Below are 57671 nucleotides of genomic sequence, written 5' to 3' on the forward strand. Positions count from 1 at the left end.
TTTCTTGTAAAATTTCAACCACTTTACTAATAGCTGTTTTTGTTTTTGAGCCGACAATGGAACCGGCTAGTGCAACGATTTTCATACTGAGCACCCCTTATTTCGCTGTATATTTTCTGATTGCAGGTAGAATATCTTTCCCTATAATTTCAATATTTTTCATTAATTTTTCAAATGGCACACCGCCAAAATCAATTTGTGCCATAAATCGTTGCATGCCATATAGCTCGTATTGATATAGTAATTTTTCAATAATCTGTTCCTTACTTCCGACCATTAAGGCGTCACGTGTATCGGGCGCTTGCGCAAATTGTTGCTTTGGATAACCTGCGCCACGAATTGCTTGGAATCCACCATTTAAATGTGGATACATTCCTTGGAGCGCCTCTTTCGTCGTATCAGCTACATAGAATAAACTTGTCGTAGCAATCGGTAACTCTTTCGGGTCAAAGCCACTTCGCTCCGCTGCTTCTCTATAAGCATCTACTGATGGCTTGAAGTTAACAGCTGGCCCACCTAATGTCGTTAGCATCATTGGAATACCCATATAACCTGCTTTAATGGCACTAGCAGGGGGTCCGCCGACAGCTCGCCAAATTGGTAACGAGCCATTTTTCGGTTGCGGCAAAATTTGCGCATTGTGAAGCGGTGCACGGAATTGCCCTTCCCAAGTGACAAGCTCCTCTTCATTAATTTTTTTCAGGAGCTCTAATTTTTCCTCAAAAATCTCTTCATAATCCTGTAAATCAACGCCTAGTAATTGATATGCACCTACTCGTGAGCCACGCCCCGCAACTATTTCTGCACGCCCATCTGAAATTAAATCAATCGTTGCAAAATCTTCATATACACGTACCGGATCAGAGACACTTAGTACCGTCGCGGAGCTTGTTAGTTTAATTTTTGATGTAGCTTGTGCAATTGCTCCTAAAACAACTGTGTGTGCCTGTGTTGTAAAGTACGATTGATGACTTTCGCCTACACCAAATACATCGATACCTGCTTGTTCTGCTAGCTTACTTGCTTCTATTAGCTCCTGAATGCGTTGCTGAGCTGTGATACGTTCACCTGTTAACGGATTTGGGATATGATCACCTAATGAATAAAGCCCAAATTCAATACCCTTTGATTGATCAATACGATATTTTTCCATGTAGTAGTTCACTCCTTAATCTAGTGGCTCTAAAATAGCCTCAATTTCAGCACGTTTTTCTTCTAAAAATGGTGGAAGATCGAGCTCTTTACCAAGATCCTCTATTGCCGCATCAACTGTAAACCCGGGACCATCTGTTGCCATTTCAAATAAAATTCCATTGCGATCTCTAAAATAAAGACTTTGGAAGTAATAGCGATCCACTATTCCTGTACTATCTAAGCCTCGCTCCTTAATTTTGGCATCCCATTCCTGTAATTCCTCAACGTTTGCAACACGGAGCGCAAGATGATGAATGCTACCACGACCGGGCTTCTCACTAGGACCTTCTAATTCTTTAACGACAATCTCTCCTAGCACTTCACCTTCGATAGATTGAAGAACTGCTTCTTTGTCACTTTCTGCTACAGTTGTATAATGAAAAAGCCCTTTTAATAAATTCACTGTGCGATGCAAATAACGAACTGTAATTTCAACTGTCCCCATCCCTAAAATGCGATGTTCTGTAGGGATTTCGGAGCCGTCCCATGGTTGCCAATCGGCTGGCGTTTCTTGACCATGATGATTTAAAAGTACCATTCGTAACCCTTCATGATCCTCAAAAAACAAGGCATCTTTACCTGCATATGTGGTAATTTCACTATGTTGAACATCTAACTGTTGAAAACGATTTTTCCAATATTGAAGACTGTCATAGTTTGACACTAGTAACCCAATACGTGTAATGGCATTTGTGCCTCGAACTGTACGTCCTGCTACGGGCATTTCAAAAAATGTTAATTCCGTACCTGCCGCACCTGTTAAATCTCCATAAAATAAATGATACATAGATGGCGAATCTTGATTGACAGTTTTTTTCACACGACGTAATCCAAGAATTTTTGTATAAAAATCATTATTACGTTTACCATTTTTCGTTAGCATTGATATATGATGATGACCACTTAATTTGTTCATGAATGTTTCCTCCTTATTATCACTTGACTAAGCAAGTGAAAGTGTAAAAAAAATCACGCTGGTGGTAATTTTTTTTCACGACTATGCTTCTCTAGTTTTGACATAAGTGTATATAAAGATTTCATTTCTTCTTCTGTTAATACTTCTTCAAAAAATGAGGATTGAAAGTGTAGCTGACTTGGTGTCGCCGCATCTATCATCTGCTCGCCTTTAGCTGTAAGCGAGATTGTTTTCGTCTTCCAATTTTGTTTACGCTCAATTAGTCCCTCTTTTTCAAGACGAGCAAGCATCCGAGACATACCACCTTGCGTGATTATCACTTTCTCTGCTAGCTGTGATTGCGTTAACGGCGCATATGTCTTTATTTGAATAAGGACATCAAATTGTGCAGTCGTTAAGTCAAAGTTTTTTAAAAATTCATTGGATAGCTGGTTACTTTGATTTGTAAAGCGCATCATCCGAATCCATGTCAGTGATCCAAGCGTGTGTTTTCTCATCACTTCATCCTCCTTTCAATTATCACTTTACTACGCAAATGATAAACAAGCAAGAAAAATATCTTGAATTCGAGATATTTTTCAGTGTGAAGATTACACTATATAATGCCATGCGTAGTAATTGGATAAAGTTTCCTTGTAAGGCAAAAGAAATTCTCCCTGTTTCTTCAGACACCACTATGACGAGTGCATCACTTAATTCACTTAGTCCTAATGCTGCTCGAGACTGATTGTTGTGGTCTTGCTAGTGCTGACTCAAGTAATCCATGATCTTTAACACCAATTTGTTCATCCGCTGACAGCCATTTGAAAATTAATATAATGAGTCATCGATTGACTAATCCCTTCAAAGCCTTCTTATGAGCTTCCATTTCGTCGTTCAATATGTCAAAAAGTCAACATGAATACCCATAGCTCTATTGTAAGTTTTAGAGACTTAAAATCAGGCGTGTTGATTAGGAAAAAATAGGTTTATTATTGATCGATGAAAGGGTTTTTCTTGTTGCTATTTAGTGTCGAGCCCCAAAACAGAATCGCTAAAGCTACTTTCGTTCGTTTTATAGGAATACTTTGAAGATTTATCGAAACAAAATCGCCCTTTATCGAAACTTTTTGGGCTTTTATCGAAAAACAAGCTCTTTCTATCAAAGAAATCAACCACATGTTATGATGAAGAGCTTGTAGCTACGGGCTACTCGACGCTCGCTCGTAGGAAGCCTTGCTCTGTGCGAAAGCGAAGCGTCAGCGACAAAGCGAGGAGCCCGTAGCAATCAACAGACCTGACTTAAAATATAAATATTTGACCATTTCGCTTACATTCCAGCTTCGAAGAGAGGAAATTTACAACAGAACAAAACCATTAATTTTTCACACTTTAAAAAAACACGTATACCCATTAGAAATCTAACGAATACACGTGTTGTAATTTAGCTTACATATGTCCAGCACGAATTTTCTTCACAATGCTGAATGTTGTGTAGGCAGCAGCTGGTGCAAGCACTGCGATAAAAATAAGCCAAACCGTTAAGTTGTCCGTTGCTTTTAATGTGGCATAATTAGTTTTAACAAAAACAATAAGGCCAAATAGTAATAAATAACTCAGCACATTTGGAAAAATAACGATTAAACGTAATAGTGCTGGTGGCATTTTTTGCTGATTCATATAAACCACTCCCCTTTATTCAATTATACGCAAATCTACTATTAACTGCATTATATTTCTTTAATATTCCAAATCTTCGTTTTCACTATCTATTTTATTTAGACTTTATATTTGCCTGCTGATTGTTGTAAATTATCTGCTGTTGCATTTAACTTATCAATAATCGATGTCATTTCATTCATACTTACTGCTTGATTTTTAGCCTTTTGAGCAACATCGGCAACGCTTGCTGAAGTCTGTTTTGCCAATAATGATACATCTTCCATCGTAGCCGTGACTTCCTCTGTGCTGGCTGCGATTTCCTCTGTTGTACTCGATACTAAATCTACTTGTTCTGCTATTACTTGGACATCATTGTTAATGCCTTCAAAAGATTGCTGTGCTTCATGGACAACAGATCGACCAGCATTTAATACATCAGCAGTAGAATAAATGACTGATACAATGTTAGCTGTCTCCCTTTGTACATTCATCACAACTTGAGAAATACGCTCAGCTGCTAGCTTTGAATCCTCTGCCAATTTGCGAACTTCCTCTGCCACTACAGCAAATCCTTTACCCGCTTCACCTGCTCGGGCCGCTTCAATAGATGCATTTAGCGCTAATAGGTTTGTTTGTTCTGAAATTCCAGTAATGACATTTGTAAACTCACCAATCATGCCAGATAATTTTTCTAATTCTTGTGTACTTACTACCGAAAGATTTGTCTTTTCATGAACTTCCACTAATTGCTTTTGTAACTTGTTCATAATTTGTAAGCCATTATTCGCATTTTCTTCTGTATTGCGAGAAATGGTAGAAACCTCAACAATGGATTCGGAAATATGTTGGATACTGCGTGCCAATTCTTCCATTGATAACGCACTGTCTTCTGTATTTTGCTGTTGCGCACAAGATGCTTGAGCAACCTGACTAGATTCTTCCTGAATGATTTCAGATGAATCGAGTGTATGATGTGCATTTTCTTGAATTATGTATGTTGCCTCCTTAATTTGGCTAGCTTCCTGCTTCAATTCACGCATTATGAATTGAAAGTTTTCCATCATTCCGTTAAATGATACTACTAATTGACCAATCTCATCCTTAGAGTTTACATTTATTCGCTTTGTTAAATCCGCTTCGCCCTTACTAATGTCCTCAAGTGAATCGCGTACACTTACAATTCGGGAGACCTGTTTAGAAATAGAAAAACCAGTAATGACGAAAATGACACACACAACGATTAATGAAGCAATAATTGTTCCTATCAAAATATGTGAAAGTACTTCATTTGAAACAACGATAGCTAAATATGTACCATTTGATAACGGTTTTACGTATTGCGTAACACGTGTTCCATCATAACGTCCCGAAAATTCAGATGCTTTTTGCGTTGAAAATTTTGCTGGTAAAAAACCAATATCCGCTAGATTTCTTTCTGCTGTAGCTGCTATTGTTTCACCTTTGTCATTCACAACAGCTGCATAAAGGACCGTTGAGGATAATGATTTGTTAAGCTGATCAATGTAATATTCACTACCGATACTAGCCTCTAAATCTAATAGCTGCTGTCCTTGTCGAGCAACCTGTACAATTTGAGGTGCTGCTGGATTCCAACTACTTACCCCAACGAACTTGTAAAATTTATCGTCTACATCACGTATTTGCGCCTTCTGTACAATTTCTTTTGCACGTCCATCTAATAGCTGCATATATTCTGCGGCTTGTCCGTCTGGATCAGAACCGAAGTTAAAATCAATTTTCGGTGCTACAGAAGTGACGGTGGTATTTCCTTTATCATCCGTACTCCATATTTCATCAATGCCTCCACGTTCAGCAATCGCCTTCAAATCTTCATGTGTAGCGCCTTTATCGACAATGTAAGAAGCCATTACTGATTCAGCAATCATTTCCTTTTCCATTATTTCTTCCGCTTTTTCTCTTGATTGAATAGCACCCTCCATTCCCATAACGATGGAATTAGCGAGTGCCTCCCCGTTATTCTTTACACTTTTAGATGTTGCTTGATAAATATAAATAGAAAATGCACCGATAATAAATACGACAATGCACATGATTTCTAGCAGCATTTTCCATTTCATTGTTTTCCCCATCTCATCAATTCCCCCTAAAATATACGGTTATTTCCATTTCATCATACAATATCAATTTTATATATTTCATTACTTTTTTATGAATTTAATATAATAATTTTTAATAATAAAAAAATCGTCACAAATTTGTAGAAATTATATTATTTTTAAAATTAGGAGAAAACACTTAGACAAAAAAGACTATAATACCAGCAGTTTCATAAAAGAGGAGAAAATACAATAGAGTAACATAATTAGGACATTTACAAACAAAATCTTAATAATTAACAAATTAATCACACTAGTCTTAAAGTAGCGATTTAAAAGAAAGAACCTTTTAAATGACGAATCATCTAAAAGGTTCTTTCTTACCAAAATATTATTCTAGGATAATTTATTGTTATGCCATGTAAATATTAATTGATCGGATGTTAAGTAGGTCTGCGGGAAAATCTTCTGTGCTTCCGCTAAAAACAGTGGTAAATCGTGAGGTAGGAAGCGGGCACTTAAATGGTTCAGAAGTAAATAGTTTACTCCTGCTTGTTGTGCCACCTTTGCCGCCTCGACATTTGTAGAGTGTCCGTAGCTGGCTGCTAAATCTGTCGTAGTACCATCAAAGGTCGCTTCATGAATAACGATATCTGCTCCATTAGCTAATGAAACAGCCTCTGGACAATATTTTGTATCCCCTAAAATAGTGAGCGTAAAGCCTTTTTTAGGGGGAGCGACAACATCTTTCGCATAGACAATGATGCCATTGTCGAGCTCCACATCTTTCCCGCTTTTTAATTGCCCAAGCAAAGGTCCTTTTGGAACACCAAGTGCTTGCGCTTTTGCCAGTAACAGTTCACCAGGCAAGTCCTTTTGCTCAATACGGTAGCCAAAGCATGGGACTACATGCCGTAATTCACTTGCACTCACTGTAAACTGTTCATCCTCATAAATTACACCTTCATGGACTTCAACAAAATGTAATGGATAGGTTAAATGCGTCTTTGACAAGGCAAAGGTTTGCTCAATCCATTGCTGTAAACCTTGCGGGCCAAATATTGTTAATGGCTCATCCCCACCTTGAAATGAACGAGAGCTTAAAAAGCCAGGTAAACCAAAAATATGGTCACCATGTAAATGTGTAATGAATATTTTCGTTACTTTACGGGGCTTTAAGGATGTATGCAAAATTTGATGTTGGGTCGCCTCTCCACAATCAAAAAGCCACATTTCCCCCACTTCATCTAAAAGCTTTACCATCAGGGCACTTGTATTTCGTTCCTTTGAAGGCATTCCTGCGCCTGTTCCTAAAAAATGTAGTTGCACATATGCCACCTCACTTCTATATCTATCGCTCTATTGTACCTTATCGTTCACAATAAGAAAAACCTTTGGTGACTAGCTTTCTCCAAAGGTTTTGATATTATTTAGGTTCCCATGATACGAGTGCCGCATGGAAATCATGGCGATAATAATACCGCCCATTCTTTTCTTCAATAAATGGCATGAGCGACTCCTCAACATGTGCTCTATTAAAATTAGTATTTAATATTTTTTTACTTTGAGTTGTTATAAGCTGCTCATAGCTTTCGTATTCATACACTCTTTCCAATGGGATGATTTTGCAATCTGCGTAAATATCCATCTCATATAGCAAGTTTAAAAATTCTATATAATCTCTTCGTGGAAATTTAATATCGTAGCCATACTTTTCGTACAAAATTTCATAATGGGGTTGAATCGGCCCTGTTGTCATGCCAATAATTGCACGTTTTTTAGCTAGACGATTCATATGGTAAAGGGCGGATTTAATGTCATACATACGATAAAAACAATTGACACCGATGACGATATCGTGCGCTTCTACTTCATCCTCAGTAAGACTTTCCCACTTCGCATGAATATAAGACACATGCTGTTTATCCTGCATGCAATTTTGTAAATAGCTAAGAATGCTTTCTGAGCTATCTATACAAGTTAGCTGTCGCGCAGTATTAGCTAGCGGAAACGTATAATTACCCCAGCCTGGACCAATTTCCAATACAGAATACTCTGGTTGAATAGTGTTCTTTATTTCTTGGAAAATTCTCGCAGCATAAGGATCTGTTTGCCCAGTCTTTTTACGTGCAATTGACTGTGCCCAAAACTGCTCCTCCAACTGATCATTGACCATTCTTTCAGGCATATGACCATGCCAATCCTTCATACCTTCCTGCCATAATGCCTCATAATTAATGGCTAACGGTCCTTTTCTTGTCATACAGATACCTCTATATTCATTATTTCGTATACTTTTTTCATATCGAGATTAGCACGGACATGCTTTGCCAGCATATTGTAAGCGTCCTCTCTACGTTCTGCATCACTTTTTACATCGCTCGGTAAAGTAGCGAGCCCTTTTTTCACGCGTATGTCATTGACAAGCTGTCGTGTAAAGGTACGATTATGGAATAAGCCGTGGAAATATGTTCCGATAACTTGATCATCAACACTTACTGCCCCATCCCCTCGACCATCCGCAAGTTGTAAAAAAGGTGAAACCTCGTCTCGTAAAATTTTTGTACGTCCAAGGTGAATCTCATAGCCAGTAAACGTATCTTTTCCTCTTGTTCCTGTCATTTGAACAGTTTTTTTATCGCCAACAAAAACAGTTTCCATCGGCAATAAACCTAAACCTTGCGCTGAATCGCCATTCCCTTCTACTGCATCCGGATCTAATAACGTTTCGCCAAGCATTTGGAAGCCACCACAAATGCCAATAATTTTTGTGCCGCGTTCACGTAAATTAGTTATCGCTTGGTCGAAGCCTTGTGCCTTTAACCACGCTAAATCATCTATTGTACTTTTGGTTCCAGGTAGTATAAGTAAGTCAGGCGTACCAAGCTCATTGACATTACCAATTAAACGTACACCAACCTCTGGCTCATCGAAAAATGGATCAACATCTGTAAAGTTAGAAATGCGCGGTAAGCGAATCATAGCTACATCCACTGAGAATTCCCCAGGCTTTGGCTTTTTAAAGCGTAAGGAAGATAGTGCTAGCGAATCCTCAGCCTCAATATTGACATCTACATACGGCACAACACCAAGTACAGGAATGCCAGTTTCTCGCTCTACCCATTCAATACCATCATCAAGTAGTTCACGCATCCCTCTGAATTTATTAATGATTAGTCCCTTTACACGTGCCCGTTCAGCATCGTCAAGTAATGCAAGTGTTCCAACAATCGATGCAAATACCCCACCCCGATCAATATCAGCAACTAGCACAACAGCTGCATCTGCTAGATGAGCCATGCGCATATTTGCAATATCACGATCCTTTAAATTGATCTCTGCCGGGCTTCCCGCTCCTTCAAGTACAATCACATCATATGTATTTTGTAAAGTTCGTACCGACTTTTCAACGATCGGCATCGCTTCTTGTACGAATTGATTACGATAGCTTTTGGCGTCCATATTTAAAAAATGCTTACCATGAACAATCACTTCCGATACCATATCCTGCTTCGGTTTAAGCAATATAGGATTCATATCCGTAGTTGCGACAACACGTGCCGCCTCAGCTTGTACCCCCTGTGCGCGACCAATTTCTCCGCCATCATGAGTTACAAACGAGTTAAGGGCCATATTTTGCGATTTAAACGGTACTACCTTTAGCCCATCATCCGATAAAATACGGCATAGCGCAGTACAAATCATACTTTTCCCAACATCAGAAGCCGTTCCTTGAATCATAATAGATTTTGCTGGCATAGTCTTTTTCCTCCGTATTTATAGTTAAAGCGCGGGAGCAGACTTTACTTCGCGGGTGTTTCCCTGCAAAGCGCAGGGATTCTGCTCCGGGCCGCGGGTATTTCATCACAAATCGCGGGTATTTCTCCAAAGCGCGGGTATTTCTCCTCGGGCCGCGGGTATTTCACCACAACGCGCGGGTATTCCGCCTCGTTCCGCGGGTATTTCTCCAAAGCGCGGGTATTCTGCCTCGCTCCGCGGGTATTTCATCACAAATCGCGGGTATTCTGCCTCGCTCCGCGGGTATTTCTTCAAAGCGCGGGTATTCTGCTCCGTTCCGCGGGTATTTCATCACAAATCGCGGGTATTCCGCCTTGTTCCGCGGGTATTTCACCACAACGCGCGGGTATCCCCCCACAACGCGCGGATATTCCCCCGACGCACGGGCATCATTAGAATTCTAGGCCTTTAACTGCTGGAATTCCTTCGTCATAATAATGCTTGGTCGCATCGATGGTCGATACTAAATCTGCCATCGCGATAAGCGCTGGATTTGCGCTACGGCCTGTTACTACTAAATGCATTGTAGACGGACGTTGTTTAATGGCTTCAATGACTTCGGCTAATGGTAGCACATCGTCGATTGGGAATTTTGTAATAGCCAGTGCATTGTTGAGCTCGTCTAATACGAGTAAATCAATACTGTCGTCTTGCAAGGCCGCTTTTGTTTTCTTCCATGCCTTTGCTAACGCAGCACGATGCTCTTCTGGTGTTTTTGTCCAAGTAAAGCCAATTCCCATTTGCTCCATTTCTACGCCAAGCTTACGAAGAGCAATTTGCTCTCCGTATGTACGCTCTGGTGATTTAATAAATTGCATATATCGTACATTTAGGCCTCGACCAACTGCGCGCAGTGTGACGCCTAGAGAAGCCGTTGTTTTGCCCTTCCCTTCACCTGTATAAACTAAAAACAAGCCTTTTCTAGCCATTGTTCAAGCCTCCCTTAAAGCCATGTTGTTTTTTCTGCAAATGGGGTACGTTTTTTGTCTTTAAGTTCCTGCTCTTCTGGGTAGCCAATAAAAATAGTACCTACTACTTTTTGTGATTCACTTGCGCCAATAAATGCATGCATACGCGGGTCATGAACTAGCCCTACACCGCGTGTACGCCATACGAAGCCAAGCCCTAGCTCTTCTGCGGCAAGCCACATGGACATGATGGCACTACATACAGCAAAGACATTATCTTCTGTTGCATCAGTATCATCTTCCACAATATCTGCCGTAACAACGATGGCAACTGGTGTTGTTTGAACGACTTTTAACGAGCTTTCTACTAAATTTGGCTTTGTTGGGAATCGCTCCTGTAAATAAGCACTTGCCATCTCCTCATAGCGTTTCATTGCGTCGTCTTGAATTATATAAAAATGCCAAGGCTCACGCATACGGTCATTTGGAGCATAAGTGGCTGCTTGTAAAATTTTCTCGATTTTCTCTTTTTCAACAGGCTGTGTTGTGTAATCGCGAATCGCTCGACGATTTTTTAAAGCCTCAATTACTGTCATGTTGTTTCCTCCCTATGCTCAAATTTATGATAAAGTAAGTCCTTGCTCTTCAAACCATTGAATTTTCTCGCGTACTTTGACGACTTCGCCAACGACAATCATGGAAGGATTACGATAGCCTTCACGTTCAATAATGCTAGCAATTTCCTCAAGTTGCCCTGTAATGGTACGCTGTTGATCTGTTGTTCCCCACTCAATAACTGCTACTGGGGTAGTTGGTTTACGACCATTTTCGATGAGCTTTTTAGAGATATACGCAATATTACCAACACTCATATAAAAGGCAACTGTATCGATACCTGTTGCTAGTGCAGACCAATTTAAAAAGTCCTGTCCTTTTTCCTCACGACCATGTCCCGTTACGAGCGCAAAGCTTGTCGCAAAGTCTCGGTGTGTTACAGGAATACCTGCATATGCTGGAGCAGCAATTCCTGCTGTAATACCAGGAACGATTTCATAAGCAATACCATGATTTTTTAAGATTTCGGCTTCCTCTGCACCGCGACCAAAAACAAATGGATCGCCACCCTTTAAACGTGTGACAATTTTGCCTTCCTGCGCTTTTTCGACAAGTAATGTATGAATCTCATCTTGAATGAGGTGATGCTTACCAGGTAATTTACCACAGTACACAAGCTCAGCATCTTTTTTCGCAAACTCTAACAATTTTGGATTCACAAGACGGTCATACGCAATGACATCAGCCTTTTGAATACACTCTAGCCCGTACACTGTAATGAGCTTTGGATCTCCTGGCCCAGCTCCAACTAAATATACTTTTCCGTCTTTCATCGCGCTTCTCCCATCAGTAATTGTTGTAAATAAGCCTCACGTCTATCAATCTCTCCACTGCGCGTCCATTCTAGTAAGCTCGGTTCAAGTAATGATTGTAATGCTGCACGTCTTTGTGGACCTTTTTCAAACTTAGCAGCAATCATTAAACGCGCTTGCTGTAGGAAGCATACATAGTCATCATAAACGTCATCAAATTGCTCTTCGAGGTCCGCTTTAATTTTACGCGCTAGTGCTGGACTGGCACCTGACGTTGATACAGTTAACACTAATGGACCACGGCGTACTGTCGCTGGTGTAATAAAGTCACTCTCCGCCTGTGCATCTGCCCGATTGATCAGCTGCCAATGCTGCGCTGCCTCTTGTACAGCTTCATTTACTGTCGTATCATTTGTTGCCGCAATGATGAGTATTGCATCATCTAAATCACGTGGCTCAAACGCTTTTTCACGCCACGTAATTTGACCTGATTCAGCAAGTGGTAGTAATGAGTCATCAAGGGTAGGACTAACAACAACAATATTCGCTTTAGCTGGGAGCAGTGAAGCTACCTTCTGTGTTGCAACGTGACCTCCACCAACAATTACTACAGTTTTATATTCAACATTAATATGAATAGGAAAATAATTAGTCATGATTTTTCACCTTCTTACAAGCTGTTAACCAGTTGTCAACAAGCTTTGGGTTAGATACAAAATGAAAATGGGTATAGCCAGCCACTAGATTTCCTGCTTGGTAGCCCTCTTGTTTGTTACCAAATCGACCTTTCGTTTGGTAAGCTGGTGTGTTATGTGTGCCGCTATATTTTGAATAGTGGAATTCATGTCCCTTTGCTTCTTCATCTGTACCAATTAAAAAATTATTTTGTGTGCCAAAAATTTCACGGTAACCGAGAGCCGCTAGCTTTGTTTGCATCGCTACCTCACCTGGAATAATACCTACCATGTCATAACGGTCACCATTACTATTCGTAATAGCCTCTGTCAAATACATGAAGCCTCCACACTCGGCTAATGTCGGTAGACCTTTGGCAATTGCTTCACGAATAGATTTTTTCACATCGGAATTTTCCGCTAATATATCAGCAAATTCCTCCGGGAAGCCCCCACCTATATACAAACCGTCAGCTTCAGCTGGAACAGGTTCATTCGCCAAAGGTGAGAAAAATTGTAGCCTAGCTCCTTTTGCACGTAACAATGCCAAATTTTCTTCATAATAGAAGTTAAACGCAGCATCCTTTGCTACGGCAATGCAAATATTTTGAGACGGTTGTTCCGCAAATAATTGCCCTGATTCTTGTAAAACAGGAGCCTTTGTTAACTCAAGCAATTTGTCTAAATCAATCGTCTCTGTCATTAAAGAGCCTAGCTTATCAAAAAATGTATCGAGTTCTCCTCGTTCAATCGCAGGCACTAACCCTAAATGACGACTAGGAATATCTATCCCTTCCTCACGCTTCAAGTATCCGATAACAGGGATACCACACTCCTGCTCAATGGCAGCCTTCGCAATCTCATAATGCCCGACACTACCGACTTGGTTAGCAATAACACCAACGATAGTAGGTTTGTCAGATAGTAATTGGAAACCTTTCACAACCGCCGCTACACTTCGTGCCATACTTGCACAATTGACAATTAAAATAACTGGGCTCTCTGTTACAACACTAATGTCTGCCGCAGAGCCAGCATCAGATAACGGACTTTTTCCATCGTAAAAGCCCATAACGCCTTCAATAATGGAAACATCTGCATCCATACTCGCACGCGCGACAATATCACGCACTGCTTCATGTGAAAACATCCAGCTATCAATATTACGCGATATCCGTCCTGTAACAGCAGTATGATAGGTAGGATCAATATAGTCGGGGCCACATTTAAAGCCCTGCACAATTTTGCCCTTTTCTTGTAATGCTTTCATGAGTCCAATGGTAAAAGTCGTTTTACCAACTCCACTGCCAGTACCAGCAAGTACAAAACGATTTGTTTGCATAGGCTTCCTCCTTAAAATGTAAATCTAGCAACAGAGATTGTAGCATTGCCCGATTTTTTCTTCTGTAGCACAAGCGACTCCACCTGCGCGTAACGCATCGCTGCAGGCTCACTCACGCCGTATGCTCCTGTATATTTAAACACTGTTTCCGAAGGTGATGGGAAATCAATTTCATTTAATTCAGCTGGTGAATACGTTACAAATTCCCAATCATATTTCTTTGTTACCTCAAGGAAGCATTGCTCATCTTTCTTTAGATCAATCGTACATAGTGCTTTAACACTTTTTTTCGAAAGTTTCAGCTCTGCAAGGGTTTCATCAATAACTTGCTCAATTTCTTCCACCGATGTCCCACGATTACAGCCCATGCCAAGCACAACCGATTTTGGTCGATAAATAACACCATTTTCAAGAAGTACTTCTTCTTCAGGTTCTATGATGCGATCTGTAATAAGCAATGTCGCATGTGGTTTCGCTTCAATCGCAGCATGCGTTGACGAATAAATTTTAATTTGCTCAGGCATTGGTGTATCACGCATCCACCAGTCGCGTTCACCCGTTTCTTGAACGATTGCGACATGCTCCTCGTTAACAACAGAAGCACTTACTGGTGTTAGTTTATCAGCACTGTCCCATACCCAGCCAAAACGTGCACCGAATAAATCAACAGGGATCGTCTTTTGCACATCTGAAGCTGTTGTAATAATTGGATTAGCTCCAAGTGCTGCAGCTACTTCATGTGTCAGCTCATTGGCTCCGCCTAGATGTCCAGATAACACGCTAATAACATTTTCACCACGGTCATCAATGACAACAACGCCTGGATCTGTCTTTTTATCCTTTAATATCGGTGCGATCATGCGTACAACTGCACCGAGTGAAATGATTAAAATTAAACCTTTATATTGCTTAAACAAGGTTGGCAGCAGCAAACGCACAGTACCTGTAAACATTTGTATATGCTTTTCTGCTTCATCGCCCTGCTCAAATTTACTCATGTAATATAAATCACTCGCCGCAAAAGTATGCTGCAAGCGACGTCCAAGTTGTACACCATGCTTAGTGATGGCTACAACAGCATAAGAATTTCGTTGCTCAACTTCTGGTAAGACACCCTCTTGTAACTCAATCACTCGTCTTCACGCCTTTTCTAAAGCCATGTGTAAAGGTAGCATCATATAATTTCGAACGATATTGATCCTTATCATGAATAGTCGGATCTAATGCCCAGCCAGCTAAAATCATCGCATGCTTACGAATACCATTCACACGCATTGCTTCATCCAGTTCAATTAATGTTGTACGTACGATTTTTTGATCTGGCCAAGAAGCTCTTTGAATAACAGCTACTGGTGTATCATCAGCCCAGCCTGCACTTTGCAATTCTTTTACGATTTTCTTCGTTAACGTTGCACTTAGGAATAATGCAATTGTACAGTGGTGACTCGCTAAATCGCGTAGCTTTTCAAATTCCGGCACAGGTGTACGTCCTTCGGCACGCGTTAAAATAAGCGTTTGTGTTAAGTCAGGAATTGTTAATTCTGCCCCGATTGCCGCTGCAGAAGCGAAGACAGAGCTAACTCCAGGAATAACCTCGTAGCCAATGCCTTCTTTTTTTAATAGGGCCACTTGCTCCATGATCGCGCCATACATAGCAGGATCTCCTGTATGCATACGAGCAACTACTTTACCCGCATTGACGCGATCTACCATGACCGCTACCATTTCCTCTAAATGCATACCAGCTGTACGGATAACCTCCGCATCTGGCTTTGCTTTTGCAATAAGATCTTCATTTACTAACGAATCTGTATACATGACAACGTCCGCTGTTTGAAGCATATGTAAACCTTTTACTGTAATTAAATCTGGATCACCAGGCCCAGCGCCGACAATATATATTTTCTTCATTATTTTCGCACCACCATTAACGTTAAATATTCTAAATCAACACCGTCTAGCTCGCGCACATCCCAAATAACCTCCTCGTCAGACGTTACCTTTGTTACGACAGATGCCTTATCAAGTAAATCTAAATCACGTAGTACCTCAAGCATTAAATCAATAACCTTCGCTACTTTTATGAACACCACTGCATCGTGACTTTCAATCGCTTCACGCATTGCATCATAGTCATCGTAGGCAGGTACGATGGCAACACGGTCATCACCATCTGCCAGCGCAATTCCTAAACGTGATGCCGAACCATTGAACGAAGAAATACCCGGAACTGTTTGAATTTCAACATCTGGATGCATGTCCTGCATAAGCTTCATCATATGGATGAACGTACTATATAATAGTGGGTCTCCCTCTGTTACGAATGCGACGTCTTTGCCCTCTTTTAATTTTCCATAGACAAGTTCAACAGATTTTGTCCATTCTCGTTCTAAAACAGCCTCATCCTTAGTCATTGGGAATACTAGGCCAAGCATATCCTTTTCTTCTGGATTTATGTAAACATCTACAATTCGATGTGCATAGCTTTTACTGCCTTTTAACTTTTTTGGATACGCAATAACAGGCGACTCCTGAATGACGCGGAAAGCTTTAACTGTAATTAACTCTGGATCGCCAGGACCTACGCCCAAGCCATATAAAATACCAAGATTACTCATGATTTTCTTCCTTTCGATATGCAGAAATAATATAAATTGGATTTAATGGGACAAAACGTGTCATATCTAAAATTGGTTTACTGCGTGCAAGCTGTGCCTGTAATATGTCAACAGCAAAGCCACAAGCCTTAAACGCTTCGACTGCCTTATATAAATTTTCAATGGTTGCAGCGTTCAATACAATGCGACCATTTGGCTTCAATCGAGTACAGCACATTTGTAATAGCTCCACCATTTCGCCTCCTGTGCCGCCGATAAAAATCGCATCCGGATCAGGGAAGTTATCCAGTCCTGCAGGTGCTTTACTATGAATAGCTGTTATATCAACACGGAATTTCTGCTGATTTTGCAGGCAATTTTCTAAATCAGGTGCATTTTTCTCCACCGCATATACTTGACCTTCTGGTGCAAGCTTACCAGCCTCAATCGCCATAGACCCTGTGCATGTACCTACGTCCCAAACGATGCTATCCTTTTGTAGCTGCATCGCTTGTAAACTTAAGACACGAATTTCTTTTTTCGTAATAAGCCCTTTATCCGGCTTACGCTGTGAGAATTCTTCATCATCGATACCGAGCGTATAGCGTTTCGGTTCTGATATTTGTTTTAATATTACGACATTTAAAGGAGAAAAGTCTGTAGTCTCTAATTCATCAAGAGAATACGAGCCACATTTTTCATTAATGCCCTGTAAATTTTCTGCTACAAATGTGCTGTATTCTGTCATACCAAAATGCTTTAAATAGCGTGCTAGCTCATTAGGATTATTATCAGCATCTGTTAAAAGGGCTACTTTCTTTTTCCCATCAATACGTTGCGCCAAGCCTTTCATAGAGCGTCCATGAATACTTGTGACATAAGCATCCTGCCAGCTTTCTCCCATCTTCGAAAAAGCAAGCTGTACCGAGCTCATATATGGGTAAACCTCAATGTCTAGCTTTTTCGCTAAATACCCACCGATTCCGTAAAATAATGGATCACCCGACGCTAGAATAACAGTATTTCTTGTTTCTGCAGATAATCTTTCAACAAGCGCTGTAAGACCACCTTTAATCAATATTTTTTCTCCAGTAAAGCTCGGGAAAAATTCTAGAACACGCTCCCCACCAACAAGTACCTCACAGTCTTCAATCCACTGTACATATTGCGGTAGTAAGCTTTCTTGTCCGTTATCCCCGATCCCAATCAATTTCATCGATCGATGCAATGTCATCAGCCCTTCCTAATAATTGTCCCTGCATCGAATAGATCGATGTGGAAAGCGTTAAACCGCCTCTAACATGATGTAATGAAGAATAGCAACAAGCCTCACATAAATGGTAAAAGAAAGCATCATAGCCCTTCTCTGCCATAATTTCGCCGACTTGTGAAGCTGTATTGGCCTCGCGAACCTCACCTACGGTCACTTCATCTGCACCAATATCCACTGCTAATTGTGCTAAAAAGTTAAAATCAATCGGAGCACTTTTGGAATGTACCATCATGACCCCTTGTGCCACCTTCGAAAATTTACCCATCATACCAACTAGTGAAACTTGTTTAATACCAAGTCGTTTACAATGCTTTAATGTAAAGCCAACAAAGTCGCCCATCTCTATAAACGCTTCCTCTGGCAAATGAGGATACTGTGCCATCCCAAATTTTTCACTGCGTCCACCAGTAGTCACGACTAAATGTTCACAGCCAGCTGCCTTTGCAACACTGATAGCTTGAACGATACTTGCCATATAAGCGGAACTTGAAAAAGGCACGACGGTTCCCCTTGTGCCTAAAATGGAGATGCCTCCAATAATACCAAGTCGCCCATTTAACGTTTTTTTTGCAATTTCCTCACCTTCAGGGACAGAAATCACTACATTGACGCCTCTGTCAATTTCAAAATCGTCAAGCACACCCTGTACAGTACTATGAATCATCTTCCGTGGCACAGGATTAATCGCCGCTTCGCCAACAGGTACTGGTAAGCCGGGCTTTGTTACGCGCCCGACACCAATCCCTCCGTCTAAATGAATGCCCGGTGTGTCTGCCCAGCTCACTGTACCAATAATAAGTGCCTTATGTGTAGCATCTGGATCATCACCAGCATCTTTAATCGTTTCACAACTTACAGCATTATTCTGAAATGTACATTTTTCTATCGTAAAGGTTGCATCTCGCCCAATCGGCAAATGAATTGTACTTGTTTCTTGCTCTTCATTTGAAATTAAGGCCAGTAATGCAGCCTTCGTTACAGCAGTTGCACAGGCTCCCGTTGTATAACCGTGACGCATGTCCTTGGGATCCTTTTTAGGCTTCCGCTCCATTATTTTTTCGCCTGTTCATCCGCTAAAAGTGAAACAGCATTCAATGCGGCAACCGTCACTGTACTACCGCCTTTACGACCAACATTTGTAATATACGGAATACCTTCTAGTTTCAACAGCTCTTCCTTTGACTCAGCAGCAGAAACGAAGCCAACTGGCATACCAATAATTAAATCTGGTTTCGCTAAGCCTTCTTTAATTAAACGAATTAATTCAAGCAATGCTGTCGGTGCATTACCAATTGCATAAATACCACCTTTATGTAATTTAGCAGCCTTTTGCATAGAGATAATCGCACGCGTAGTGTTTTGTTTTTTCGCTTCAATTGAAACGTCTTCATCTGCAATATAGCAGTGTAAATCGCCACCATGCTTTTGGAAGCGTTTTTTCCCTGAACCACTTTCAATCATTTGCACATCTGCAATGACATGGCGACCTGCAAGAATTGATTTAATACCTGCTTCAATCGCTCCTGGTGTAATAATAACGCTACGTCCTAGTTCAAAGTCAGCAGAAGCATGAATGATGCGGCGTACAATTTTCCACTCGTCTTCTGAGAAATTATGCTCGCCCATTTCCTCTGCAATAATTGAAAAACTGTAATCGTAAATTTTATCTGGGTCTACTGTTAATGGTTTGAAATCTGTTTTAAAGTCCATCTGGATTGCCTCCTAAAGTGTGTTTTGTACAGCTTGTAATACATCTTCGAATGTAGAATATTGCTGTCCGTATTTTATATTTGGTCTTGCAATTAAAATCGTTTCAATGCCACATGCAAGGGCAGCGTCTAGCTTTTCATCCACCGAGCCTACCTTGCCGCTTTCTTTCGTAATCATCAATGTCACATCATATTGACGAAACAGTGCTTCGTTTAATTCCTTTGAAAAAGGGCCCTGTATCGCTACGATATCTTTTTGTGCCACACCAAGTGCTTCACATTTTTCCATATTATCGAGTCGAGGAAGCATGCGCGCGATCACTCGCGTATTTTCTAAACCATGTAATACCTTTGTAAAGGTAGCAAGCGTTTTACTGCCCGTCGTCAGCATGATAACACCACGTTTTTCAGCTGCTAAGTGGGCAGCCTCCTCGTAATCTTTCACAACCGTAATAAGGGGATGTGCATAATGTTCATGGGCACGTTCATAGCGAATATACGGTACATTTGCTTGCTCCGCTGCTGCCATCGCATTTTTTGAAGCTTCTTCAGCAAATGGATGAGAGGCATCTACAACTAAACGGTACCCTTGCTCTGTGATAATCGTCGCCATTTCCTCAGCTGTTAATCGTCCGACTAAATGAGGAAGGCCCACTTCTGCAAGGCTTGAAGCGGCTGATTCAGTAACGACGGTTGCCGTCACAGCGTAACCCGCTGACTGTAATTCAAGTGCTAGATTCCTTGCATCACTCGTCCCTGCTAACATGAAAATCATTGCACCGGCTCCTCTTCATGGTGATGATCGTGGTCATGGTCATGGTCGTGATTGTGGTGTTCATGGTCATGGTCGTGATTGTGGTGTTCATGGTCATGGTCGTGATCATGGTGGTCATGTCCATGGTCGTGGTCATGATGGTGATGATGATGCGCATGACCATGCACCGCCGCATAAGCACGATAGTTTTCTAAATCTTGCATGCCTGTTGATGTACCATTCACAGCTTGCTCAATACGCTCTAATAACACATTTTGCAAACGCTCATGATAGCCAAAATAGTTGGCAATTTGAATATCACAGTCAGGATATTTTTCGTTAAACTGCTTACACATACCATTCATACGTTCCATGAGGATACCTGTGAATAAAAAGTACGGTAGCATAATGATTTTTTTAGCACCAAGCTTCACACAGCGCTCAATACCTTCTTCAACACGAGGATCTGTCACACCCATAAAGGCGCTTTCCACAAACTGAACCGGAAGTTTTTCCCACAACAGGCGTGTAATCTTATAAAAATCACCATTTGCAGATGGGTCACTACCGCCTCGTGCAATTAATAAAATGGCAGTATCCTTATGTTCTTCTTCCACATTGAATCCAATTTCTGCTAAACGGTCTTCTAAAATAGCAAATATTTCTTCATGGATTCCGATTGTTTGGCCATATGTGAACGTTATATTTGGATAATGCTCACGCGCATGTTCGATTTCTGCTGGAATATGCAGTTTTGAATGTCCCGCATGAAGAAGAATAATCGGAATAACATGCACCTCTGTAGCGCCCTTCTTCACACAGTTCGTAATACCTTCTTCAATGTTCGGCGAGGCAAACTCTAAAAAACATGTTTCTACTAAAAAACTCTCATCAATACGAGGTGTCATTTGCTCGATAAACGTGCGTACCTCATCATTTCCTGCTGCTAAACGGCTCCCGTGGCCGACAAATAAAATTGCTTTCATCTCATTACCCCTCACTAGTCGCCGCATGGAGCTGGCTCAACTTTTATTTTTGAAGACATATCCTGATACGTAAAATGAAGTATCTTTTTCACACGTTTGAAGTATTTAAACAAACGTTCATTTGGATGTGCATTTGCTTTATACTCTTCGATAATGTCTGTAATTAGCGGTATAAGCTGCTCAGGCTCTAAGCCCTCAACAACAGGCTGGGCCGCATGTGCTGTACGGCCAACCGGCTTAGCACCAATAAAAACATCAAACTTACTTTTGCGATAAACAATCCCAATATCATCAAATACCGCTCGATAACATGCCATACCACAGCCGTTAAAACCAATATTTAACGTTTTCGGTAACGACATTCCCCCAAGCTTTTCTTGAATCTCTTCTGCATAAGGAATCGAATCGAACTTTTCTCCGTAACAGAAGTCACAAGCCTTTAACGAAAGCACGTCACCAATTGGTGCTAGTAAAAAGCCAACTTCACGAAGCTTTGCTGTAATCTCTTCAGGCGCAGCTGTTGGAATTTTCAAATGAATTTGATGGTCTGGTGTATACTCCATCGTGCCTTCCTCTCCAACAACTTCTGCTAAAGTCATCATTTGTTGAGGAGAAAAGAACTTATTGGCTACTCCTGGACTAACAGCTAATTCAAAAATAGATTCAATTTTTTGGTGAATAAGCTTGGGTGTTGCCTTCACAGCACTTGTTCCCTTCACCATCGCTAGTGCTGTTGTCGCCATTTCAAGTGATGACTTTTTTTTAGGCTTTGGTTCTGGTGTTATCGCTAAACTGGACTTGATTCGATTTGCATTAGGATCTGTCGCAAAATCATTACGCGCCTGTCCTGTTTCTTGATTCATTGCCCACGGTTCATTTTCTTCTTTCAGTCGTTGATGTGGTCGTAACGGTTGTTTTTCTTCGCCAAGTGTATATTTACGCTGATAACCACGTGGCGTAATCATTTTATTGTCGTAGAAGAACGTTGATGAATTTCCAATCACAACGGTTGTTAGCATACCAATATCGTGTTCTAGCATTTCTGCCAAAGTTGTCATTGTAATTTCCTGGCGTTCACGATACGCGCTTTTCACAAGTCCTACCGGCGTATCTGGAGAGCGATATTCTAATAAAATTCGTTGTGCCTCCACAATTTGTCTCGTACGACGACCACTCTTTGGGTTATAAAGAGCAATAACAAAATCCGCCATTGCGGCTGCTTCTACTCGTTTTGCAATTAAATTCCAAGGCGTTAAGTGGTCACTTAAACTAATCGTACAGGCGTCATGCATAATCGGAGCACCTAGTAAACTTGCACACGAATTGATAGCCGAAATACCCGGAACAATTTCTACCTCAACACCAGTTGCTTCCGTCCAGCCTAGCTCGATTAATACCTCATACACTAATCCCGCCATGCCATAGACACCAGCATCTCCGCTCGAAATAACAGATACGATACTGCCTGCCTCTGCTTGGCGGACCGCTTCCTGTGCACGTGAAACCTCTTCTGTCATACCGGTACTAATAATTGACTTTGCACTTACTAAATCCTGAATAAGTTCAACATAAGTTTTATAGCCTATGATCATATCACTTTGTTGTAGTGCCTCCACAGCACGAGTCGTAATATGTTTAAAATCTCCAGGTCCAAAGCCAACTACGAAAATCTTCCCTTTTTGCGACATTTTGTTACCCCTCTTTCACCTTTTCAATACCTTTAATGGCTGTTGTTTGTGCTGTACGCTGTAACGAACCTTCACGCAGTGTAAAGACATGCTCATTATGTAACGATTCGTGATTTAAATCTTGAACAAGTGCCCGCGCATGCTCTGTGGTCGGCACACGGTACCAATTCCCTTGAGGATAAGCGATGACAACACAAGCATCCTTACACCTACCATTACAGCGTGTCCTTGTCGTATGTATTTCCTTATCAATCGCCAGCAACTGAATTTCATCACGGATTGCCTGTGTAATTTCCTCTCCATCTTTTTTCATACAGCTACTGCCATTGCAAATAAAAAGATGCGTTTTCATCCCCTCTAAATTCCATGTTGTCATTGTTGTTCTCCCCTCATTTGCTTTTAGGAAAAAGAAAAAACCTTTACTCTAGACGAAGAGTAAAGGTTTTGTAGAAGCCAAATTAAAACGAATATATACAGGTACTCGCTCTCGCTTCAACTTCTCCCTCCGAAAAGTTTGCATGCATTTATCGCAATAAGCAGGTTTCCTGACTTAAGCTTCCTTTTACTTTCGCGCCTTCCCGAGTTTTCACTAGTGGCATTTGCGATTTCATCAGCTATTACAGTAGCGGGGGCTGTATCGGATTTTCACCGATTTCCCTATTATCTCGAAAATATTCGAGCACTTATTGACGTTTTTATATGAAATTGTATTTTTTATGTAATAGAAATCTGTCTCTATCATAGCTTATTTTTTTAAAATTTCAATATTTCTTTCTTAATTTGTGGCATTTTTATTAATTATTCAGCAAATTTCCCCTAGAAAAAAGGGAAATTCCTCTTCTGTATTATCCGAATTTTCTACAATGCCCCTCAATTTAAAAAATTTTTCATAAAAAAGATAGCTTGTTTACGGAAATTCATGTTACACTTTGTCGTGAAATCTCACAACTTCATCTTTTTTCGGTGCGAATTGTTCATCAATTCGCTTAAAAGGGAAGCCGGTTTAAGTCCGGCGCGGTCCCGCCACTGTACTAGGGAGTTTTATAGATAATGTCACTGTCCAAAGGATGGGAAGGCCTATAAAACGTTGAACTAAAGCCAGGAGACCTGCCGAAAAATAAGTGATCGTTTCAACCTACGAGGATAGGTGTGCGCCTAGCAGATTAGATTTTTAATTACTTTTTTAGCTATGCACTTTTCCTGAATCGGAGAAGTGTTTTTTTTATCTTCATTTTCATCTCAAGGTGGTAGATGCGTACAGATATGGTTCCGGTTGAGGAGCAAAACACCTATTTTATGGCAAGGTGAAATAATTTCGTTCGCACGCTAATTCGAAAATTTTAATGTAAGGAGGAGAGATTTTGAAATTCTCAGGTTGGAAGCTTAGTTATTTCTTACTGGCATTTTTATTCGTGCCAAATCGTGCATTTGCTATGCATATCATGGAGGGCTTTTTGCCGATTGAATGGGCAATTTTTTGGTGGGTCATTTCCATTCCATTTATTATTTTAGGATTACGTTCAATTCGCAAAACCATTGATGAAAATCCTGAAACAAAAATGATACTAGGTTTATCGGGTGCCTTCGCCTTTGTGCTATCAGCCTTAAAAATCCCTTCTGTAACAGGGAGTTGCTCGCACCCGACAGGAGTTGGACTTGGGACTGTTCTTTTTGGGCCACTAGCTATGAGTGTGATCGGGACAATCGTATTATTATTCCAATCTTTACTTTTAGCACATGGTGGACTTACAACTTTAGGGGCAAACGCCTTTTCCATGGCAATTGTTGGTCCTATTATTGCTTACTATGTTTTTAAAGGCTCACAAAAAATAGGGCTATCATTTTCCATAGCTGTCTTTTTAGCAGCAATGCTTGGTGACTTAGGTACATATGTTGTCACTTCTGTACAGTTAGCTCTTGCCTTCCCTTCTGAAGTAGGAGGATTTATGGCTTCATTCACAAAATTTGCTGGTATTTTTGCATTAACACAAATTCCTCTCGCTATTAGTGAAGGAATTTTAACAGTGATCGTTATGAACTTCTTGAAAAAATATAATTTGAGCGAACTAAAAGCATTACGTGTTTTCTCAGCAAAGGAGGCACACTAATATGAAAAAAAATTTACTGCTCCTAGCAATTGTTGTGTTTCTAGCAATCTTCCCTCTCTTTATCCAAAAAGGTGCAGAATTTGAAGGGGCTGATGGCCAAGCAGAAGCAGCGATTAGTGAAATTAACGCTGACTACGAACCTTGGTTTGAAAGCATATGGGAGCCACCGAGTGGTGAAATTGAAAGCTTATTATTCGCACTACAAGCTGCTATCGGCGCTGGATTTATCGGCTATTTTATCGGCTTAATGCGCGGCAAACATAAAGAAGGTTAAACGCTATGTTACTCATTGATAAGTATGCATATATGAATAAACTAGCGTCTGTTCATCCGCTAGAAAAAATGACGTTATCCCTGGGATTACTATTATTGTCGCTTATCATTAGAGATGAACGAATTTCACTCATTACATTTATTGTGATGAGTGCTTTTATCATTCTAAGCGCAAAAATTCCATTTAAATATTATGCAAAACTACTATTGCTACCAGGATTTTTTTTACTTTCAAGTTTAGTATCCATATTAATTTCTATAGCACCATCAACAAGCACGCTACCTGCTCACATATGGTCTTTCACTGTAAATAATTGGACAATTTTCGTCAGCAGTGCAAGCATAACGATAGCACAGCAGCTTTTTTTCATCGTCCTTGGCAGCACTAGTTGTTTGTATTTTTTAATTCTTACAACATCGGTACAATCAATTTGCTATGTTCTACGACAATGGCGACTTCCTGTTTTATTTGTAGAGCTAGTAGAATTAACGTATCGTTTTATTTTTATATTTTTAGACAGTATGCAAAAAATTCATCTTGCCCAGCAGGCTCGCTTAGGTTACCGCTCCCCTATGCAGTGGCTACGCTCCATATCAATGCTGATTGCAGCGTTATTAGCAGAGCTGTTTCAACGAAGTCGTGAGCTAAACAATGCAATGGAAGCACGCGGTGGCGAAACTGTCTATTGGCAAGAGAATGTTACCTATTGCATGAAAAACTGGCTAGGTATTGCTACTATCTTTATTTCCCTCATCATTTATGGAGGTTTTTTCTGATGACAGACTTTTACTTTGAACTAAATCAATTATCCTACGCTTATGCCGATGGAACTCATGCTTTAACAGATATTACACTCCAAATTCCAAAGGGGAAAAAAATCGCTTTACTTGGTCATAATGGAGCTGGAAAATCAACGTTATTTCAGCATTTAAACGGCATTTTGAAGCCTACCACTGGAAATATATCCTTTTGTGGCAAAGAACTTAAATATAGTAGAAAAGCATTAAAAGAATTACGCCAACAGGTTGGTATTGTTTTTCAGGATGCAGACAACCAGCTTTTTTCAGGTACAGTTAAGCAAGATATTGCATTTGGACCTTTGAACCTTGGTTGGACGACTGAAAAAATTGAAGAGAAAATAGCATGGGCTGTTGCTCAAACTGAAGTTGAACCATTACTCGATAAACCGATCCATTTTTTGAGTGTTGGACAGAAAAAACGTGTGGCAATGGCTGGAGTTCTAGCGATGGAACCATCTGTTTTATTATTAGATGAACCAACAGCTGGACTAGACAATTATTATGTTGCACAAGTTTTACAGTATTTAGCTAAATTAGAGAATGGTGAACGTACTATTTTACTAGCAACGCATGATATCCCATTAGCCTATGAATGGGCAGATCAAATAATCGTAATGGAAGCTGGGGAAATTATTTATAATGGAGACCCTGTTGAATTGTTCTATCAAGAAGAGTTACTTGAACGGGCCCATCTCGAACGCCCATGGGTCTTTGACATGACGATTGCCCTGCAAAAGAAGAAACTATTTGAGAAAAACATTACAATGCCCCGTTCAAAGGGAGATTTACAAAGACTAATTGAGCAGCTTTAAGACGATGCTTTAAGGTTATAACATTTCTTGGACTATAGTTGCGTTTTTAGCTCATCACCAAAAGTTGTGGATGACATTTGTTAAAATATATGCCCTGTATATTAGGTGATTGGAGTGTCAAGTTCCGCCGCTAACCAAGCGAACTTCGCCGCTAAAGCATCATGTTCCGCCGCTAACTAAGTGAACTTCGCCGTTAAAGCACCCTGTTCTGCCGCTATCTAAGCGAACTTCGCCGCTAAAGCACCCTGTTCCGACGCTAACCAAGCGAAGTTCGCCGCTAAAGCATCATGTTCCGACGCTATCTAAGTGAACTTCGCCGCCAAAGCATCATGTTCCGCCGCTAACCAAGCGAACTTCGCCGCTAAAGCACCCTGTTCCGACGCTATCTAAGCGATTTTCGCCGCTAAAGCACCCTGTTCCGCCGCCAACCAAGTGAATATCGCCGCTAAAGCATCATGTTCCGCCGCTAACCAAGCGAACTTCGCCGCTAAAGCATCATGTTCCGCCGCTATCTAAGTGAACTTCGCCGCTAAAGCATCATGTTCCGCCGCTATCTAAGTGAACTTCGCCGCTAAAGCATCATGTTCCGACGCTAACGAGCGTAGATCGCCGCTAACCAAGCGGCAGCGCCAATTCTTTTATCTGTGCGAAAGCCAAAGCGTCCAGTCGGAACGGAAATCAACCACTCGTCATAGTGATGATTCATAGATTTTACATAAAGGAAAAATATAGATTGGTACTTTTGGAAAAATAACGCCTTATTTACGAAACTTTTCTATCAGTCATCCGTATTAGTATAGATGTAACTTAAATCAACACAATCAAGGAGGTCATACAGTTGAAGAACTGGAAGAAAAAATCATTTGCTATAGTAGCATCTGCTGCACTAATGGTTCCTACTGCTTCTGCCTTTGCTGAAACACCACAAAAAGCAGAGAAGAACCCAGAGTCAGTGAAAGTAGCAAACAATCAGAAACAAACCGAAAAGAATCAAAAAGAATGGATTAGTCAGGATACAATTATCGTCAAGCACTCTGGTCTTGATAAGAATGTGCATAAAAAAATTGGCGCGAAAGTAATCCGCTCTATTCCTTCTTTAGGTTACGATGTTATCCAACTTAACAAGGGAGTAACTTTAGAAAAAGCAGTTTCATATTATGCAAATCAAAAAGGGGTTAAAAATGTTTCTCCAAGTTACATGTATCATTCCTTCGACACTGGCGTAGATCCAAAGAAAAATGATATGTATCATTTAAATCTGCTTGAAATTGATAAGGCCCTAGAATTAGCAGGCAATAATGAAGTGAAAGTTGCGGTTATCGATTCTGGTGTAGATTTTAAACATCCAGATTTAAAATCTCAAGTGCTTCCACCATATAATGCAGCAGCACCTGCCAATACTCCTTATCCTAATGACCATGGAACACATGTAGCAGGTATTATTGGAGCAGCAAAAGACAATGCTGTAGGAGGACATGGGGTTAATCCAAATGCTAAGCTTATGCCAATTGATGTATTCAATGGGAAAGCTGGTGCCAATGATTTTGTCATAGCCCAAGGTGTACTTTATGCTATTGAGCAAGGCGCAGATGTTATTAACATGAGCCTTGGTGGCTATGGAGAATCTCCACTATTGAAGGAAGCTGTTCAGAAAGCGATTGATCAAGGAATTACCGTTGTAGCGGCTGCAGGAAATGAATCGACAGATAATTACTCCTTCCCTGCTTATTTCGAAGGCGTCATTAGCGTAGGTTCTACAAATGACAGAAACAAACTATCAAGCTATTCAAATTATGGTCCATCGGTTGACCTTGTAGCTCCAGGTGAAGCTGTATACAGTACTATTTATGATGAGAAAAAAGGATCATCCTATGGAAAAATTAGTGGGACATCGATGGCATCCCCCGTTGTTGCAGGTGTTGCGTCCCTACTAAAATCAAAATATCCAAATTTAAAGCCTCATGAAATAGAAGCTATTCTCGAAATGACAGCAAAGGATTTAGGTGACAAGGACTATGATCTTACATATGGACATGGCCTCGTTAACCCTGTGAAAGCATTACAGTTTGATATAAAAAATCTACCTAAACAGTATTCAGAAACAAAAGAAGAGCGTATAAAAAACGCAAAAGTCCTCAAAAAGAATACACTAAATACAGAAAAAGGTGAATTCAAGCAACCGGACGAAAAGAAATGGTACAAGGTTGATCTGGAAGCAAAAGAATATGCGCAACTGACATTAAAAGGTGCAAACAAATACGATTATGCATTTGATTTGTACTTCTACCCTGAAGGTAACAACGGGGAAGTAGAACCAATCAACGTGAATGATGTTCGCGTAGGAAAGCAAGAAGGATATTTATATAAAGCAGATCAAAAAGGAACCCTTCTTGTCGGAGTAAAGGATCATAATGGCAGCTACGACTTAAAGGGCAAATCTAACTACATCTTCACAGCTCAAACAACGAAAGAATTACCAATTGATGCATTAGAAATGGACAAAATGGAGAAGATCGGAAAATTCCCATTCAGTACAGCAGGGAAAAACTATACCCTACTTTCTAAAGATCAGCAAAGTGACAAAGATTACTTTACATTTTCAGTAAAAGAACCAACGACACTGAAATTTGATTTATCTGGTATTCCAGGTGTTACAGCATCTATGGAACTTTATCTAAAAGAAGACTTAGATAATGTACCAGCAAAACAAGTCGATACTGAGGAAGAAGAAAAGGCCTATCCACTCCAAGCATCGTACGGCACGGGTAAAGGCGAAGAAGTAAGCCTTATTGTCGATGCTATGCCTGAAGAAGAGTATGTACTAAGCGTATCCAATGAAAACGGAAACGATTTCTCACTTGGAATGTTCTTTAGTGGCGGTATTGATACGAAAGAAAATATTAGTGAATCAATTATTCCTTACACATTAAAAGGAGCAACCGTTACCGTTCCTAAAGATGAAGACGGGCTTCCATTAATGGAGGAAATGCCAGAAGAAAACGTACAAAAAGATCAGTTACCTTTAACTGAAAGTAAAATAACAAAACGCAATGAAATAGATGATTTAATGACTATGCTCATGAATCCAGATGCAATGGAAAATCCAGAAAACGTGGATGCAATTATGGAGCATGCGATTCGTTTTGATATTGGTAAAGATCAAAAAGCATACTTCCAATCAGAATATGATACAGATTACTTCTTATTTAAAGCTAAAGAAGACGGCGTATATGGTTTCAACATTAAAAAAGGTATGAATCAAATGCCATCTGGTACTGTATTTGAATATGATGAAGAAACAAAAGAATTATTACCAATCTCTTCATTATCAAATGATTTAGGGCTAATGAGTCTATTCCTTGGATCAAAAAGTGATGAAAACGAAGCAAAAACGATTGCATTGAAAAAGGACAAAACCTATGTTGTAAAAGTTGGTAATCTCGGTGGCCGTTCTACAGAACCATATACACTTAAAACTAGTAAAGTGGCAGCTATTCCAGAAGGTCATAATAAAGCAAATAATACAGAAAAAACAGCTCAAAAGATTCAACCTGGTACTAGCTATAAAGATTATCTAGTTTATCATGATGATACGGATTTCTACTATTATAAACAACAAGGCAAAGATGAAGTCATGAGCCTTCTTGTTTCTTCCGTACTACTTGCAAATGAACAGCTAGATAAATTACCTAAAGAGCTACAAAACAACTTAAAATTCTCAGGCTCCATTATTGAAGACACAAATGGTAATATGGTAATTGATCCAAAAGAAATGGCAACAGAACTTCCATTTGGTCAACCTGAAAATATCTTTGAATTACTACTCGGTATCTCGGGTACAACAGATGTAAATACTTCATTTAAAGCGAAAAAGGATCACGGTTATTTTATTGTTGTTAACGGCATGAAACTTGGACAAGTATCAACCCAACCATATAATTTAACATTGGTTGATCATACAAAAGTAGATGAAGATGCAGACTCCAAGTTAGTGAATGGTGTACCTTCAAAACTATCTCCGCTTACGAAAAAAGACGATAAATGGGTAGCGACTCAATATTTAAATGCAGGTGTTCCATTTGGTGATAAGGACTACTTTGAATTTAACAATGACCGCAAACGCGATGTGCTCTTCTCTCTACAAACAGAAAAAGCACTTGATGGCGTTATCCGTATTATTGATGCAAAAGGAAAAACAGTAGAAACCTTAGATCTTTACGGAGCAGGAGATGCTGAAGTAGGTTCAGTTGAACTGGATGAAGGAACATACTATATTGAAGTAAGTGAAGCTGACGGCAAAGCAAGTACACAACCATATACACTTGAAATAAAATAACTTGAAAGTTTATCCCCTAGATGATGAAAAATCTAGGGGATTTCTTTATCACGATCGACCGTGATGGATGAGATACTACTTCTTAACTAAAATACTTTACATAATTACAGTATTGGTCTTGTTTCATATTAAGATTCTCATATAGCTTCCTTGCATTAACATTATCCGTTGCCGTTTGAAGCGTCACATAGCGAGCATATTGCTGCTCACAATATTGAAATACTTTTTCCATCAGTGCCTTGCCCACCCCTAGGCTTCTAGCATCTTCTTTTACAAAAATATCATTTAATATGTATGCACGCTGTAAGGCAATGGACGAAAATGTCGGATATAATTGTGCAAAACCAATTGTATGTCCATTTTCTACAGCTACAAAAATAATGGATTCTTTTAAGACCATTCGTAATTGTAAAAATGCCTTCGCACTACTTACATCTGAATCAATTCCATAAAACTGGCGATATTCGTCAAAAAGCACAGTTAGCTCCTCTAGCTCATTCATTGTTGCTTGAAATATTTCCATCCTATTCTCCCCTTGTGTCTACTCATGATCGTCTAATCTAGTTTTCATTATAAAGGAAATAATGGAATAAATAAAAGAATATCCATCATATTCAAGCAAGAGTTACTTTAGCATGATTTTCAGCTAAAAGTTCGGCAACGTAATGATTTGCCCAATATCTTCAGCTTCTATTCCGTCTCTTACCCAATGCGCTTGGAGCTGCTCGTCTTTGTTACTTTCTACAATGAACGGCCAACGCTTTTCCAATCATTAGTCACATGGTTTGTATCACAGCATTGGTGATGAATATCTTCAGCACCATCTACATCGGTCCTAACATTCAACATCAATACAAGAAGGTTTTTTACTGTACCTAAAGTTTTATATCCTTATTATTTTAAATAAGTTTGGAGGATTCCTATGCTAAAAAGAAAGTTTGGAGATCGTTCACAATGGCAACGAGTTATAGAAAGAAAATATGGGCAGTCATACCTTGATACTAAGGACTTTAAGGGTTTTATCACTTTAATAAAAATAGTAAAAGTGACAGAACCCCTTCTCGTGAACTATGGAGAGAAAAGATTATGTATTGTCGATAATGGCTATATATGGTTGCAACAATTTCCTCTTGAGAAAAACCATGCAGTAACAACAATGTTTGATGCTAACGGAGAAATAATTCAATGGTATATAGATATTTGCCATAAAAACTCAATAGAAGATAATGTACCTTATATGGATGATCTATTTTTAGACCTTATCTTGTTGCCATCAGGAGAGCTGATTGAAAAAGATGCTGAGGAATTAGAAGAAGCTTATGCGAATGGTATCATTGATAAATCTCTGTATGAATTGGCTTGGAGCGAGCTAAACAGTATAAAAAGAGATATACGTAACGATGAATTTAAATTGGTTAACCTTTCTATACAACATAAAAATATTTTAATTAATGATTCCATTTCATAAACTACATTTCTCTACTTTTCTATCGAGGTACCAACATCAAAGAGACAAGGTACTCAGTGTACGTATTAGGGTTATCACATGCCAACTGTGCTTAAATAGAACATGCACGTTCAAGTTTTGTTTCATCCAACTGAAAAAAACTTTCAATCGCCCAACAAGACTTACAAATGTTGTCAATTTATTCAGCAGTAATATCCATTAAACTTGTCACGACACGTATTTCTTTACCCTTTTGATAGAAAGAGCTTGTTTTTCGATAAAAGCCCAAAAAGTTTCGATAAAATGAGAGTTTGTTTCGATAAAGAGCGATTTTGTTTCGATAAATCTTCAAAGTATTCCTATAAAACGAACGAAAGGAGTTTTATAGGAATACTTTGGGGCTCGACATTATATTACCTTGATCATTTTTTTCAATACTAAGAAAAGAGTTGGCTCTTGCTCAGAGACAACTCTTTTTTTGGTTCTTCGGCAAAAAACGAGGGTTGATTTCCGTTCCGGCTGGGCGCTTTGTAGCTGACGCTTTGCTTTCGCTACAGAAAACATTTGTAGCTGACGCTTTGCTTTCGCTACAGAAAACATTTGTAGCTGACGCTTCGCTTTCGTACAGAGCAAAGCTTCCTGGGGGCCGTCCGATGAGCCGCTTCGCTCCAGGGTCTCATCTGTGATCACTGGTCCCCGCCCAACCATGTTAACCCATATGGCCACATCCCCTACCCCAGTTAGTATTCTGGCAAAAAACAGGACAAATTCATGTGTACCCAGACTATAAATAATTGTCCCTAAACCTGTAAGAGTAGCACCAATAATTAGAAAAAAATTCGGCCCAAATCGATCAGCTAAAATCCCCATCGGAATTTGCAAACTCGTGTAGATAAAAAATTGTAAACTCGTCAATAACCCAATCGTTGATGCTGTTACATTAAAATCATGCATCAATTGGTCTGTAATCAGTCCTAGGGCGGTTCGTTGACTCGCCATTAACAAATAAGTAAATAATACAGAAACAAATACAACCCATCTATATCTGCTATTATGTTTGTCCAATGATTTCTACCCCTATTAGCTTTTATTCGAATTACAGGTAACGTTAAAAACTTGTTTTTTAAAGTAGTTTTATGATTCGAATTTGGTTGAAAATACTATTTGTAAATGTAGTATACTAAAATAAAACGTCTGATTATTCAGTCATCAAAATAACCTAGCAATTTAGTTAAAGAAAAATGATTTAACTTGTTCAACTATTGGGCAAATCCATGTAGTTTAAACCTCTACAAGGATAAAGGTGCACGCTGAATAGAGCTGGAGGGGAATATGGTGAAAAGACAACGTTCAAACAAAATATTAATTTTATTCGAGTTGATTTTTTATGCAGTATTACCTTATGTTTTATGGAATTTTGGTAGAGAGCCTTTAGGTGATTATACAGCAATGCTGATTTCAACCATTCCTGGAATTGGTTATGCCATTTACCGCTTTATTTTAGATAAGCAATTTAACATTACGGGCTTATTAATTTTAAGCTCACTAGCACTAGGTACGACGGTTGATTTGCTATCAGGCTCAGCAGAACAAATGATTTGGAACGGTGTATATCTAAGTCTCTTTTATACATTTCTTTATATTGTTACGCTATTGATTAAGCGTCCTCTTTCTTTATATTTTGCTGTTGATTTTGTATATTTGCAAGGTTATGCACGAATGGACAGCAGAGCATTATTTTTTCAAAAAGGAATCTTTAAATGGTTTCAATTTATACAAGTTATTTTCATCATCAGAGGACTTTTTATGGCAGGATTAACAGTATACCTACTCCAAAAATACGGAATTGATGGTTATGGTGGCATGCTGATATATAAGCAGCTCGCAGGGTGGGCTTTCTCAATTTTCATTATAGGCATGTTCTTTTATATAAATGTCCCAATACGAAACTTTTTTGCTAAGCAACAAAATCAATTACAAGACAACAATAATATAGCTCTCCAACAATCAAATGCAACTGTTGAATAAGCTTCATTTTCTCCTCCTTACAGGGGATTTAGTTTAATAAGAATAGGGCTTGTGTTTATAAAAAAATCTCTTACACAAGTCCTTTTGTTATGCTCAATTCCTCCCGTAGCTCCATTCAGGCTTTGACCAACCATTAGATAATCTTTGCAATTTGTTCTTCCTCTGCTTAACTATCAACCCTTATAGGTGTTATAGGCTTTTTGATCATAAAAAATCCTCCATTTCAACTGTATTGGAAGATAGTTGTCTGTCTATATCAATACGTAATTTAAAGGTACAAAAAAGGGATTCTACACTAATGATCGCTTTTGACATTAACAAAGTTCATTCCTCCAGAAATATTATTTTATATTGAGGAATTATTTCCAAATTACTAGAAAGAGTATACATAGAAAAATAAATACTTCACTAACCGTGTAGTTTACTTTAACAACATCCAATAAATTCATTGGATATATATATTAAAATATAAAGGGAATCACGAAATAATATTATTGGAACGCCGTATGCGATGAAAGTCGCACGTACGGTGTGAACAGGTGAAAAAGCTGGCGATAACTTCAAAAGCTTACCTTCTGTATGAATAAGAAGGTATTTTTTAAAGACTATCGAAATATTAAAGACGTAATGATTTAACGTTGTTTATCTAAGAATAAACGTTCCTAATTTAGTTATCATAAGGAGTGCTTAAATTGACTGTACATAGTAAATTCCCTAATTTAGAAACTGACAGATTGATTTTGCGGAATGTGGGAAATGAGGATATTGACTTTATTTATCGACTCTTCAGCAACGAAAAAGTATGTGAATTTTTATATGATGAAGAATTGTTTACGACTAGAAATGAAGCTACAGAGTTTGTTGAATGGAATTCAAATCCTGAAGAAAAAGGATTTAATCGGTGGATATTAGTCGAAAAAAATAATCAGCAACAAATTGGAACGTGTGGATATGATTCTTGGGATAGAACGAACCATATAGCGGAGATAGGCTATGATTTATGGCACGAATATTGGGGACAGGGATATATGAAAGAGGGATTGATAGTTGCTATCGAAAGTGGCTTTAATAATATGGTACTGAATAGAATTAACGCATTTGTAGCTTTGGAAAATATCAATTCTATAAAATTATTAGAAAAGCTAGGATTTAAGAATGAAGGGATTTACAGAGATAAGCATTTATTTAGAGGTAAGTATTATGACCACTACTCTTTCTCTTTGTTAAAAAGAGACTGGAATCAATTCTAAGGTTAATTCAACGATTCGACTAACGATCCCTTTAGTATGTGAATGATTGCACTTAAACTAACGGAGACTTTCCTTCAATAAGAATAGGACTTGCGTGTATTACTGAATCCCATACGCACAAGTCTTTTTGTTATGCTTCCTCAATCACTCCTGCAGCTTCTTACATAGCGTGATAGCGACGATTAGGTTACCTGTAAAAATGAACCCTCTGCCTCACTATCAACGCTCCTTTTACCATTCTCTCCATTCTTCGGTTATGTCATCTTCGGATTCTAAACCAGCTATACTCGCTGCTTCTATAATAAATTCATACAATTCTTCTCTCTCCATAGTCTCAATAAAGTAATCATAATTATCATTTAGTTCATTTAAACTGATAACCACTTTTTTAACACATTCTAAGATTTCTTCCTCAGTCAGATTATTTCCAAGTTCTTTTAGACTATTGATGTATGTATCAAGAACCTCATTAGTTGCATTTATATTTTCGTCTGTAAAAATATCATCACCTTCATCCATTCTTTGTTTCCATTCTACTGTTGGTTTATTTTTTGTTAGTTCTTCAAAAGTCATAATATCCTCCCCGAAAATGTGTTATTTTATCTTGTTTATTACTTTCTTTTATCTAACTTTTCTTTTTTTTTAAACCAATACTTTTTTTATAAACTATCGGAATTCCTTCTTAAAGTAAACTGACCGTTAGTTGAATAAGTAAATCTGTTTTGCGTAGGAATCCCAATCTTTATTATCAGTATTTATTTCAATTGTAGGAATGATTGAATTTTCAGCTTGACTCCTATACTCTTGTTGTTGTTCTAATAATAATTCACACGCTAATTTCATTTCTTCCATGGTTTTCCCTTCCCATTCATTGGGATTTCTACTACTTATTCTTTGCTCTAAATTCTCTGGTGATACAGTTAACAATGTACATCTTGCTCCCATTTCAAATAACTGGGCTTCTAATTCCTTTATTTCATCTGATATTGAATGAGAAAATGCTACTCGATGATTTAAATGAAATCTTTCCAATATAAAGAATAAGCCTTTTGAACGTTGGATTTGTCCAATTTCTCTTGACCAATTATTTAACATTTTCAGCATCGTGACTCTTTCTCTTAAGACTTGTAAGTGTTCATCTCGACTTAACGACTTTAATTCACCATTTACTTTGTGTAATACTTGCGAATAATGCTCACTGAGAACTATGACACTACGTTCGGCATCATCACTTGTGTGAAGTTGTTTCAACGCTTTTAAGACTGATGTTTTTCCAGCATTCGAGTAGCCTTCTAAGATTATCCCTCTAAAATTACTCATTTTTCCCCCTAATTAATGTTATTTGTATCTAAATAAGGTCTGTAGAATTATTTACGCTTGTTTATACAGATAGATAAGCCTTTGAAATTATCGCCAGCTTTTCCCTTTGTCCACACTACGTGCGACTTTCACCTGCATGGCGTTCCAACTAATCCTAATTTATTCTTCTACATCCTAAGCAGAACGATGTCTTTTCTTCATCATTAGATTATTTCTATTGTTACATTTCAGTCGTAAATTATTTACTTTTACTATTTGCTATTCGAAAGCTTTATAACTTTTAAGAGTGTTTTAATTTTTGCCTGGTCTTTCAAATGTATAAGCTGATGTATAGACTTATTCAAAATTATTAAGAGACGTTTATTTTTTGCTATTTCTTCTATTAAACTTAGAAGCTTTTTTGCACTATCTTCAATTGAAAAATCAGAGGCATTATTAGCCTCGTTATCTATTAATTCTGGTACAACACAATGATAATCGGAAAAGTATTGGATTTGTTTATCCCACATCCACCCTCCCACACCACCCCCATGGATCAACATTATGAGTGGCTTATGTAGTTCACCGTACTCCTTATAATGCATTACCACACCTTCTTACTTTGTTCTAGTATTTCTCGGGAAATAATTAGATTATTCTTGTATTTTATACACTGTATTTATTTTACTATTTATAGTGTCATATTTATAGTTTCTGCTGCATATATAATACTTGAAAAACATTTTGCATATTTTAATGAAGCATTGTGGCTCTTGGGATTGAGGAAGAAAGACAAAAAAATAATAAACATGGAGGTAATAAAGATGGATCAAAACAAAACGAACGAAGCAAAAGAATTAGTAAAAGCCATTACTCCTTCCAGTTTAGGAGAATTTCCCCTCGCACCAATTAGTGGCTTATATGCATGGAGTGAACAGCAAATCAGTGAGGAACTTCGTATCGATGTAGATGGATACTACCCACAAATGGTCGCAAGCGGAACTATTATTTCAAACATGTCTTCTACTATTCATTGGATTGCCAAGTTAACAGCTAATGGACCAAATACTTGGACAGGCAATATTCGAAATAAATACTTAGACGAAATACAATCATTTCCTTATACAAATGTAAAAATACAAGTAACACGCGGTTCATTACCTGAACAGCATACTGCAGAAGTCGCATTTCTGATTGGAGGAGAGACAGACAGAACTAGCTCGTTCAAGTTTCAATCTCCTTACTACCATCCTGTGGAATTTGAATTTGATGGTGAAGAAGGTACAACACCAGTCACAACCTATCAAACACACGCGCATCCAGACAAACCAACATCTTTGCCGGATGAAACTCTGTCAATTTCAGAAGTTTTTAAACGCACTGGGTTTGATGTAAAAATATCAGAAGGTAATAATATTGTTTCCAAAGACTATACAGGGACTGATAAAAAGTGGAACACTCAAGAGATGCATGATGCCATGCAAGTATATTGGTCACACTTTGATAATAAACCTCAATGGTCCATGTGGACATTCTTTGCAAATTCGGAAGCTGAAGAAGGCCATGGTCTGGGCGGTATTATGTTTGATAGTATAGGTCCGAATCATCGTCAAGGGACAGCCATTTTTAATAATTCATTTATTTCAGATCCACCTAAAGGGGACCCCTCCCCAGAAGCTTGGGTACAGAGATATCGTTTTTGGTGTGCTTGCCATGAGATGGGACATGCTTTCAATCTCCTGCACTCTTGGCAAAAACACCTAGGTCATCCTTGGGAACCGTTGGATCGCCCTCTTACCCCAGAACCAAAGGCTCTAAGCTTTATGAATTATCCTTTCAAATTTGATGGCAACCAACAGGCTTTCTTTAAAAACTTTGAGTATCGTTTTAGTGATCAAGAGCTTTTGTTTTTGCGCCACGCTCCTGAGCGCTTCGTACAAATGGGTAATGCTGACTGGGCTGTAGATCATGGTTTTGAGCAACCAAACATTTCTATGCACCCTTCATTTAATCTTGAATTGAGGGTTAACCGTAAAACATCTATATTCCAATGGTTAGAACCTGCAGTAATTGAAATCAAATTAACAAATACTTCGAATCAACCTCAGACAATCAATAAACATATATTGTCCGATTTATACGGAATGACTGTAATAGTTAAAAAAGATGGAAAACAAGGACGTCGATTACTACCTCATGTTCAATATTTATGGAACAAAGAGAATAAGGTAATAATGCCTGGTGAATCACTATACGAAACTATTTTCGCTTCCGTAGGGAAAAATGGCTGGTTAATTGATGACCCAGGATTTTATAACATTCAAGTAGCTATGCAAATAAACGGCCATAACATCGTATCAAACAACTTAAGACTTCGAGTTTTACCACCTACCGGATACGATCAGGAATTCCTTGCTCAAGACTATTTCTCTGAAGAAGTCGGCCGTGTTCTTGCATTCGATGGCAGTCGTTATCTTGACAAAGGAAACGATATCCTTCGTGAGATAACTGAAAAACTTCCTGACCATGCTGTTGCTCTTCACGCTCATATCGCCCTTGCTAAACCATTGGCGTTCGATTATCAATTCCTTGACTTCACAGGAGACTCAGATACAAAAGGTAAAATCAAACTAATACCTGCCCAACCAGATGAGGCACGTAAACAGTTTACATCTGCGTTAACAGAGCACAAACAGATTGCTGCTAAGACACTTTCCAATATAGATTATCATGATTATATGGGGACATTCAGTGAATTTCTAAGTAAACAAGAAGAAAACAAGGAAGCCGCACAGGTACAGAATGTCCTTTATCAAACGCTAGCTGAACGGAATGTGCTTGATAGTGTATTACAAAAAATCCAAGATCGCCGTGATAACTATGAACAAAAGGAAAATGAATTTTCTACGAACATATAATATTTCCCCGCTTTCCATCTAAATACAAATAGAAAACCGTCATTTCAAGAAAAGGTTAATCGAAATGACGGTTTTCTGTTTGATTTTAAAGTTTGATCATTTATTCTACTTAGGTTCGTCCCAAAAGTCCTTACTAAAACTCGTATTTGCATGATATTTCCCAACTGGTTTAGCAATATCTGAACCTCTAACGATCGTTCCTTTTCCAAACTTTTGCTCGATTTGATCAACGAGTTTAATGATTGGTTCTTCCTTTACATGCTCTTCAAAATTAAATAACGTTAGCTGTTGTGTTGTTTCTTTAATATCACTGACATTCGATACAGTAACACCCAGTAACCGTACTGGCTCTTCATTCCAATGCTTATTAAATAGATACCAGGCATGCTCAACGATATCTTCTTTTGAATGAATTGCGTTATTGATAGACTTACTTCGTGTACACGTTTCCCAATCAGCTGAACGAATCATGATACTAACAGTTACCCCAGCAAGTTTTTTAGCCTTTAATCTTTCCGCTACTTTTTCAGAAAGTATTGCGATTACTTTATATAGTTCATCTCTATCTGTCGTATCGTGGGAAAGTGTTGTTGAATTCCCTACACTTTTCGTATCATATATTGCTTCTGGATCAACAGGTCTGTCATCTTCGCCATTTGCTTTTTGTTTCATCCTCAGACCATTAATACCGAAATTTTGCTTTAATACATATTCATCAGCTACAGCTAGTTCTCCAATTGTTTGTATACCTAAATTCCCTAATTTCTCCGCTGTACTTTTACCAACCCCATGCATCTCAATGACATTCATCGGCCATAATATTGTTGGCACATCGCGCTTACGGAGTATTGTAATACCCATCGGCTTTTTCATGTCACTTGCCATTTTCGCCAAAAATTTATTTGGCGCAATGCCGATTGAACAAGGGAGTTGCAGTTCTTTCCAGATTCTATCTTGTATATTTTGTGCGAGTTGCAATACATTTTGACCATCAACTATAGGAAGTTGCAAATAACCTTCATCGATTGAAACTGGTTGAAGAATTTCACTATACTCTTTTAACAAATTAAAAAAAGACTTGGACGCAGCTCTATATCGTTCAAAATTAGGAGGTAGTACAATTAGCTCTGGGCACTTTCGCCGTGCCTCCCCGACATTCATAGTTGTATAAACTCCCCTTGCCCTTGCTTCATAACTACAAGTAATAATAATACCTCTACGTTCTTTAGGATTCCCTGCTATAGCTATGGCCTTGCCTTTTAAACTCGGGTCATAAATCTGTTCTACTGAAGCATAAAAACTGTTCATGTCAATATGGAGAATGATTCTTGATTTATTAGCCATACTATTCCCTCCATAAATAACGTATTTTCGGCAACATCTAATCGTTTAGATAGATGCGAAACGATAGGCTTTGTTGATTAACGCAAAACAAGAATGTTTGTTCTTATTTTATCATCAAAAGGGATGTTTTGGCTATCACTAACCGACATTCCTAACACGTTTTCTCATCGGAAAATTTTTGATCAATTAATCCATCTCCTTATTATAAATATTAACTAGTCATACATACGCTTAACCAATTCCATGATTATTGTTACATGCTTACTTAAACTACATGAACCATAAACAAATACCACTGAATAGCCTCTATTCTAACAGGGCGAAATTAAAAGTTACGAATCTTTTATAAGGAGTTGATGAAAGATTAATGAGCATTTTCTCATTTTCTATCAGGCGTGTTGATTAGGAAAAAATAGGTTTAATTTTTGAGCGAAAAAAAGGATTTTTGTTGGCTCATCACAAAAAGTTATGGATGATATTTGTTAAAACATATGCCATGTATTAGTTGATCTTCGTTCTGATGGGCAACTCCTTGGAGATTAGCGTCACAGATAAGACCCTGCAACGAGCAACGCGAGTAAAGCGGCTCATCGGACGCCCCAGGAAAGTACCCAGCTGGAAAGGAAATCACCCCCTCGTTTTTTGTCGAAGAGCCATAGAAAAGAGTTGTCTCAGCGCAAGAGACAACTCTTTTCTTAGTATCGAAACAAAATCGCTCTTTATCGAAACTATTTGAGCTTTTATCGAAACAAAATCTTATTTTATCGAAACTTTTTAGGCTTTTATCGAAAAACAAGCTCTCAAAGAAATCAACCACACGTTATTGTGATGATCCAATATATTCCTATTTCAACTGATCGTAGAGTAGGGCTACTCGATTCCCACTGGAAAGCGAGACAGACGAGACCCTGCACGGAGCGAATGTTTTCTGTGCGAAAGCGTAGTGTAACGTAGCGGCAATTGTTTTATCTGTGCGAAAGCGAAGCGACAGCAACAAAACGAGTAGCCCGTAGCGGAAATCTGCCTCTTAGAATGTATAAAAATGGTTAATCAACACACCTGTTAATTTTTAATCATGTGGACCGATCTAATATTAAATCTTCTTGATCTCGAATAATGTATGCTTCTGGAGTAGCGATATTGGCTCTTTCAGTCATAGCGTTAGCATGGTAATATAAAGGATTTGTCTCATACAAATATTCATCAAATTGTATTCCTGTAATTTCAGTTATTGTTGTTAAAGGAACTTGGTATTGTGTTAGGACATCCATTTTCTCTAATAAAAGATTTTTTGTCGAAGAACGAAATTCTGCCTTCAAGTTATGTCTCCAATAATCATCCTGTAGTATTTTAAATGCGACTGAATGGAGCCTATCATCAACCCCAATATAAAAAGCTACTTTCCAAAATCCGGCCGGTATCTTTATACCGCAACCTAAAGGTTTTTGATAGCCACAGTACTCCCTGTCATTTTCCGTAAAGATAGGACCAGTGAAAATTGAGAATTTTTTATTTTTGCTCTTTGTTTGATTAATAATCCATCCTTCGATATCTCCCCATTTTGTATGATGAAACTCTTTATGTTGAGGGGCAACATTGGCAAAGCAAAAAGAATCACAATCTCCATCCTTTGCTTCATCTCTTGCTCCCCAACCTACATCAGCTCTTCTGACGAGGTGACCTCTATCCCACAAGTCTGCTTGACCACCTTCATATAACCATCCGCCTACCTGATTTCCCTCTCCAATCCGATCGTCAGTATGCCAATTATTACATCTCCTAAGTTGTAAATCCCGTTCTTTATCCGTATTGTTTGCTCCATAAATTGCAAATTTCCGTACTTTATTCATCACAATTGAAAAGTGCGTAAATGGATAAACTTTACCTCCTTCTAATGCAACTTGGCCAATATCTTCACGTAAACGTGGAAAAGGGATCGGAAACGCTTCTCCTAAAAAGGTAGTATCAAAGCCTTCATTTAAACTCATTTTTGAACGACCTCCTTCTTCTCTAGAAATCAATACGAACCAATAGATCCTCTTGCACATTACAAATAAACCAGAAATATATTGCTCGGGAAAATTAATCAAAGGGATGAGGCATGTCCTAATTTTGTTTGTTTCTATTTATATATTTGCTCTGAGCAGCATATATGACTTCCACATGCTATTCTCATTACTTAAATTTTGATTTTCCGACAGAAGAAAAGATACGCTATGGTATCACCACTTTGCCTTCCCTATTTTAATCAACAAATGTATAATCCCCGTCACTTTCAAGTAAATCCTTCAAAATAATCAGTGCTTGTTCAAGTTGATTTTCAGGAGCAGTGATTGCTAGGCGAACTGCATTTACTGGCTTCGTATTTCCTACAGCAAAACGTTCAGCTGCGTACACTTGCACACCCGCTTTGGATGCAAGCAATTCAAATTGAACACTCGAAAATTTTTCGGGAAGTATAAGCCATCTGAAAATACATTCTTCTTCTCCTAAAATGTTGTAGTCTCCTAAATATTGATTAACAAGAGCATTTTGTTGCTTGGCATACGACCGGTGTTTCTCTAAAATTGTTTGTGCGATACCATCATGAATCATCCTTGCTGTAAGCTCCACCATCATAGGAGACACTGAGATATTTATATTGTACAGGGTTTCCATTATTTTCTTCCGGAGTGCTGGAGGTGTAACAATAAAGGAAAGTCTTAAGCCAGGCGAAATGGTTTTTGACACACTTGCAATATAAATGACCTTTTCTGGTGCGTAGGAGGCTATTGGTGCATATGGCTGCTCCTTAAGAAAACTATATATCGCATCCTCAATGACGATTAAACCCGTCTGCCTTGCAACTTCTGCAATCATTTTTCTTGTTTCTATCGACATTGTATGGGTAGTGGGATTATGAAAATCAGGAATAACATAAAGCCCCTTTATATGCTCATTTTTGCAAGCATATAATAACCCCTCTCTTGTCATCTCTCCGTTTCTTTGCTGAATTGCTACAAGTTGGATACCAAGCATATTTGCCGCTGTTTTTATCCCTGCATACGTAATAGGATCTGTTCCAATTCGATCTCCTGGCTGAAACAATGCAGCTAGTGTCCCAACAATGGCATTTTGTCCCCCAGCACCAAGCAAGACAGGTTGATCCGTTTGAAAGTTGACTTTTTCCAAAAGCTTTATTGCCGCCTCCGTTTGCCATGCATTACCTTCAGGTCGTCCATACTGAAATAATTTGCTAAAATTAGGGTCATTCAGCATCTTTTTCATATAACGTGTAATATCCTCATTAGCATGATTTTCTGGTAAAACAGAACCCATTTCGATCATCTGAGAAGAATTACTTGTTGGTAATAAAATTTTATTTGTCGCTGCATCTGATGAAACGAATGTTCCGCTACCGATAGAAGCATAAATAAGCCCTTTCTGTCCACAAAGCTTAAAAGCCCTTGTTATCGTGCTTAAATTAACATCTAAAAAATCAGCTAATTCTCGCTGAGGAGGAAGCTTGGTCCCTGGCGATAATTTTCCATCCTTAATATCTTTTTCAAGCTGTTCAGCTATGGCTATATATAATGGAGCCGAAATATTGCTGATATTTGGCTTCCAGCTCATTGGATACTCTTCAAATGAATTTACTGGCATATTCTAAGCTCCTTCTCTCTTAATTTTTGCATACAATATTTAATTGTCTTGCATACAATGATAATATTGTATGCAAATGATTTCAATGCTATAATTTTTAAAAAATCAGAAAAAAGGAACGATAAATTATGGAATTTTCAGAAAAAATCTTAAATACACCATCCTCTTTCATCCGAAATATTTTGAAAGTGACTGATGCAGAGGATGTCATTTCCTTTGCAGGGGGCCTTCCGAACCCAATCTCTTTCCCAATCGAAGCATTACAGGCATCTGCGAACCATGCCATTGCTGAAAACGGCAGTCGTCTATTCCAATATTCATCTACACAGGGCTATGCACCTTTACGTGAGTACATCGCTGCAAAATACCAACGTGTACACGGATTAGATGTACATGCTGACGATGTCTTTATTACAACAGGCTCACAGCAAGCTCTTGAATTAATTGGGAAAGTACTGATTAACAAAGGTGATGGCATTATCATTGAAGAACCTGGTTATTTAGGTGCTATTCAAGCATTCACATTAAGTGAACCAACCTTCTATGGTGTAACTCTTGAAAATGACGGATTAAACTTAGAAGAGTTAGAAAACGCTCTACAACAACCAAATGTAAAATTCATTTATACAGTACCAAATTTCCAAAACCCAACAGGCCTTACGTATTCTAAAGAAAAACGTCAGCAAATTTACGAAATCATTTCAAAATACGATGTAGCGTTAATCGAGGATGATCCATATGGAGAATTACGTTTCGAAGGTGAGCCACTACCATACATTGGTGCTGGTAAATTAGAAAATAGTATTTTGCTAGGTTCTTTCTCTAAAACAGTCACACCAGGAATGCGTCTTGGCTTTATCATTACGAAAAATAAAGAATTAATGCAGCATATCGAAACAGCGAAGCAAGCAACTGACCTACACACAAATATTTTCTCTCAATATGTAATTTATGATTATCTAGCAAACAATGACTATATGGAACACGTGCAAAAAATTATAACGTTATATAAAAACCAAGCAGATGCCATGCTAGACGCTATGCAAGAGTTCTTCCCAGCGCACGTGGACTACACACGTCCTGAAGGTGGCATGTTCATCTGGGCGACAATGAACAATGGAGCATCAGCGTTAGATGTTTTCCATCAAGCGATGGAGCAAAAAGTTGCCTTCGTACCTGGCGACCCATTCTACACATCTAAAACTGGGGTTAGTACAATGCGCCTAAACTATACGAATGCAACTCCTGAAGTTATCCGAGAAGGAATTAAACGATTAGGCAGTATTTTATAATCAACAAAGAAACCGTATGAGCGCATCAAACGCTTATACGGTTTTTTACATTATTCAGGATAATAGATGGTCATACTTACTCGTGTTAAAGTAGCGCCAGGATTCATATATGTGTGTGGACGGTCGGCTTTAAATCTAATAGAGTCTCCGCTTTTTAATTTAAATTCTTCTTCATTAACACAAATTGTTAAGTCACCATCAAAAACAGTGATAAACTCTTCGGTTCCCTCTTTATGAGCTTCAGCACTTAATTTTCCTTCCCTTTCAATCTCTACCGTGTATATTTCAAAGCGGCTATCCTCTTGAATAGGGAAATATGGATATACTCTATATCTTCCATTATCCTCAGACAACATCTGAACATCTTCTCTAACAATAATCTCAGTATCAGGCTGTGGATTATTAATAAGAGTAGTAAAAGAAACCTTTAGCCCATTCGCTATTTTCCAAATAGTAGTAAGAGTTGGACTGGACTCGCCTCTTTCAATTTGTCCTATCATCGTTTTACTTACACCGCACAATTGAGAAACCTTCTCTAAACTTAATTTTTCCTTCTCTCGAATAGCTTTTAAATTTCTAGCAAAAATAAGATGAATTTCTTCCATTTAAATATCACCTCTTCAGAATGTACAATATAACGACCATTATGTATAATAAAAAGACCGACGTTATATTGTTTATTTCGGACATTATAACATACAAATTCAAAGGGGGTCGGAAAAATGCCTTTTCTTTCTTTTTTAGTATTCGTTATGATTACTAGCTTCACACCAGGTCCTAACAATATTATGGCAATGGCATTTGCCAACAAACATGGCTTATCAAGTACTTTTCCATTTTGTTTAGGGGTTGGGATTGGTTTTTTGACGATTACTGGCTTGAGTAGCTTATTTAATATTGTCCTTACAAATATCATGCCAACGATCGAATTTCCGTTAACCATTCTTAGTGTTGGCTACATGTTATATTTGGCTATTAAAATACTAACGAGCAAAGAGGATAATAATGATAAAGAAGAGGAAAATAAGCGAAATTTATTTTTAGTCGGCGTATTCTTACAATTCGTCAACCCTAAAGGTATTTTGTTTGGCATTACAGTAGTAGCGACCTATATTCTTCCCTATTATTCTTCCTATGTCAGCTACTTTCTTTTTTCTTTATTTTTAGGAATGGTCGGTATAATGAGTACATTCAGTTGGGCGCTATTTGGTTCAGCTTTTCAAAAAATTTTACAACAGTATCGCCAATCGTTTAATGTCGTGATGGCTCTTTTATTAGTGTACAGTGCTATTTCAATTCTCGTTCATTCATAAGATTAATAGCACAACGTAAAAAGCACCCCTCTTCGTGCGCTATAGCGTCGAAAAGGGGGGCTTCGTTCAAATCTGAAATTATTTTGTATATGTTAAAACGGCATTTTTCTTAAATTTTGCTAAAGCTTGTGTTGCCTCATTTTTGTTTGCATACTCAAAAATCCGAACGTCCTTTTTATCAAATACTGTAATAACCCACATCATAAAATCTCCCTTCCAATTTGTTTTTGTAATATAACAACCACCGAATACTGTGATACTTTTTCTAAACTGTTTTATAACAATTCCTTACTTGATTCTTATTTTACGCCAATTTTTTAAAAAATAAAGCCTTATGTGAATCCCTTCACAAACTGTTCAATTTCAAAACGCTTTCATTGAACAATTTGTGAAAACCTAAATTTTCAAGGCATAAATACAATCTTTATATCGTTTCGATATTGTCTATACGCCACTTGGGATACCCTTGCTATCTGTCGTTCAGGGTACTCTCTCCCTTTCTTATCCGTCCCATACAAAAAAGCCGTATGTACGCCTTTTCCACGACGCACATACGACTTTTCAATTTCGATGATAATTAAGTAGTAGTAGTAGATTTTTTATTCCATACAGTGAGACTTTAATCAGTGGGGTTTTCTTCATCTCCCACTGCAAATCGGGCAGTTACTCTCGCCCGTAATGCTTGGATAAGTTTTTACTTAGCAGAATGCTTCTTCTTGCTTCGCTGATAATTCAATTTCAAAGCCTAAATCCTCAAGCATACGATAATCACTGTTTGCTTCTTGGCCTTCTGTTGTTAAGTAATCCCCAACAAAGATACTGTTTGCTGCATATAGACCTATAGGCTGAAGTGACCCAAGATTGACTTCACGCCCACCAGAAATACGAATTTCTTTTGTTGGGTTAATATAACGGAACAACGCTAAAACCTTTAAACAATAGCGTGGATTTAATTCCTTTGTCCCTTCCAGTTTCGTGCCGTCAATCGCATTTAAGAAGTTGACAGGGATAGAATCCGCGTCTAATTGATGAAGTGCACGAGCAATATTCACGACATCCTCTTTTGTTTCCTTCATACCGATAATGGCACCTGAACAAGGCGATATTCCATGCTTTTTCGCAATTTCAACCGTATTAACACGATCTTCATACGTATGGGAAGTAGTAATATAGGAGTGATGTCGTTCAGATGTATTTAAATTATGGTTGTAACGGTCTACCCCCGCTTCTTTTAATTGCTGTGCCTGTTCTTCTTTTAATAAGCCAAGACAAGCACATACTTTTAAGCCATACTTTTCTTTAATTTCTGTAACAGCTTCACTTACTACATTGACATCCTTTCGAGTTGGCCCACGACCACTCGCCACGATACAATAAGTACCAATTTTATTGTCAAATGCTCGTTTTGCCCCCGCTAAAATTTCCTCTTTCGTAATGAATGGATATTTGTCAATCGGAGCTGTTGATTTAGATGACTGTGAACAATAGCCACAATCCTCCGGGCAATAACCACTCTTAGCATTCATAATCATATTTAATTTTACTTTTTTCCCATAATAGTGCTTACGAATAGCAAAGGCACCATCCATTACCTTCAATAGCTCATCATCATCACTATTTAAAATAGCAAGAGCCTCCTCATTGCTAATGATCTTCCCCTCAATAACTTCCTCTGCTAACTGTAACCAATTCATTAGACATTCTCCCTCTCTACGTGAACAATTATTTATCAATTATGCCTCGGCATAATTGCGTCCAGAATCGGCTTTGTGCTTGCACAAAGAACTCCTTTCCGATTCCTTGACATCCGCCGGAGGCTTAACTTCTTTCAGCGGATGTTTGGACACCCACTGAAAAATAGCTTCAACCCGCATTTATCTCACACCTATAGAGGTGGGATACTTTTGCTGAAAGAAGTTAAAGCCCTTGCTGAATAAAATACTTTGTAAAGTCGCTCAGCCAGTAGTGCAGAAGCTATCGCTAAGCAAAAATCTGCAACAATACTGTTTAAAAAGCCAACTAAGAAAATATGTGACCAGCTAGTTTCCATGTGTAACCAGAAATTCAAAGACACATATAAATATGGAACGGCCACCGCGTAAATAACGATAAGCCCTACAATATTTGCACCGATAAAATGTTTTTTCGTTGGAGTATCCACTCTTTCAATTATGAAACCAATTACTAAAGCTGCCAGTGCAAAACCAATAAGGTAACCAAATGTTGGTTGCAGTACATAGGTGATACCTCCACCTTGTGTAAAAACTGGCAAACCAACTAAACCAACGCCTATGTAGACGAGCTGACTTTGAAATCCATTGCGACTGCCAAGTAAGCAACCAGCTAAAAAAACAAAGACAATTTGTAGTGTAAAGGGCACTACAGGTAGCGGTATTTTAATAAATGCTCCGATTGCGGTTAAAGCGGCAAACATCGCAATCATTACAAGTGACAATGTTGATTGTCGTTTGAACAACTTACTCCCTCCCACTCCTCAAAAAATTGCACAATCGTCTCTTTTGTTGTATCAATCATAAAGCGCATTTCATCATCAGATATAATGTATGGCGGCATAAAATACAATATATTGCCAAGAGGGCGTATCAGTAAGCCTTTCGCTAAAGCACGTTTATATATTTGATAACCGATACGTTCCTCACTCGGAAGTGGCTCCTTTGTTTCACGATTGGCGACTAGTTCAATGGCGCCAACTAGCCCTAGCTGTCGATATTCACCAACAAACGGCAATTGTTCAAATGCCTGCATAGCTAGCTTTCGCATACGCTCACCCTTGTTTTGTACAATGTCAATAACACGTTCCTCTTCAAACATTGTCAAAACTTCTAGGGCTACTCGACATGCTAATGTATTACCGGAATAGCTATGAGAGTGTAAAAACGCTTTCATCGTGCCGTAATCATCATAAAAAGCGTTGTAAACATCATCAGTCGTTAACACAGCGGATAGTGGCAAATACCCTCCCGTTAAACCTTTTGACAAGCACATAAAATCTGGTGCAATACCCGCTTGCTCACAGGCAAATAATGTACCTGTTCGTCCAAAACCAACTGCAATTTCATCTGCAATTAAATGAATATCGTATTTTGTACAAAGCTCTCGTAATCGCTTCAAATAGATGGCAGGATACATTTTCATGCCAGCTGCTGCTTGAATAAGTGGCTCAATAATAACAGCTGTAATTTCTTCATGGTGCTGACTAAGCTCTTCTTCAACAAATTGTATACATTGAGCTTGACAGCTTTCAGGCTTCTCCTTAAAAGGACATCGGAAGCAATCTGGCCCTTGTGCACGTATGGTATCCAATAAAAGTGGCTGATACACTTCGTTATACAACCCTACTCCTCCAACAGATAAGGCACCAATTGTTTCACCGTGATAGGCATCCGTTAAGGCTAAAAAACGCTTTTTCATTGTTTTTCCAGTCTGCATATGATACTGAAAACTCATTTTTAGTGCGACTTCTATAGCTGATGAGCCGTTGTCTGCAAAAAATACTTTATTTAAACCGTCTGGCGTTAAGGCTACTAATTTTTCTGCCACCTTAATTGCAGGTTCATGTGAAAAATTCGCAAAAATAGCATGTTCTAATGTAAATGCTTGATCGCTTAATGCTTGACTAATTCGAGGATTTGCATGTCCAAATAAATTAACCCACCAAGAAGATACAGCATCTAAATAGCGATGATTATTTTCATCGTAAAGCCAAACACCTTGTCCTTTTTTAAGGACAATAGGCGGAAATTGCTCATAATCCTTCATTTGTGAGCAAGGATGCCAGACATGCTGTAAATCTCTCTTCTGCAATTCAGTTAATGCTTGTTTCATATTTGACCAACCTTTCAAACAAAGATGTACGTGAAATGGAATAGTCAACAACATGTGAAATATCTTGAAGCTTAGGAATTGTTGCATATGGCAAATCATGATGTTGTAGAATCGTTTTCACATTATCTTGTTCCATCTTACTGCCTGTGTCTCCATTAAATACAATGCCAAGAACCTCAACATTTCGAGTATGTAAAGCTTCAAGAGTTAGCAATGTGTGGTTAATTGTTCCTAGTGTTGTTCGTGTGACAATAACAACGGGAAGCTTACTTTGAACGATTACATCAAGGAGCGTATTTTCTCCAAAAGTATCTAATGGAACAAAAAGTCCCCCTGCTCCTTCACAAATTACGACATCGTATGATTGCTGTAACTTCTGAATTTGCTGTAATAAATGCTCCACATTAATTTGCTGGCCCTCCAGTTGCGCAGCAAAATGTGGTGATGCGGCTTCCTTAAACGAATAGCCATTTAAATTTTCTGGCTCCAGTCTTTGTAATGAATACTTTTCATACATTGCTGTATCGTAGTAATAGCAATGCCCATTCTCATGTACCTCACCAGTTTGTACAGGCTTATAAGGCGTGACTTGTAGATCCTGCTGTTGTAATTGGCGCATCAGTAATGTGGTGATAACTGTTTTACCGACATCTGTATCTGTCCCAACAACCCAAAAATGTTGCATCGTTAACCTCCCCCTCTCTTTAAGTTAACTGTTTACATTTTTAAAGTTAACACATTTATTTTTATTTTGTAAATGCTATTTCCACATTTCTTCATAAACAGCTCTATTCTTTACAAAAAAAAGAGAATTTTGCGATAAATCAATAACTTTTTTCATCAGCAAAAGACACTAGATCGTTACCTTGAGATAAAATCTAGTGCCATTTTATTAAAAAACTATTATGTCAATGATATTAAGCTGTCAATTTAAATATAGTATGGATCTTCGGCAAAACTAGGGATTGATTTCCGTTCCGGCTGGGCGTTTTGTAGCTGACGCTTTGCTTTCGCTACAGAAAACATTTGTAGTTGCTGTCGCTACGCTTTCGCACAGAAAAAACAATTGCTGACGCTTCGTTTTCGCACAGAGCAAAGCTTCCTGTGGGCGTCCGATGAGCCGCTTCGCTAGCGGTCCAGGGTCTCATCTATTATTAGCATCACTATATTTCCGAATATTATCAAAAATTAAAAGGATTTTACTGTTTGTTCGTAGTATTAAACTAGATGGGGGTGGCTGTATGTTTGGTATTTTCAAAGAATCAGAAAAGATTATAGATACTTATGAGCATGTTAGTTTTATTTTAAAATCCTTACTCACATACGAGCTTAGAGACTTACCGATTCGTTATGAATTTTGGTATCGCGTGGCTATTCGTCAAGAAGAATTACGATCGTTAAATACTGAGCATCGAAGAAAAATTACGATGACTACAGCAGTAGGACGCTTTCACCAAACGCAATATGAGGTAACGAAACAAAAATTGGCAAAGCTTGAGCGTCTCGCAGATATATATAAATCGTTTTGTATCGAGGAAGAACGAGATGCATTAAACCATCGACTCCACTTCCATAAAGAAGCGATTACCGAACTCTATGAGCATGTTCAAAATAAAGAGCTATATACGTATTGTGATTCAGTACAGCAACAATTTTGGGATGCAGTCAGCGAAGATATATTAAATGCAATTGCCCACCTAGATTAGTAGATGGGCAATTGCTAGGTCTATCCTTTTTTCTTTGAGCCTTCCTTTATTCATCTGTACGAGTCAATATAACTATAGGCTTCTCTTCTATCCAAAAACGATTACTTCCTCTTACATATCAAAATAAAAGCAAGCTCTTTCATACTTGCTGCATGTTATATAGTCTGTCCTATTGTTTTAAATTCTTAAATTAAGTTTTTTTGAAGTGAAATATTTTACTGCAACTACTTTTTCAACAGAAATTTTACCTGTTGTACCTTGTAGACACAATTCTTCCGATTCATTTTCATAAAAATTGGTTTTTAACCAATCAAAATCAAATATCTTCTCCCAATCAGACATATCAACATTTCTATTATATTTATAGACTCTAGGTAGGATGATGTCATTATCGAAACTTCCACTATTTAAAGGAACATGCCAAGCTTCAAAATCAGATAAAAGTACGTCTTTATCATCAAGCTCTATCGTTAGTAATACGAATTTTTTACGTGCAACATCTGAAAATCGGAATCTATAAAATTCAGGAATTTCCGTCCAAAGCCAAACGGGATATTCACCTTTGTAATTCGCCAATCGTTTAGACATTTGTTCCATCATCCATTGATAATGCTCTGAATACAAACCGTATTCATTATTACCTTCCATATACCCTTGCTTCATGAATTTTTCCCATATTCTGCGTGGATGAATTGAGTAATATAAAGTCATAAAAAAACTCCTTTTATTTATCCCATATATGAGTCACTTTACTAAAAACCCCACCCCTTGTCACCCAACCATTCATGAATGTGATCCACGGACAGCATGAATTTTATGTGTAACATATCTACCTTTCACACGACAAAATACAACATCATCCATCGAATGCTCCGTTTCTTCAACTACAGGTGTTACTGGCTGATTACTTTTTAGCAAAGGTAGCATACTATTGCCACCTTCTTTGTATCGTTCAACTGACTGACCTTTACGAAATAAATCGGCTATAAGAGTCCTTCAGTTCTTGCGACTTACTGTATTTAATCCAATTTATTCAAAATCATTTTCAAGTAATAGTTGATGTATGTTCATCCAAATCCACCCTTATTCTAATAATACTATTTGAATTAGTTAAGTTTATAATTCGACTGTTTTTATCCAATAGTAGTTGAATTTGTTTTTCCAATTCATCATTTACTTTGTCAATTTCATTTGGTAAAGCTTTTAAACTGGAAATTTCGCTTGAGTAGCTCCTAAAGATTAATTCACTGTTAGCCGCTTTCCATTCTTCTTAATTCACTATTTTTGGTCTATCTCTATAATCTTTTTTAATACAATTGTTTTAATTAAAAACTTACGGTACTTTAATTAATATAACTCTGTATTAATTAAAGTCTGGAGGTTTTTTATGATTGCTTGGATTATTACTGCGGAAATTGCCTTTTGGATTGTTATTATTCTAGGGCTTATTTGCAGATATGTTTTGAAAATGCCGAAACTGAGCATTTTATTTTTTGCATTAACACCTGTTATAGATTTATTACTTGTCATCCTCACTGCGATGGATTTAAAAGCAGGGACCCCCGCTTCTATATCTCACGGAATAGCGGCCATCTATATTGGTGTCTCCATAGCATACGGTAAAACGATGATTGCATGGGCAGATGAAAAATTCCAACAATGGTTTTTAAAATCTGGCTATAAAAAAGAGCCAATGACTGGAATGACAAAAGGTAAGCATGAAATGAAAATGCTTGGACAGCATATTGTTGCCTTCATCATTGGTGCTGGATTATTGTATGCTATGTCACTTTTTGTTGGTTCAAATTCTGATACATCTTCCTTATTTCAAGTAATGAAAGTTTGGGGTATCGTACTTGCAATTGATGCCGCAATTAGCATTTCATACGTGATATTCCCAAAAAAGAAATAACTCAAAATTTGAAACATTACTCCTCTTTATTCGTAAATATATAAAAGGAGAGGAAGTTAATGACAATAGATATTAACATACATACAGGTGGCTATGTAGAAGAAGAAAATGTTATTGCAGACATTCAATTTCAAGTAAATAGCGGTGAGCTTGTTGGATTAATCGGTTCAAATGGGGCAGGTAAGAGTACAACCTTGCAGGCAATGATGGGTGTCTTACCAATTATGGATGGGCAAGTCTCGATAGGAACTTACGGCTACATACCAGAAAGACCAATTTTATATGAGTATTTTACATTATGGGAGCATATTGATTTTTACATGCGTGTTGCAGGTAAAGAGGCTTCTTTAACAGATCGTGCGCAAGAATTACTAAATATTTTCAAATTAGACCATAAGCTACATGATTATCCAACAACGTTTTCCAAAGGTATGCAACAAAAAGTGATGCTGATTTTAGCATTTCTTGACAATCATTCTTCTTATATTTTAGATGAACCTTTTATGGGGCTAGATCCACAGGCAATGCGTAAGCTCTTAACGATTTTAGATGAATTAAAAGCACAAGGCGCCGCAATTTTAATGAGTACACATGCACTCGATACGGCAGAAAAAATATGTGATCGTTTCATACTAATTGATCGTGGGCGAATTATACAGCAAGGTACACTCACATCGTTACGCTTAACGATGAAACAGGACAAAGCATCTCTTCTCGATATTTTCGATACATTACTTGAGGAAAATCACCATGACTAGTTTATTTCAGCAACGAAGAAAAATAGAGCGCTCTAATAATTTTAAGCTACTAGCAAGCGTTATCGATTGGACAGTCGCCTTATATATTGTTGTGCCGACTCTTGTGATTGGCTTTTTCCTTTATAAAGACTTTATCTTAACTATAAGTACATCGTGGGTCGTACATATTCCGCTAGCTTTCTTAATTGTTCTGTTATTTATTATTACACGTATTGAAACTATTCGAACTTATTCGCAGCGAGCTGATCGTCTTTTTTTAATCCAAAACCGAAAACAAATGATAAAGTTAAAACAAGCTGGTCTTTATTGGACATTTAGTAAGCATCTCCTCATACTCGTTTCTGCCATTGCTTTATTAGCGCCCATTTTTATAATCGTTCATCATGTAACGATATTGGAATTACTTATTTTATTACTGCTGCTATTTACAACTAATTTTTTCAATGCACTTGTACAATTAAAACTTCGTCGATGGCAGCAGCTTTTAAGTAAAATTGTGATGTGTATTCTCGGCACAGTTTTCTTTTTGTATGTGCCAAATAGTATTACTGCACTTTTGTATCTACTTCTTCTTGTCTATTGCACAAACTATTATTATAGACATTTTATTTATAGCACGAAATATTTTGATCAGCAGGTGGAGCTCGATCAGGCAGCGTTTTATAAATGGCAAAGTCTTTTATTTCAAATAGCTCCTGAGCTTAAAAGTCAGTTAGCACCAAAATTGAAAAAGCCTCGCCTACTTTGGAAAAATTCAAAGCGCATGTTTCGACGTTCTGATTATTTTATAGAGGAACTAGTATGCAAAACGATGCTACGCCAAAAACAGTATCGCTTTGGCTATCTTCGTTTTTTAGTGATGGGGATCGGGCTTACCATCATTGTTCCGACTTGGGGTAAATTTATCATAATTGGAATGCTTTATTTTACTTTACGTAGCGTTATGCAATCGATAATCCAGCAAATTATAGAGCACAAAATTTGGTCAATCTTTCAAATATCCAATGAACAAATTCATACAGCTAGAAGTCGATTAATGAAGGGGTTTGTAGATTTCCCATTATTGTGTGTTCTTGTTATCCTAGTTATTTTTAGTCTTGTAAATTAAAGCTCATCACAATAACCCGGGGTTAATTTCCGTTCCGACTAGATATAAATAAACTATATTTTAACAAATATCATCCCGACTTTTGGTGACGAGTCCTAAAATAAACGAAGCTTGGATATAACTAGCTGATAAAAGAGAAATCGATGCTGTTTCGATTTCTCTTTTACTATGTTTGACCTTTAATGAGCTATAGTTTTGAGATTTATCGAGAACTTTTGATTGTTTATCGACTAACTTTTTCGATTTATCGACCAACTTTTTTTATTTATCACCCAACTTTCGAAAAATATCGACATCTACCTTCATGAAACACTATCTGACCGCACTTTTGAGGCAAAATTTAAATATTTAACATCAAAAAAGCGTGAGAAATCAACGTTTTCAAATTGATTTCTCACGCTTTTTAAGGTTTTGGCCAGTTTTGTCCCAACCACCATTTTATTATCTATTATTTTCCATTCCTTGTAAAAGCATATTTCTAAATTCCTGAGCCTGGTCAGCTTTAATGGCAACTTTGTTATAACGTTTTTTAAGTCCAAGCATGAAAGTTACT

General features: G+C 38.2%; 57 protein-coding genes, 2 pseudogenes and 2 riboswitches (2 of these 61 cut by a window edge). Of the genes and pseudogenes, 15 read left to right on the forward strand and 44 right to left on the reverse strand.

Features of this window, described 5'->3' with window-relative positions; genetic code table 11:
- From QUF91_RS16660 to QUF91_RS16780, 25 genes and pseudogenes are all read right to left on the reverse strand, one after another.
- On the reverse strand, window positions 1-85 hold the 5' portion of the coding sequence (locus tag QUF91_RS16660) for an NADPH-dependent FMN reductase (RefSeq protein WP_285398351.1). The gene continues 482 nt to the left of window position 1, outside the view; only the first 85 of its 567 coding nucleotides appear in the window; it begins with the start codon at window positions 83-85; the stop codon falls past the left edge of the window.
- A 12-nt stretch (window positions 86-97) separates the two neighbouring features.
- A complete protein-coding gene (locus tag QUF91_RS16665; protein WP_289418618.1) occupies window positions 98-1153 on the reverse strand; it encodes an LLM class flavin-dependent oxidoreductase in 1056 nt (351 codons plus the stop codon).
- Between the two features lie 15 nt (window positions 1154-1168).
- Window positions 1169-2110: a ring-cleaving dioxygenase gene (locus QUF91_RS16670; protein ID WP_289418619.1), complete on the reverse strand. Its 942-nt coding sequence runs from the start codon at window positions 2108-2110 to the stop codon at window positions 1169-1171.
- Window positions 2111-2163: 53 nt separating this feature from the next.
- Window positions 2164-2607, reverse strand: a complete 444-nt coding sequence (locus QUF91_RS16675; RefSeq protein ID WP_285398354.1) for a MarR family winged helix-turn-helix transcriptional regulator — start codon at window positions 2605-2607, stop codon at window positions 2164-2166.
- A 98-nt stretch (window positions 2608-2705) separates the two neighbouring features.
- Window positions 2706-2830, reverse strand: a pseudogene (locus QUF91_RS16680) (diadenylate cyclase); the annotation flags it as partial.
- A gap of 708 nt (window positions 2831-3538) precedes the next feature.
- Window positions 3539-3769, reverse strand: coding sequence for an acyl-phosphate glycerol 3-phosphate acyltransferase (locus QUF91_RS16685; protein WP_285396202.1), 231 nt, complete (start codon window positions 3767-3769; stop codon window positions 3539-3541).
- 98 nt (window positions 3770-3867) lie between these two features.
- The gene (locus tag QUF91_RS16690) at window positions 3868-5862 is read right to left on the reverse strand and encodes a methyl-accepting chemotaxis protein (protein WP_289418621.1); all 1995 of its coding nucleotides are present in this window, start codon (window positions 5860-5862) and stop codon (window positions 3868-3870) included.
- A gap of 363 nt (window positions 5863-6225) precedes the next feature.
- Window positions 6226-7158: a ribonuclease Z gene (rnz, locus tag QUF91_RS16695; RefSeq protein WP_285396200.1), complete on the reverse strand. Its 933-nt coding sequence runs from the start codon at window positions 7156-7158 to the stop codon at window positions 6226-6228.
- Window positions 7159-7255: 97 nt separating this feature from the next.
- Window positions 7256-8092: a class I SAM-dependent methyltransferase gene (locus QUF91_RS16700; protein ID WP_285396199.1), complete on the reverse strand. Its 837-nt coding sequence runs from the start codon at window positions 8090-8092 to the stop codon at window positions 7256-7258.
- Complete coding sequence (locus tag QUF91_RS16705; protein ID WP_289418624.1) at window positions 8089-9588, reverse strand: cobyric acid synthase; 1500 nt, start codon at window positions 9586-9588, stop codon at window positions 8089-8091. Before QUF91_RS16705 ends, QUF91_RS16700 begins: the two co-directional genes overlap by 4 nt.
- 431 nt (window positions 9589-10019) lie before the next feature.
- Entirely contained in the window at window positions 10020-10556 is a 537-nt protein-coding gene (locus QUF91_RS16710; protein ID WP_285396197.1) for a cob(I)yrinic acid a,c-diamide adenosyltransferase, read from the reverse strand.
- A 14-nt stretch (window positions 10557-10570) separates the two neighbouring features.
- Window positions 10571-11131, reverse strand: a complete 561-nt coding sequence (locus tag QUF91_RS16715; RefSeq protein ID WP_289418626.1) for a nitroreductase family protein — start codon at window positions 11129-11131, stop codon at window positions 10571-10573.
- Between the two features lie 24 nt (window positions 11132-11155).
- Complete coding sequence (gene cobA, locus QUF91_RS16720; protein WP_289418628.1) at window positions 11156-11923, reverse strand: uroporphyrinogen-III C-methyltransferase; 768 nt, start codon at window positions 11921-11923, stop codon at window positions 11156-11158.
- A complete protein-coding gene (locus QUF91_RS16725; RefSeq protein ID WP_285396194.1) occupies window positions 11920-12558 on the reverse strand; it encodes a precorrin-2 dehydrogenase/sirohydrochlorin ferrochelatase family protein in 639 nt (212 codons plus the stop codon). The genes cobA and QUF91_RS16725 overlap by 4 nt, the downstream gene beginning before the upstream one ends.
- The gene (locus QUF91_RS16730; RefSeq protein ID WP_289418630.1) at window positions 12551-13918 is read right to left on the reverse strand and encodes a cobyrinic acid a,c-diamide synthase CobB; all 1368 of its coding nucleotides are present in this window, start codon (window positions 13916-13918) and stop codon (window positions 12551-12553) included. The genes QUF91_RS16725 and QUF91_RS16730 overlap by 8 nt, the downstream gene beginning before the upstream one ends.
- An 11-nt stretch (window positions 13919-13929) precedes the next feature.
- The gene (locus QUF91_RS16735; protein WP_285396192.1) at window positions 13930-15051 is read right to left on the reverse strand and encodes a cobalt-precorrin 5A hydrolase; all 1122 of its coding nucleotides are present in this window, start codon (window positions 15049-15051) and stop codon (window positions 13930-13932) included.
- Window positions 15044-15829 (reverse strand): precorrin-4 C(11)-methyltransferase, encoded by a 786-nt coding sequence (gene cobM, locus QUF91_RS16740; protein ID WP_285396191.1) that lies wholly within the window; start codon window positions 15827-15829, stop codon window positions 15044-15046. The genes QUF91_RS16735 and cobM overlap by 8 nt, the downstream gene beginning before the upstream one ends.
- The gene (gene cobI / locus QUF91_RS16745) at window positions 15829-16536 is read right to left on the reverse strand and encodes a precorrin-2 C(20)-methyltransferase (RefSeq protein ID WP_285396190.1); all 708 of its coding nucleotides are present in this window, start codon (window positions 16534-16536) and stop codon (window positions 15829-15831) included. The genes cobM and cobI overlap by 1 nt, the downstream gene beginning before the upstream one ends.
- Window positions 16529-17749: a precorrin-6y C5,15-methyltransferase (decarboxylating) subunit CbiE gene (cbiE, locus tag QUF91_RS16750; RefSeq protein WP_289418634.1), complete on the reverse strand. Its 1221-nt coding sequence runs from the start codon at window positions 17747-17749 to the stop codon at window positions 16529-16531. Before cbiE ends, cobI begins: the two co-directional genes overlap by 8 nt.
- The gene (locus QUF91_RS16755) at window positions 17706-18839 is read right to left on the reverse strand and encodes a cobalt-precorrin-5B (C(1))-methyltransferase (protein WP_289418635.1); all 1134 of its coding nucleotides are present in this window, start codon (window positions 18837-18839) and stop codon (window positions 17706-17708) included. Before QUF91_RS16755 ends, cbiE begins: the two co-directional genes overlap by 44 nt.
- Window positions 18839-19498, reverse strand: coding sequence for a precorrin-8X methylmutase (locus QUF91_RS16760; protein ID WP_289418636.1), 660 nt, complete (start codon window positions 19496-19498; stop codon window positions 18839-18841). The genes QUF91_RS16755 and QUF91_RS16760 overlap by 1 nt, the downstream gene beginning before the upstream one ends.
- 12 nt (window positions 19499-19510) lie before the next feature.
- Complete coding sequence (gene cobK, locus QUF91_RS16765) at window positions 19511-20272, reverse strand: precorrin-6A reductase (protein ID WP_289418637.1); 762 nt, start codon at window positions 20270-20272, stop codon at window positions 19511-19513.
- Window positions 20269-21237 (reverse strand): sirohydrochlorin chelatase, encoded by a 969-nt coding sequence (locus tag QUF91_RS16770; protein WP_289418639.1) that lies wholly within the window; start codon window positions 21235-21237, stop codon window positions 20269-20271. The genes cobK and QUF91_RS16770 overlap by 4 nt, the downstream gene beginning before the upstream one ends.
- Window positions 21238-21251: 14 nt before the next feature.
- Window positions 21252-22925: a precorrin-3B C(17)-methyltransferase gene (gene cobJ, locus QUF91_RS16775; RefSeq protein WP_285396184.1), complete on the reverse strand. Its 1674-nt coding sequence runs from the start codon at window positions 22923-22925 to the stop codon at window positions 21252-21254.
- A 4-nt stretch (window positions 22926-22929) separates the two neighbouring features.
- Entirely contained in the window at window positions 22930-23301 is a 372-nt protein-coding gene (locus QUF91_RS16780) for a (2Fe-2S) ferredoxin domain-containing protein (protein WP_285396183.1), read from the reverse strand.
- Window positions 23302-23443: 142 nt separating this feature from the next.
- A riboswitch (cobalamin riboswitch) is annotated at window positions 23444-23627 on the reverse strand.
- Window positions 23628-23869: 242 nt separating this feature from the next.
- Window positions 23870-24054: riboswitch (cobalamin riboswitch) on the forward strand.
- A 232-nt stretch (window positions 24055-24286) separates the two neighbouring features.
- On the opposite strand from QUF91_RS16780, the gene QUF91_RS16785 reads away from it, so the two are divergent.
- The 5 genes from QUF91_RS16785 (at window position 24287) to QUF91_RS16805 (ending at window position 31255) form a co-directional block, all read left to right on the forward strand.
- A complete protein-coding gene (locus tag QUF91_RS16785) occupies window positions 24287-25033 on the forward strand; it encodes an energy-coupling factor ABC transporter permease (protein WP_285396182.1) in 747 nt (248 codons plus the stop codon).
- Between the two features lies 1 nt (window position 25034).
- Window positions 25035-25307: an energy-coupling factor ABC transporter substrate-binding protein gene (locus QUF91_RS16790; RefSeq protein ID WP_285396180.1), complete on the forward strand. Its 273-nt coding sequence runs from the start codon at window positions 25035-25037 to the stop codon at window positions 25305-25307.
- A 5-nt stretch (window positions 25308-25312) separates the two neighbouring features.
- On the forward strand, window positions 25313-26083 hold the full coding sequence (gene cbiQ / locus QUF91_RS16795; RefSeq protein WP_289418642.1) for a cobalt ECF transporter T component CbiQ: 771 nt from the start codon (window positions 25313-25315) through the stop codon (window positions 26081-26083).
- Window positions 26083-26919, forward strand: a complete 837-nt coding sequence (locus QUF91_RS16800; RefSeq protein WP_289418643.1) for an energy-coupling factor ABC transporter ATP-binding protein — start codon at window positions 26083-26085, stop codon at window positions 26917-26919. The genes cbiQ and QUF91_RS16800 overlap by 1 nt, the downstream gene beginning before the upstream one ends.
- A gap of 838 nt (window positions 26920-27757) precedes the next feature.
- Entirely contained in the window at window positions 27758-31255 is a 3498-nt protein-coding gene (locus QUF91_RS16805; RefSeq protein WP_289418645.1) for a S8 family peptidase, read from the forward strand.
- A gap of 82 nt (window positions 31256-31337) precedes the next feature.
- On the opposite strand, the gene QUF91_RS16810 is transcribed toward QUF91_RS16805, so the two are convergent.
- Both QUF91_RS16810 and QUF91_RS16815 read right to left on the reverse strand, forming a co-directional pair.
- The gene (locus tag QUF91_RS16810) at window positions 31338-31778 is read right to left on the reverse strand and encodes a GNAT family N-acetyltransferase (protein WP_285396176.1); all 441 of its coding nucleotides are present in this window, start codon (window positions 31776-31778) and stop codon (window positions 31338-31340) included.
- Window positions 31779-31901: 123 nt separating this feature from the next.
- Window positions 31902-32024: a hypothetical protein gene (locus tag QUF91_RS16815; protein ID WP_289418647.1), complete on the reverse strand. Its 123-nt coding sequence runs from the start codon at window positions 32022-32024 to the stop codon at window positions 31902-31904.
- Window positions 32025-32177: 153 nt separating this feature from the next.
- On the opposite strand from QUF91_RS16815, the gene QUF91_RS16820 reads away from it, so the two are divergent.
- Window positions 32178-32723: a ribonuclease FAU-1 family protein gene (locus tag QUF91_RS16820; RefSeq protein WP_289418648.1), complete on the forward strand. Its 546-nt coding sequence runs from the start codon at window positions 32178-32180 to the stop codon at window positions 32721-32723.
- Between the two features lie 681 nt (window positions 32724-33404).
- On the opposite strand, the pseudogene QUF91_RS16825 reads toward QUF91_RS16820, so the two are convergent.
- Window positions 33405-33767 (reverse strand): annotated as a pseudogene (locus QUF91_RS16825) (MFS transporter); the annotation flags it as partial.
- 267 nt (window positions 33768-34034) lie between these two features.
- Here QUF91_RS16825 and QUF91_RS16830 point away from each other — a divergent pair.
- Both QUF91_RS16830 and QUF91_RS16835 read left to right on the forward strand, forming a co-directional pair.
- Complete coding sequence (locus tag QUF91_RS16830) at window positions 34035-34730, forward strand: VC0807 family protein (RefSeq protein WP_483308092.1); 696 nt, start codon at window positions 34035-34037, stop codon at window positions 34728-34730.
- Window positions 34731-35422: 692 nt separating this feature from the next.
- Complete coding sequence (locus QUF91_RS16835) at window positions 35423-35980, forward strand: GNAT family N-acetyltransferase (RefSeq protein ID WP_289418650.1); 558 nt, start codon at window positions 35423-35425, stop codon at window positions 35978-35980.
- Between the two features lie 231 nt (window positions 35981-36211).
- Here QUF91_RS16835 and QUF91_RS16840 read toward each other — a convergent pair whose 3' ends face one another.
- The 3 genes from QUF91_RS16840 to QUF91_RS16850 form a co-directional block, all read right to left on the reverse strand.
- On the reverse strand, window positions 36212-36553 hold the full coding sequence (locus QUF91_RS16840) for a hypothetical protein (protein WP_289418651.1): 342 nt from the start codon (window positions 36551-36553) through the stop codon (window positions 36212-36214).
- Between the two features lie 126 nt (window positions 36554-36679).
- Window positions 36680-37300 (reverse strand): AAA family ATPase, encoded by a 621-nt coding sequence (locus QUF91_RS16845; protein ID WP_289418652.1) that lies wholly within the window; start codon window positions 37298-37300, stop codon window positions 36680-36682.
- Between the two features lie 251 nt (window positions 37301-37551).
- Window positions 37552-37884, reverse strand: a complete 333-nt coding sequence (locus QUF91_RS16850) for an alpha/beta fold hydrolase (RefSeq protein WP_289418653.1) — start codon at window positions 37882-37884, stop codon at window positions 37552-37554.
- Window positions 37885-38103: 219 nt separating this feature from the next.
- On the opposite strand from QUF91_RS16850, the gene QUF91_RS16855 reads away from it, so the two are divergent.
- Window positions 38104-40197 carry a hypothetical protein gene (locus QUF91_RS16855; RefSeq protein WP_289418654.1) on the forward strand — a complete coding sequence of 698 codons (2094 nt, stop codon included), beginning with the start codon at window positions 38104-38106 and terminating at the stop codon, window positions 40195-40197.
- 105 nt (window positions 40198-40302) lie between these two features.
- Here QUF91_RS16855 and QUF91_RS16860 read toward each other — a convergent pair whose 3' ends face one another.
- The 3 genes from QUF91_RS16860 to QUF91_RS16870 form a co-directional block, all read right to left on the reverse strand.
- Complete coding sequence (locus QUF91_RS16860; protein WP_289418655.1) at window positions 40303-41541, reverse strand: DNA polymerase IV; 1239 nt, start codon at window positions 41539-41541, stop codon at window positions 40303-40305.
- A gap of 1073 nt (window positions 41542-42614) precedes the next feature.
- The gene (locus QUF91_RS16865; RefSeq protein ID WP_289418656.1) at window positions 42615-43529 is read right to left on the reverse strand and encodes a DNA/RNA non-specific endonuclease; all 915 of its coding nucleotides are present in this window, start codon (window positions 43527-43529) and stop codon (window positions 42615-42617) included.
- 256 nt (window positions 43530-43785) lie between these two features.
- Complete coding sequence (locus QUF91_RS16870) at window positions 43786-45183, reverse strand: aminotransferase-like domain-containing protein (RefSeq protein WP_289418660.1); 1398 nt, start codon at window positions 45181-45183, stop codon at window positions 43786-43788.
- Between the two features lie 128 nt (window positions 45184-45311).
- Between QUF91_RS16870 and QUF91_RS16875 the strand changes: the two genes are divergently transcribed.
- Complete coding sequence (locus QUF91_RS16875) at window positions 45312-46475, forward strand: aminotransferase-like domain-containing protein (protein WP_289418661.1); 1164 nt, start codon at window positions 45312-45314, stop codon at window positions 46473-46475.
- Window positions 46476-46525: 50 nt separating this feature from the next.
- On the opposite strand, the gene QUF91_RS16880 is transcribed toward QUF91_RS16875, so the two are convergent.
- Window positions 46526-47080, reverse strand: coding sequence for a helix-turn-helix domain-containing protein (locus QUF91_RS16880; protein ID WP_289418662.1), 555 nt, complete (start codon window positions 47078-47080; stop codon window positions 46526-46528).
- Window positions 47081-47197: 117 nt separating this feature from the next.
- On the opposite strand from QUF91_RS16880, the gene QUF91_RS16885 reads away from it, so the two are divergent.
- Entirely contained in the window at window positions 47198-47788 is a 591-nt protein-coding gene (locus tag QUF91_RS16885) for a LysE family translocator (protein ID WP_289418664.1), read from the forward strand.
- 78 nt (window positions 47789-47866) lie between these two features.
- On the opposite strand, the gene QUF91_RS16890 is transcribed toward QUF91_RS16885, so the two are convergent.
- From QUF91_RS16890 to QUF91_RS16915, 6 genes are all read right to left on the reverse strand, one after another.
- Window positions 47867-47989, reverse strand: a complete 123-nt coding sequence (locus tag QUF91_RS16890; protein WP_285398279.1) for a hypothetical protein — start codon at window positions 47987-47989, stop codon at window positions 47867-47869.
- 497 nt (window positions 47990-48486) lie between these two features.
- Complete coding sequence (gene bioB / locus QUF91_RS16895) at window positions 48487-49482, reverse strand: biotin synthase BioB (protein WP_289418667.1); 996 nt, start codon at window positions 49480-49482, stop codon at window positions 48487-48489.
- 191 nt (window positions 49483-49673) lie between these two features.
- Window positions 49674-50264 carry a biotin transporter BioY gene (locus QUF91_RS16900; protein ID WP_285398277.1) on the reverse strand — a complete coding sequence of 197 codons (591 nt, stop codon included), beginning with the start codon at window positions 50262-50264 and terminating at the stop codon, window positions 49674-49676.
- Window positions 50231-51634 (reverse strand): adenosylmethionine--8-amino-7-oxononanoate transaminase, encoded by a 1404-nt coding sequence (bioA, locus tag QUF91_RS16905; RefSeq protein ID WP_289418668.1) that lies wholly within the window; start codon window positions 51632-51634, stop codon window positions 50231-50233. Before bioA ends, QUF91_RS16900 begins: the two co-directional genes overlap by 34 nt.
- On the reverse strand, window positions 51615-52319 hold the full coding sequence (gene bioD / locus QUF91_RS16910; RefSeq protein ID WP_285398275.1) for a dethiobiotin synthase: 705 nt from the start codon (window positions 52317-52319) through the stop codon (window positions 51615-51617). The genes bioA and bioD overlap by 20 nt, the downstream gene beginning before the upstream one ends.
- Window positions 52320-52592: 273 nt before the next feature.
- Window positions 52593-52730, reverse strand: coding sequence for a hypothetical protein (locus QUF91_RS16915; RefSeq protein ID WP_289418669.1), 138 nt, complete (start codon window positions 52728-52730; stop codon window positions 52593-52595).
- Between the two features lie 145 nt (window positions 52731-52875).
- Here QUF91_RS16915 and QUF91_RS16920 point away from each other — a divergent pair, with 145 nt between their 5' ends.
- Window positions 52876-53340, forward strand: a complete 465-nt coding sequence (locus tag QUF91_RS16920) for a hypothetical protein (RefSeq protein WP_285398272.1) — start codon at window positions 52876-52878, stop codon at window positions 53338-53340.
- A 177-nt stretch (window positions 53341-53517) separates the two neighbouring features.
- On the opposite strand, the gene QUF91_RS16925 is transcribed toward QUF91_RS16920, so the two are convergent.
- Window positions 53518-54051: a DUF3841 domain-containing protein gene (locus QUF91_RS16925; protein ID WP_289418671.1), complete on the reverse strand. Its 534-nt coding sequence runs from the start codon at window positions 54049-54051 to the stop codon at window positions 53518-53520.
- Between the two features lie 72 nt (window positions 54052-54123).
- Complete coding sequence (locus QUF91_RS16930) at window positions 54124-54267, reverse strand: hypothetical protein (protein WP_289418673.1); 144 nt, start codon at window positions 54265-54267, stop codon at window positions 54124-54126.
- 460 nt (window positions 54268-54727) lie between these two features.
- Between QUF91_RS16930 and QUF91_RS16935 the strand changes: the two genes are divergently transcribed.
- From QUF91_RS16935 to QUF91_RS16945, 3 genes are read left to right on the forward strand one after another with little or no spacing between them, the layout of a single operon-like run.
- A complete protein-coding gene (locus tag QUF91_RS16935) occupies window positions 54728-55252 on the forward strand; it encodes a hypothetical protein (protein ID WP_289418674.1) in 525 nt (174 codons plus the stop codon).
- 59 nt (window positions 55253-55311) lie between these two features.
- Window positions 55312-56010, forward strand: a complete 699-nt coding sequence (locus QUF91_RS16940) for an ABC transporter ATP-binding protein (protein WP_289418675.1) — start codon at window positions 55312-55314, stop codon at window positions 56008-56010.
- The gene (locus QUF91_RS16945) at window positions 56003-57118 is read left to right on the forward strand and encodes an ABC transporter permease (RefSeq protein ID WP_289418677.1); all 1116 of its coding nucleotides are present in this window, start codon (window positions 56003-56005) and stop codon (window positions 57116-57118) included. Before QUF91_RS16940 ends, QUF91_RS16945 begins: the two co-directional genes overlap by 8 nt.
- A gap of 441 nt (window positions 57119-57559) precedes the next feature.
- Here QUF91_RS16945 and QUF91_RS16950 read toward each other — a convergent pair whose 3' ends face one another.
- A protein-coding gene (locus QUF91_RS16950) for a beta-carotene 15,15'-monooxygenase (RefSeq protein WP_289418679.1) crosses the window boundary here: on the reverse strand, window positions 57560-57671 show its 3' portion. 926 nt of this gene lie beyond the right edge of the window; 112 of the gene's 1038 nt are visible here — the last part of the coding sequence; its start codon lies off the right edge, out of view; the stop codon is at window positions 57560-57562.

Origin of the sequence: Lysinibacillus sp. G4S2, assembly GCF_030348505.1 — a bacterium.
Lineage (GTDB): Bacteria > Bacillota > Bacilli > Bacillales_A > Planococcaceae > Lysinibacillus.

Excerpts from the sequence above, each read along its gene's own strand:
- cobI (WP_285396190.1), bottom strand. The coding sequence starts at position 16,536 with ATGAGTAATCTTGGTATTTTATATGGCTTGGGCGTAGGTCCTGGCGAT.
- cobM (WP_285396191.1), bottom strand. The coding sequence starts at position 15,829 with ATGAAGAAAATATATATTGTCGGCGCTGGGCCTGGTGATCCAGATTTA.
- QUF91_RS16920 (WP_285398272.1), top strand. The coding sequence starts at position 52,876 with ATGTTTGGTATTTTCAAAGAATCAGAAAAGATTATAGATACTTATGAG.
- QUF91_RS16700 (WP_285396199.1), bottom strand. The coding sequence starts at position 8,092 with ATGACAAGAAAAGGACCGTTAGCCATTAATTATGAGGCATTATGGCAG.
- QUF91_RS16880 (WP_289418662.1), bottom strand. The coding sequence starts at position 47,080 with ATGGAAGAAATTCATCTTATTTTTGCTAGAAATTTAAAAGCTATTCGA.
- QUF91_RS16800 (WP_289418643.1), top strand. The coding sequence starts at position 26,083 with ATGACAGACTTTTACTTTGAACTAAATCAATTATCCTACGCTTATGCC.
- QUF91_RS16705 (WP_289418624.1), bottom strand. The coding sequence starts at position 9,588 with ATGCCAGCAAAATCTATTATGATTCAAGGAACGGCTTCTGATGTTGGG.
- bioD (WP_285398275.1), bottom strand. The coding sequence starts at position 52,319 with ATGCAACATTTTTGGGTTGTTGGGACAGATACAGATGTCGGTAAAACA.
- QUF91_RS16820 (WP_289418648.1), top strand. The coding sequence starts at position 32,178 with ATGCTAAAAAGAAAGTTTGGAGATCGTTCACAATGGCAACGAGTTATA.
- QUF91_RS16840 (WP_289418651.1), bottom strand. The coding sequence starts at position 36,553 with ATGACTTTTGAAGAACTAACAAAAAATAAACCAACAGTAGAATGGAAA.
- cobJ (WP_285396184.1), bottom strand. The coding sequence starts at position 22,925 with ATGTCGCAAAAAGGGAAGATTTTCGTAGTTGGCTTTGGACCTGGAGAT.
- QUF91_RS16810 (WP_285396176.1), bottom strand. The coding sequence starts at position 31,778 with ATGGAAATATTTCAAGCAACAATGAATGAGCTAGAGGAGCTAACTGTG.
- cbiQ (WP_289418642.1), top strand. The coding sequence starts at position 25,313 with ATGTTACTCATTGATAAGTATGCATATATGAATAAACTAGCGTCTGTT.
- QUF91_RS16855 (WP_289418654.1), top strand. The coding sequence starts at position 38,104 with ATGGATCAAAACAAAACGAACGAAGCAAAAGAATTAGTAAAAGCCATT.
- QUF91_RS16845 (WP_289418652.1), bottom strand. The coding sequence starts at position 37,300 with ATGAGTAATTTTAGAGGGATAATCTTAGAAGGCTACTCGAATGCTGGA.
- cbiE (WP_289418634.1), bottom strand. The coding sequence starts at position 17,749 with ATGACATTGCATCGATCGATGAAATTGATTGGGATCGGGGATAACGGA.
- QUF91_RS16780 (WP_285396183.1), bottom strand. The coding sequence starts at position 23,301 with ATGACAACATGGAATTTAGAGGGGATGAAAACGCATCTTTTTATTTGC.
- QUF91_RS16665 (WP_289418618.1), bottom strand. The coding sequence starts at position 1,153 with ATGGAAAAATATCGTATTGATCAATCAAAGGGTATTGAATTTGGGCTT.
- QUF91_RS16715 (WP_289418626.1), bottom strand. The coding sequence starts at position 11,131 with ATGACAGTAATTGAGGCTTTAAAAAATCGTCGAGCGATTCGCGATTAC.
- QUF91_RS16935 (WP_289418674.1), top strand. The coding sequence starts at position 54,728 with ATGATTGCTTGGATTATTACTGCGGAAATTGCCTTTTGGATTGTTATT.
- QUF91_RS16670 (WP_289418619.1), bottom strand. The coding sequence starts at position 2,110 with ATGAACAAATTAAGTGGTCATCATCATATATCAATGCTAACGAAAAAT.
- QUF91_RS16890 (WP_285398279.1), bottom strand. The coding sequence starts at position 47,989 with ATGTGGGTTATTACAGTATTTGATAAAAAGGACGTTCGGATTTTTGAG.
- QUF91_RS16945 (WP_289418677.1), top strand. The coding sequence starts at position 56,003 with ATGACTAGTTTATTTCAGCAACGAAGAAAAATAGAGCGCTCTAATAAT.
- bioB (WP_289418667.1), bottom strand. The coding sequence starts at position 49,482 with ATGAATTGGTTACAGTTAGCAGAGGAAGTTATTGAGGGGAAGATCATT.
- QUF91_RS16730 (WP_289418630.1), bottom strand. The coding sequence starts at position 13,918 with ATGCAAACAAATCGTTTTGTACTTGCTGGTACTGGCAGTGGAGTTGGT.
- QUF91_RS16870 (WP_289418660.1), bottom strand. The coding sequence starts at position 45,183 with ATGCCAGTAAATTCATTTGAAGAGTATCCAATGAGCTGGAAGCCAAAT.
- QUF91_RS16830 (WP_483308092.1), top strand. The coding sequence starts at position 34,035 with ATGGTGAAAAGACAACGTTCAAACAAAATATTAATTTTATTCGAGTTG.
- QUF91_RS16770 (WP_289418639.1), bottom strand. The coding sequence starts at position 21,237 with ATGAAAGCAATTTTATTTGTCGGCCACGGGAGCCGTTTAGCAGCAGGA.
- QUF91_RS16690 (WP_289418621.1), bottom strand. The coding sequence starts at position 5,862 with ATGGGGAAAACAATGAAATGGAAAATGCTGCTAGAAATCATGTGCATT.
- QUF91_RS16865 (WP_289418656.1), bottom strand. The coding sequence starts at position 43,529 with ATGAGTTTAAATGAAGGCTTTGATACTACCTTTTTAGGAGAAGCGTTT.
- bioA (WP_289418668.1), bottom strand. The coding sequence starts at position 51,634 with ATGAAACAAGCATTAACTGAATTGCAGAAGAGAGATTTACAGCATGTC.
- QUF91_RS16850 (WP_289418653.1), bottom strand. The coding sequence starts at position 37,884 with ATGCATTATAAGGAGTACGGTGAACTACATAAGCCACTCATAATGTTG.
- QUF91_RS16725 (WP_285396194.1), bottom strand. The coding sequence starts at position 12,558 with ATGACTAATTATTTTCCTATTCATATTAATGTTGAATATAAAACTGTA.
- QUF91_RS16760 (WP_289418636.1), bottom strand. The coding sequence starts at position 19,498 with ATGGACTTTAAAACAGATTTCAAACCATTAACAGTAGACCCAGATAAA.
- QUF91_RS16930 (WP_289418673.1), bottom strand. The coding sequence starts at position 54,267 with ATGCTACCTTTGCTAAAAAGTAATCAGCCAGTAACACCTGTAGTTGAA.
- cobK (WP_289418637.1), bottom strand. The coding sequence starts at position 20,272 with ATGATTTTCATGTTAGCAGGGACGAGTGATGCAAGGAATCTAGCACTT.
- QUF91_RS16710 (WP_285396197.1), bottom strand. The coding sequence starts at position 10,556 with ATGGCTAGAAAAGGCTTGTTTTTAGTTTATACAGGTGAAGGGAAGGGC.
- QUF91_RS16790 (WP_285396180.1), top strand. The coding sequence starts at position 25,035 with ATGAAAAAAAATTTACTGCTCCTAGCAATTGTTGTGTTTCTAGCAATC.
- QUF91_RS16675 (WP_285398354.1), bottom strand. The coding sequence starts at position 2,607 with ATGAGAAAACACACGCTTGGATCACTGACATGGATTCGGATGATGCGC.
- QUF91_RS16925 (WP_289418671.1), bottom strand. The coding sequence starts at position 54,051 with ATGACTTTATATTACTCAATTCATCCACGCAGAATATGGGAAAAATTC.
- cobA (WP_289418628.1), bottom strand. The coding sequence starts at position 11,923 with ATGAAAGACGGAAAAGTATATTTAGTTGGAGCTGGGCCAGGAGATCCA.
- QUF91_RS16940 (WP_289418675.1), top strand. The coding sequence starts at position 55,312 with ATGACAATAGATATTAACATACATACAGGTGGCTATGTAGAAGAAGAA.
- QUF91_RS16860 (WP_289418655.1), bottom strand. The coding sequence starts at position 41,541 with ATGGCTAATAAATCAAGAATCATTCTCCATATTGACATGAACAGTTTT.
- QUF91_RS16885 (WP_289418664.1), top strand. The coding sequence starts at position 47,198 with ATGCCTTTTCTTTCTTTTTTAGTATTCGTTATGATTACTAGCTTCACA.
- QUF91_RS16685 (WP_285396202.1), bottom strand. The coding sequence starts at position 3,769 with ATGAATCAGCAAAAAATGCCACCAGCACTATTACGTTTAATCGTTATT.
- QUF91_RS16875 (WP_289418661.1), top strand. The coding sequence starts at position 45,312 with ATGGAATTTTCAGAAAAAATCTTAAATACACCATCCTCTTTCATCCGA.
- QUF91_RS16755 (WP_289418635.1), bottom strand. The coding sequence starts at position 18,839 with ATGGAGCGGAAGCCTAAAAAGGATCCCAAGGACATGCGTCACGGTTAT.